Raw genomic sequence first — 56,630 nt, 5'->3', positions numbered from 1 at the left:
GATTGGCAGGCCGGTGGAGCCAAACTGCACCCCGCCGTGCTTGCTGGTCCACTGCACGCCAAGATCCAGGCCGTTACCGTCCTGCACTTCGGCAATGATCGCTTCCACCAGCACCTGCGGACGGCGAATATCCAGCTTGTCGATCACTTTCTCGAGGGAGTTCATCACGTTAGGCTGTGCGGTGATCACCAGGGAGTTGGTTGACTCGTCGGCGGTAATATTCAGATCGGTTGAGGCGCTCGCGGATTTCGCTTTGGCCGCACCCGGCTTGTCTTTCAGCTGCTCACCAATCCCGGTGAGAACCGGCACCACTTTGGTGGCGCTGGCATACTTGAGGTAGAAGACGCGGGTATTGCCCTCGTTATTCTGCTCACGATCCAGCTGATGAATAAGGGAACGGGTGCGCGCCCGCGCATCTTCCGCGCCGCTGATCACCAGGCTGTTGGTTTCGTCATCCGCGACGACTTTAGTCGCCAGCTGCGGCGCGTTCTGCCCTTTCTGTTCTTCATTGTTGAGGTTATTCAACATCTCCGAGAGTTCTTTGGCGGACGCAAAGCGCAGCGGGATGATTTCGCGACGCTGGATGCCGTCTTTATCGACGCGCTGCACCAGATCCACCAGCCGGTTCACCACCGAGGCTTTACCGGTTAACAGCAGGACGTTGGACGGCTCAAAGTGGACCACATTCCCGATACCGGTGGCATCGTTGAGCTGACGCAGCAGCGGGGCCAGCTCACGAACAGGCACGTTTTCCATGCGCACCACGCGGGTGATGATCTCGTCACCTTTGCCCGGATTTTTGCTGTCTGCCAGCGGCGCACCGGCGGTACGCGCCACGCTTGAGCGCACCACTTTGACCATGCCGTTGTCCATCGGGATCACCGACAGGCCGTAGAGATCCAGCACGCTCAGAAAGAATTGATAGTACTCATCTTCCGTCAGCACGTTGTAGGTTCGGACCGAGACGGTTCCCTGGACGGACGGATCGACCAGAATGGTTTTATTGAGATTACGGCCTACCGTATCGATAAACTCGCGAATATCAGTATTTTTAAAACTCGCGCTAAAGTTAGCTGCAAGCAGCGAACTGGAATATAACGACAATGCGGTCAGCGCCACGCACGCCCAGGGAATTTTTTTCATGTCTGCACACTTTTTAATTGTTTAGAACATTAATCCGAATATTTTCAAGGTGAGCGTGACGTCGTACGATGACCTCCGCTTCTTTCATTTTTGACCAGTTGGCAATAATGCTTTTCGCTTTTGCTTCATCGGTCATATCGACAGAGTTAACCTGAACCGCCACATCGCCTTTTACCAGACCTGACTGGCTGTAAAAGGCGGAGGCATTCCTTGGGTTTATCCTGTAGCCTTCCAGTCGGCCCTTTTCAATTATGGGTTTTAACACCAGATAATCATCAAGATGCACACTCTCTGCGCCAACATCTTTTGTCGATTTCGTTATCGGGCCGCTATCCACGCCACCCTTAAAATAGTCCGGTTTATTTAATGCCAGAACCTGCGTAGTACCTTCATAATTAACCACCACATTATCTTTGTTTATTTCCTGAATAAATGCGTCGTTAAATCCAGAGAGAGGTTCACCCTCACGGTAGCTTCTCTGACCGCCTGGCGTTTTGATGACAGCAAAGGAGAGCCAGGCGTCATCGCTGTTCACAATACCTTCGATTTCAGCTGCCAGCGGGGCTTTCACCGCACCCGGTAAGATTTCCTGACGCACGGCTGCCGTAAAAAGCGAAAAGGATTTCTCTTCGCGCGTTTTTTTCAGCGGCTGTTGATCGGCATTAGCCAACTTATTCATAACTTTTTTATAATCTTTAAAGGTGAGATACCCTTGCTGGCCGCAAAAGATCAGCAGCACAAACATAATACAAGGCGTTATCCACCGTGAAAGAAATGAGAACCTCATTTTTTATCCGGCCTATAGCAAAGCAAAAATAAGCAGCGTCATACTGCGCCAATATGGATGAAAATAGTAATAAGCTGGTGCAAATGCGACCACTGACTTCGCCGCTAACTTTCATAAAGAAAAATATTGACCGTATAAAATCCAAATGTTAGACGCTGCCAGCAGGATATTTTTACCCTGTTTGCAAATTGACCGTTCAGGGGCGTTACCTTACTTTCTGATGCTGTTGCTATTCCTAATCAGAGACGGTAAGTCGTTATGTATCAGAGCCACTTTAATTTTAAAAATCCGCCTTTCAGATCGATCGCCCGTTTATCCGGGGATTTTCTGGTGCCTTATCATCAGGATGTGTTCAACCTGTTGAAAGAGAAAACCCAGCAGGCGGGAATTATCGGGCTCTTTTGCGACGACGCCCCGCTTCTGGGTCACTTCAGCGATGCGCTAAAAACCCGCCACAGTAACGTCCTTGTTATCAATGCGTTTCCCAAACTGAGTGCCAGTAGCCTGCTGTACAAGCTCAATCCGGTAACGAAAGAGAGCAAGAATCGCCTGCAGGCGGTGGATGCCATCCTGCGCCAGTGGCACGAGGGTAAAGCGAAAACCAGAGTGCTGGTGATTTCACACGCCGAAGCCATGAAAGAGAGCTGCCGTGAAGTCCTGGGTACGCTGCTCACGCGAGCCCAGGAGCTGAACTTCCGGCTCTCCGTGGTGCTGACGGGCACTGCGGATCAGGAAATCCTGCTTAAGCAACCTGAACTGCGCGAATATACACACACTCGTCATGTCCTGCGCCCCCTGACCTGCCGCGAATTCCTGAGCTATGTGCAGGCGCAATGCGAAGAACACGGCTGTGAAAATTCGCCGTTAACGCCGGCCCGCGTGCGCAAAATGCACACGTTGACCAAAGGCAACATCAGCAAACTTAACGAACTGGCGCACCTGTCAATGCTCGCCGCCTGGACGGAACGCGCGTCGCAGGTCAGCCCGCGTCATTTACGCCTGGCGGCGGGAGAGATCCTGCCCGCGAAAAAACACGGTAAGCGTCTGGCAACCGTGGGGCTGTTCGCTTCGGTGCTGTTTGCCGCCTGCGGCTGGTATTTAACCTCGTCCATCAGCGGGCACCTTCCCATCCAGCTGCCGGTCCCCGTCAGCTGGAAACAGCCGACGCGAAAAACGGAGGCGCCCGTGGTGCCGGTTATCGACAATGAAATGGTTAATCAGCCGGATGCGATGCACCAGCTCTATCTGATGTGGGGATATGACGCCTCGGCCGAAGATGCGCTGTGCCAGAACGCCGCTAAAGTGAACCTGATGTGTAAACAGGGGAACGCGTCGCCGGAGACGCTGGCGCAGGAAGGGTATCCGTGGGTCAGTGAACTGAAAACCAGCGGTCACCTTAACTATGCGGTGGTCGCCAGGGTCGGAGATACATCAATTGACCTGTTAATGAATAACCGGACCTGGCAGGTGAGCCGCAGCTGGTTTAACCGGCATGCGACCGGCAACTTCACCCAGTTGCACCGCCTGACACCGGAAGGAAAAGACGCGATCGGCGCGGTCAGCGACAGCAAAGACATGGCCTGGCTCGATCAGCAGTTAAGCCTGGCGCTGAACCAGCCCGAAACGCATGCCCGGATCTGGACCGCTGAGATGATGAAACGCACCCGTGAGTTTCAGCAAAAAATGCATCTGCACGTGGATGGCATCCCCGGCGAAGAAACGCTGATGCAGCTGATGCGCGTAACCAACAGCACGCCGAGCGTACTGATTCAGGCTACCCGCACTACCCCGGACGCAAAAATGCAGGAGAAGAAAGCCTAATGTCGACCATCTGCCTTGCGGCCCAGCGCAGCTATACAACCGGGGAAGCGGTCTGGTTTTCGTATCGCCTCCCCAGCCTGAAAAACGTATTCGGCAAAACAGCATTATGGATGGTCGGCCTTTGCGCCATGCTGGTTGTCGGCCTGTATATGCATGTCTACTGGAACATGCGCCACCCGGCGCCTGAACCAGTCAACGCCAGCGTTGCCAAACCGGAAACCCAGCTTTCGGAGATGCACTACGTGTACGTGAGTAAACCGTTCCCGCATCCGCAGCCTAAAGCTGCGCCAGTGCCTGTTGATGTTCCACCGATGCAGGATCTGCCGATCATCAGTGATGATGCCGACTGGCAGCAGGCGCCCGACGGCGCGGTGCCGCAAGACCCCTCGCGGGATACCCTACCCGGAACTGAGGCGCATGAGCACGATACCGCCCCCGCCAGCACGAGCAGTGAAGAGTCATCATTAACGGAATTATTTAAACAGGCATTAAAAGAGCAGGAGCAGGATTATTCTCAAGGAAAAATTCCCGCACCGCCGGTTGACGAAACGTCAGGATAATTCACAAGCAAGTGTTAAAAACAGTGAAAACAGCCGTTCCCCTTTCAGTGATAAAGGAGACCGGCGGGAGTAGGCATTAATATTTTTCAGGCAGTGCGGTGAGGTTAAGCAGTCGACCTTTTTCCACTACAATATATTGACCTTTTTTCAGATCGGAGAGGATTTTAATAATGGTGCTACGTGCCAGGTTAGTGTATTCCTGAATGTAATCATAAACGTTAATATCACGCTGATGCTGTACAATCAGGTCGTTGATCTCATATAAAAATTCGCGAACAACAGAATATGCGCTGCGAGCGACCAGAATATCATCGCGCTTGCTCATCAGGCATATGTACCAGGAAAGCACTTTTGTCAGTTCAGGCCACAGGTTTTTCTCGGTCATCAGCTGGGCGAAGACCTCTTTCTTGATCGAGCGAACAACTGTATTCGACCGAACAAGGCCGTACATATGGGTGGCGTTGTAATACATCGACGACAGGCCGAAAATGCATTGCCCGGTAACGGTGAACAAGCACAGTTCGTCAGAGTCACGTCGAAATTCGACTTCGCCGCTGACGATAATATGAATTAAACCGGAATCAGCAGTGGAAATCTTCTGCCATTTTTTTAACGTTCTTTCTTCAACGCATGAGGTTGCAGAAATAATCTTTTCCATTTCATGTTGCGGACGTAATTTTTTTCCATAGATGCTTAACATTGTTATACCCGTTTTAAGATGTGATTTTAAAAAAACATGGCAACGGCATTCATACCGAACCATAAATATTTTCCTGATGAAAAACTCAAGAATAAAAAAAAGAGTAAAGTTTTTTATTCGCTAAATTGCTTAGCGTGCTATGTGTCCATCTTAAATCCGAATAATTTTAAGTCAATTAACTAAAAATGAAATGAGATTGTACTTAGGATTAATCTAATAGAAACTTGCGGAAATATACTCATTTGGGGGTAAGCCAAAGGTTTACCCCTGCCCGTATTTCTCTAAAAGTGCTTCGGCAATCGCCATGGTTTCCACATCCGCTACGCCATTCCATAACTGCTGACGGAAATGCATCTGGAACACCATGATGATGCGTTTTTGCTGTGCAGGCGTGCTGTTTTCTGGCACCTCGTAACCGTAGCGCGCCAGCAGATCGAGCAATGCTGCGGTATCAACCTGCTGATAATGCGGTCGCCCGTTGATATAAAAATTTACCCGCGCCGGTTCGGGCCAGGCTCCGATGCCCTGCTGCGCCAGCTCGCGCCACGGAAACAGCGGGCCAGGGTCGTCTTTACGCTGCGGGGCGATATCCGAATGGGCCACAACGTTCTGCGGTTTAATGTCGTAGCGGGCGATGATGTCTCTGGCAAGCGGGATCAGCGCCGCAATTTGCCCCGGTTCGAAGGGGGTAAAGGTTTTCACACCATCGGTTTTCCGCCAGCCGCGGTTTTCCAGCTCAATGCCGACGGAGGTATCATTTATGCGGTTGGTCCCACGCCAAAAGCTAATACCTGCATGCCAGGCCAGCTCGCTCTCCGGCACCAGCTGCCAGATACGCGGTTTGCCCTGCGGAGCTGGGGGCTTTGCGGGGATGAGATAGTGAGAGCTGACGTTTTTATCGGTCAAGGTCGCAAGCGAGGTGTCGAAATCATCGGCGGTGTAATGGATCACCAGCACCTTTATGCGCGGGTAGGCCGCCTGCGCCTGATGGCGCGTATCAAGTTCGTACGCGCCTTTATCAACAATGCCCTCTTCCGAGGCGCATCCTGCCAGCAATAATGCCAGCAGGAGGGTTGAGAGCGAACGCTTCATCGACGGGTTTTCACCGCCGTGCCGCTTACGCTCACCATCAGCATGCTGGCATCTTTCCCGACCGTTTCGTAGTCGATATCAATGCCCACCACCGCATCCGCGCCCAACGCTTTGGCCTGCTCGCCCAGCTCCTTAAACGCAATGTCACGCGCTTTACGCAGTTCTTTCTCGTAGGCACCGGAGCGCCCGCCGACGATATCCCGAATGCCGGCAAAGAAGTCCCGGAAGATGTTGGCGCCCAGAATCGCCTCACCGGTGACCACGCCGCAGTACTCGGTAATGGGTTGACCTTCCAGGGTTGGTGTTGTTGAAAATTGCATACTTCCTCTCCGTCTTTAGCGTTCAATGCGTTAGCAACTGCATTATCGGTTCGTTACGCTATGATTGAAAGGATAGTTAATAAATAAGGAAATCAACATGCGCTACTCTGCTTTAACGCTTTTAGTGCCCTGCGCGCTGGTGCTCAGCGCCTGCACTACGCCGGTCACGCCAGCCTTTAAGGATATCGGTTCCCGCAGCGGCCCCTGCATTGAGGGCGGCCCGGACGCCGTGGCGCAACAGTTCTATGATTACCGCATTCAGCATCGCGGTAATGACCTCACCGCCCTGCGCCCGTACCTGAGCGATAATCTGGCGAAACTGCTTAATGACGCCTCGCGCGATCCGCAGCAAAACGCGCTGCTTTCATCCGATCCGTTCTCCAGCCGCGCCACGCTGCCGGACAGCGCCGACGTCGCCAGCGCGTCCACCATTCCGAATACCGACGCACGGAATATTCCTCTGCGCGTGAAGCTAACCCAGGGGACGCAAACCTGGCAGGATGAGGTGCTGATGATCCGTGAAGGCCAGTGCTGGGCAATAGATGATGTGCGCTACATTGGCGGCAGCGTTCATGCTCCGGCGGGCACCCTTCGCCAGTCGATTGAGAACCGCTAACGCATACGTTAAATAAACGTTAACCCCGTAAAATGTCCGGCATTTCATGCGGAATGCCGACATTTATTCTCGCCCCCCTTTCCCGTCGCTATTTTGTGCTATGTTTAAGAGGAAACACGGGTTATATTTAACTTTTAACGCAGAAATATTGCATAACTATTCTGTCAACGGTACTATCTGCGGCCTCAATTGCTATAGATTGCCTGGATGAGTAAAGACTGCCCCGATGAGTATTAAACTAAACGGCATTAACTGCTTCTACGGCGCACACCAGGCGCTGTTCGACATTACGCTGAGCTGCCCGGAGGGCGAAACGCTGGTTTTGCTCGGCCCAAGCGGTGCGGGAAAAAGCTCCCTTCTGCGTGTTTTAAATCTGCTTGAAATGCCCCGTTCGGGAACGCTGGCCATCGCCGGTAACCATTTTGACTTCGCGAAAACCCCTTCTGATAAAGCGATTCGTGAACTGCGTCAAAACGTGGGCATGGTTTTCCAGCAATATAATCTCTGGCCGCATCTGACAGTGGTGCAAAACCTGATTGAAGCCCCGTGCCGCGTGCTTGGCTTAAGCAAAGACCAGGCGATGGCGCGAGCTGAAAAGCTGCTGGAACGTCTGCGTCTGAAACCGTACAGCGACCGTTATCCTCTGCATCTCTCTGGTGGTCAGCAACAGCGTGTGGCGATCGCCCGTGCGCTGATGATGGAGCCAGCGGTGCTGCTGTTCGACGAACCAACCGCAGCGCTGGACCCGGAAATTACTGCCCAGATCGTGAGTATCATTCGTGAACTGGCGGAAACCAACATTACCCAGGTCATCGTGACCCACGAGGTGGAAGTGGCGCGCAAAACCGCCAGCCGCGTGGTCTACATGGAAAACGGGTATATTGTTGAGCAAGGTGATGCGAGCTGCTTCACCAACCCGCAAACCGATGCCTTCAAAAACTACTTATCACACTGATGTGTTAGGGAAATTATAATGAAAAAAGTATTGATTGCCGCGCTGCTTGCTAGCGTCAGCCTTTCCGCTACCGCAGCCCAGACCATCCGTTTCGCCACTGAAGCGTCCTACCCTCCGTTTGAATCCATTGATGCGAACAACAAGATTGTTGGCTTCGACGTGGACCTGGCAAATGCCCTGTGTAAAGAGATCGACGCGACCTGTACCTTCAGCAACCAGGCGTTCGACAGCCTGATCCCCAGCCTGAAGTTCCGCCGTATCGACGCCGTGATGGCCGGTATGGACATCACTCCGGAGCGTGAAAAGCAGGTTCTGTTCACCACCCCTTACTACGACAACTCGGCGCTGTTCATTGGTCAGAAAGGTAAATACGCCTCCGTTGACCTGCTGAAAGGCAAGAAAGTCGGCGTGCAGAACGGCACCACGCACCAGAAATTCATCATGGATAAGCACCCGGAAATCACCGCCGTGCCGTATGACAGCTACCAGAATGCGAAGCTGGACCTGCAAAACGGCCGTATCGATGCGGTGTTCGGGGACACGGCTGTCGTGACTGAATGGCTGAAAGCGAACGACAAGCTGGCCGCCGTGGGTGACAAGGTGACAGATAAAGACTACTTCGGTACAGGTTTGGGTATTGCCGTACGTCAGGGCAACACCGAGCTGCAGCAGAAATTCAACGCTGCGCTGGAAAAAGTGAAGAAAGACGGCACCTACGAAACCATCTACAAAAAATGGTTCCAGAAGTAATTCCTGATGAATGAAATTTTTCCTTTAGCAAGCGCCGCCGGGATGACCGTCGGCCTTGCCGTTTGTGCACTGATTATCGGCCTCGTACTGGCGATGTTCTTTGCGGTGTGGGAGTCCGTTAAGTGGCGCCCTGTCGCATGGCTCGGTTCAGCGCTGGTGACTGTGCTGCGTGGACTGCCGGAAATTCTGGTGGTCCTGTTTATCTATTTCGGCTCCTCACAGCTGCTGTTAACGCTGTCGGACGGCTTTACGATTAATCTCGGCTTTGCGCAGATCCCGGTGCAAATGCAGATTGAGAACTTCGACGTCAGCCCGTTCCTGTGCGGCGTAATTGCGCTCTCCCTGCTCTATTCGGCCTATGCGTCACAAACGCTGCGCGGCGCGCTGAAAGCGGTACCGCAGGGACAGTGGGAATCCGGTCAGGCGCTGGGCCTGTCGAAAGCGGCGATCTTCTTCCGCCTGGTGATGCCGCAGATGTGGCGTCATGCCCTGCCAGGGCTGGGCAACCAGTGGCTGGTACTGCTGAAAGATACCGCGCTGGTGAGCCTGATCAGCGTGAACGATTTAATGCTGCAAACCAAAAGTATCGCCACCCGTACGCAGGAGCCATTTACCTGGTACATCGTCGCGGCGGCTATCTACCTGGTGATCACGTTGCTGAGCCAGTACGTTCTGAAGCGTATTGATCTGCGCGCAACGCGTTTTGAACGGAGACCAGGCTGATGCTGGATTATTTACCCGAACTGATGAAAGGGCTGCACACCAGCCTGACGCTGACCGTTGCGTCTATCATCGTAGCGCTGATCCTGGCGCTGTTCTTCACCATCGTCCTGACGCTGAAAACGCCGGTGCTGGTGTGGATTGTCCGTGGCTACATTACGCTCTTTACCGGTACGCCGCTGCTGGTGCAGATCTTCCTGATTTACTACGGTCCAGGGCAGTTCCCGTCGTTACAGGAATATCCGGTTATCTGGCATTTGCTCTCTGAGCCATGGCTCTGCGCCCTGATAGCTCTCTCACTGAACAGCGCGGCCTATACCACGCAGCTGTTTTACGGCGCGATCCGCGCGATCCCGGAAGGCCAATGGCAGTCCTGCGGTGCGCTGGGCATGAGCAAGAAGGACACGCTGGCGATCCTGCTGCCATACGCCTTTAAGCGTGCGCTCTCTTCCTATTCCAACGAAGTCGTTCTGGTGTTCAAAAGCACCTCTCTGGCCTACACCATCACCCTGATGGAAGTGATGGGCCACGGGCAGCTGCTGTACGGACGTACCTACGACGTGATGGTGTTCGGTGCGGCGGGTCTGGTCTATCTGGTGGTCAACGGTCTGCTGACGCTGATGATGCGTCTTATCGAGCGTAAGGCGCTGGCGTTTGAGCGCAGGAATTAATCACGCCAATGCATAAAACGGTATTCATTGAGCGGGTAACCTGATGGGTTATCCGCTTTTTTTTGCAACAAAGCTAATATTTAATCATTTTTATTGAATATAAATTCATTAGATGGCATTGTATATCCAGGCCGCAGACACGGCGCATAAATAAGACAGACGGGAGCATTACAATGAAAAAGTTAGTTCTGGCCGCATTACTCGCAACCTTCGCCGCAGGCGCATCCGCCGCAGATAAAATCAATTTTGGCGTTTCTGCCACCTATCCGCCGTTTGAATCGCTGGATGCCAGCAACCAGATCGTCGGCTTTGACATTGACCTGGCGAAAGCGCTGTGCAAGCAGATGCAGGCCGACTGCACCTTTACTAACCACGCGTTTGACAGCCTGATCCCGTCCCTGAAATTTAAAAAATACGATGCGGTGATCTCCGGCATGGATATCACCCCAGAGCGCAGCAAGCAGGTCGCGTTTACCGACCCGTACTACGCGAACTCTGCGGTAGTGATTGCGAAGAAAGGAGCTTATAAGTCTTTCGACGAACTGAAAGGCAAGCGCATCGGCATGGAAAACGGCACCACGCACCAGAAATATCTCCAGGACAAGCATCCTGAAGTGAAAACCGTGGCCTATGACAGCTACCAGAACGCAATTATCGACCTGAAAAATGGCCGTATCGATGGCGTATTTGGCGACACCGCGGTCGTGAATGAGTGGCTGAAAACCAATCCGCAGCTGGGTACAGCGACGGAGAAAGTGACCGATCCGCAATACTTTGGTACCGGCCTCGGCATCGCGGTACGTCCGGATAACAAAGCCCTGCTGGAAAAACTGAACGGCGCGCTGAAAGCGATCAAAGCTGACGGCACATACCAGAAAATCAGCGAGCAGTGGTTCCCGCAGTAATCTCTTTTTGCCGGGTGGTCTGGCCTACGGGGGTGGTCTGTAGGCCGGGAAAGCGCAGCGCCACCCGGCAATTTCTCATAGCGGCACAAAGAACCTGAACCGCGCCCCGCTCACGGACTCCATCAGCCTGATCCCGCCACCGTGCAGCTCCAGCATTCTCTTCACGATTAACAGCCCTAATCCCCCACGGTTCTCCCGCGACGCCTGAGGATTTAACGCTGACGGTCGCTGGAACAAATCGTCGCGCAGCGAGGCATCTACGCCCGTACCATTGTCTGCCACTTCGACCTGAAGTCGTTCATTCTCCTGCCAGACCGCCAGACGAATTTCTCCGCCGCTCGGCGTATGACGGATGGCGTTATCCAGAAGATTAGTGACCACGCGCTCGATCATCGACACGTCGGCGTTCACCAGCGGCAATCGCCCCGGCACATCAATACGCAGGTTCACCTCGCGCGTGCGGGCGGTAAGTTCAAACTTCTGCGCCACGTCGGAAATCAGTTCAGCCATGGCAAAACGCTCGCGCTGGGGCTTGATGCCGCCGTGCTCAAGACGCGCCAGCTCGAACAGCTGCTGCGACAGATGGCGTACCTTTTGCCCCTGACGCAGCGCGGTAGCGAGGTACTGCTGATGCTCCTGCGGCGACAGCGTGGCGGATTTCAGCGACAGCGTTTCCAGATAACCCAGCAGCGACGTCAACGGGGTGCGTAAGTCGTGCGAAATGTTGGCGATAAACTCCCGGCGCTGGCGGTCGCTGTCGGCCAGCCGATCCCACTGAGAGGTGATTTTGCGCGCCAGCTCGATAAAGGTATTGCGCAGGATCGCCACTTCATCCTGGCCGGCAGGCTCGAGCGGCTGGGCCGCCAGCTGCTTAATCGCGCTGATGCTGTCCTGCTCCAGCCCGGCCACGTCCAGCGTGAGCTGTTTAACCGGGCGCGTCACCCAGTACCAGAGCAGCAGCCCCGCCAGCAGACCAAACAGCGCCACCAGCAGCATCGACCACAGCGCCGTACTCCAGAGCGCTTTGTGCCAGGCCATCTCCGCCAGCGCGTTGGACTCCTCCCCCTGCAAAATAATGTACAGATACCCCTTCAGCTCGCCGTCCTGCCGCAGCGGGGTGGCGCTGAAGACTTTCTTATTCTGGCTTCGGGGATCGTCGCCAAACACCGGCATCACCGTCCCGCTCAGGAAATTCTGTATCGGCGCGAGGTCAATTTTTTGCCGCTGAATGTGCCCCGGCGGGGCGGCATCGGCCAGGATATCGCCATCAGGCGAGACAACATACAGCTCGACGCTCGGATTAAAGGTCATCAGCCGGTCGAACAGCGGCTTTAAGGCGCTGCGATCCACCCTGCCCTGCGTATCCAGAATCGCTTCCCGCTGCGCAATCTGCTGCGCCAGCCCGCCGGAGAGACGCTGCACCATCGCATTGCCGTACTGCATGCTAACGTAGAGCTGTACCGCACAGGCGACGGTGGCGCAGAGCAGCAGTAACACCGTAAACAGCAGCGTCAGGCGCTGGCTCAGGCTAAAGCGACGCATCATGATTCTGCTCCGCAAATTTGTAGCCTTTGCCCCAGACGGTGCGAACGATCTCCGGCTCGGCGGCATCTTTCTCTATTTTGATGCGCAGGCGGTTAATATGAGTGTTGACGGTGTGTTCGTAGCCTTCGTGCTGATACCCCCACACCTGCTCCAGCAATGCCAGCCGTGAAAAGACCTCTCCGGGATGGCGGGCAAAAAAATAGAGCAGTTCAAATTCACGCGGGGTGAGATCGACGTGTTGACCGTTAAGACGCACGGTGCGCGCCAGCGGATCGATAGTCAGACCGTGCGCCTGAATAATGCCGTCCGTCTGCGCCTGGCCCATCGCCTGCTGACGACGAAACAGCGCCTTAATGCGGGCAATCAGCTCCTGCACCGAGAAAGGTTTTGCCAGATAATCATCCGCCCCGGTTTCCAGGCCGGTAATACGGTCAGTTTCACTGCTGCGGGCGCTAATGATGATAATGGGCAGGTAGCGGGTCATCTGGCGGATACGGCGGCAAATCTCCAGACCATCAACATTCGGCAGCATCAGATCGAGGATCACCGCGTCCCACGGCTGTTTTTCCAGAAGCGGTAACGCCTTTCCCCCGTCCGGCTCGTGGGTAATGGCGTAGCCTTCATCTTCCAGGTTAAGACGCAGGAGTGCCGCGATATCGTGGTCGTCTTCTACCAGCAGGATCTGCTTCATGGGTAAGCCTTCAATCATTTGTTATGACGTAAGCTTACCTGATTTCGAGCGGGGGAAGAGTTCACATTTTGTTTAAGATTTCACGAGCAACGTCAGCACTTCGTAATGCGCAGTGTGCGGGAACATATCAAAGAGCTGAACGCGCGCAATGCGGTAGCCCGGCAGGCTGGCGATATCCTTCACCATGGTCTGCGCGTTACAGCTGGAGTAGACGATGTACTCCGGCGCCATCTGGCTCAGGTAGTCGCAGAGCGCCTGGCCGATACCCCGGCGCGGCGGGTTCACCAGCACCAGCTCCGGCACGTTGCCCTGGCCGGTGGCGAACCGGGTCGAGTCCAGCGCCTGGAAGTGCAGATTCGTCAGCCCCAGCTCCGCGGCGGACTGTTTCGCGCAGGCGATGGCCTCCGCAGAAATTTCAATCCCGGTGAGCTGCATGTCTGGCGTGGCACAGTGCAGGCCAAAGCCGCCGACGCCGCAGAACAGATCCCACATGTGATGAACCTGTAACGCACGCACCCAGTCGCGCGCGGTCGCGTACAGCGTGCTGGCGACGGTGGGGTTAGTCTGGAAGAAGCTTTGCGGACGGATCCACAGCGGCACGCCGTTGAAATTCTCCGCCAGCGCATGCTGTTCGGTGAAGAAAATCTCTTTCTCTCCTTCCATGATCGCCATATGCACCGGCTGAATATTAGCGGTAATGACCTTGAGCTGCGGAAGCTGTTCCTGCAGCCACGGCAACACCGCGCGAAGCTGCTCCAGTTTGGTTTCCGAACGCAGCACAAAGCGCAGCATCATCCCGCCGTCGATTTGGCTTTCGGTCAGCAGAAGGTATTTCAGCTCGCCGCGCCTGCGGGCAACGTTATAGGGCGTTAACCCCGCGCGGGCGATAAAGGGTTTCAGGGCGGTAAACACCGGCTCAAACGAGGCGGGATACAGCGGACAGCCGGTGAGATCGACGGGCGTGCCGTCACGGTGCAGCATGCCCAGCAGCGGCTTTTCGACGCTGCCGCTGACCACCATTTTGGCTTTATTACGAAAGCCCTGCTCCGGCCCGCTGACGGGTGCGCACCACTCGCCCACCGCGTGTGCTGCCAGCAGCTGTTGCAGGTCGGCCATTTTGGCGGTGAGTTGTTGAGGGACCGGCTGTTCTATCCACTGACAGGAGCGGCAGCGTCCGGCGTCATAGAGTGCGCACTGCATATGAAAACCTTAAGAATCACGAGGGCTGCGATTATACACATTATTGCAGGCGGAAGAACCGCCGACTGGAGGCGGGAACATAGAGCAGGCAGAGCACCAGCATGTCCGGCAATTTTTGCATCACTAAGGAATGGAAAATCTCGCGGCGGGAGCCGCCGGGAATGCTGAATAGCTCCGGATAGCCATAGCCCAGCGAGGCGGCCCACAGATAGCTGGCGGCGGTGATCTGCGTAAGAAAATATACCCAGCGCGCCCAGTTGCGCCCCTTTACCAGCGAGAACGCACAGTAGATCTCAATAAACACCAGCATCAGGCTGCTGAGAAACACCAGCGTCAGATTCCACGTCTGCGCGCTGCGGTGAATGAACTCCCCCATGCCTCGCGGGCCCAGCGTGTTCATAATCATCAGCACATCCAGGCAGCGGATCATAATAATGGCGAGCGCCGCCACCTGCACCAGCGCAGGGACGTTCGGACGGGCGTGCGAATGACGTGTTTTTTGCAAGAATCCCAATGTTTTTACTTCCCTGAAAAACAGTGCCGCGTCATACGCGGCACATCACTGGAAATAATAATTCCTTCAGCCGCGTCTTGCACGCTGGATATCGCGCACGCGCTGCTTTTCCGCGCGCGCCATCAAATACCAGGCGATAAATCCGACAATTCCGACCACGCCGAGGATGATGGAGGCCAGGGCATTAATCTCCGGATTCACCCCCATGCGCACGCTGGAGAAGACCAGCATCGGCAGCGTCGTCGCGCCCGGCCCCGACACAAAGCTGGCAATAACCAGATCGTCGAGCGAGAGCGTGAACGCCAGCAGCCAGCCGGAGATCACCGCCGGCATAATCATCGGCAGCGTAATGATGAAAAAGACCTTCAGCGGCGTGGCGCCGAGATCCATCGCCGCCTCTTCAATGGAGCGATCCAGCTCGCGCAGCCGCGAGGAGATGACCACCGCCACATACGCCGTACAGAAGGTGACGTGCGCCAGCCAGATGGTGAGCATCCCGCGATCCGCTGGCCAGCCGATGGCGTGCGCCAGCGCGACAAACAGCAGGAGCAGCGACAGACCGGTGATGACGTCCGGCATGACCAGCGGGGCGGTGATCATAAACGCAAAACCATTTGCTCCGCGAAAACGGCCGAAGCGCACCATCACCAGCGCGGCAATCGTGCCCAGCACGCAGGCCATCGTCGCCGCCAGCGCCGCAATGGTCAGGCTCAGCCCCACCGCACTCATCATCGCATCATCGTGGAACAGCTCGCTGTACCAGCGCGTCGACCAGCCCGCCCAGACGGTGACCAGCTTAGAGCTGTTGAACGAGTAGATCACCAGCATCAGCATAGGCGCGTACAGGAAGGTAAAGCCGATAATCAGGATCAGAATTCGCCACGGGGAGCGTACTACCGGTAAGTTGTTCATCCGTGGTCTCCCATCTGTTTCTGCTGATGTTTGTGGAACCACATGATCGGCACGATCAGCAGCAGTAACATGACAATCGCCACCGCCGAGGCCACCGGCCAGTCGCGGTTATTGAAGAACTCCTGCCACAGCACGCGGCCAATCATGATGCTGTCCGGGCCGCCGAGCAGTTCGGGGATCACAAACTCCCCGACCGCCGGGATAAACACCAGCATCGATCCGGCGATGATCCCGCCTTTTGTGAGCGGCACAATGACGCTGAAGAACGTCTTCAATGGGCGTGCGCCGAGATCCAGCGAAGCTTCCACCAGCGAGTAATCGATTCGCGTCAGCGCCGTATAGATTGGCAGCACCATAAACGGCAGATAGGCATAGACAATCCCGATATACACCGCAAGGTTGGTATGCAGGATCGTCAGCGGCTGGTCGATCACCCCAAGCCACAGCAGGAAGTTATTCAGTATGCCGTTATTCTTCAGGATCCCCATCCACGCGTACACGCGGATCAGGAAAGATGTCCACGACGGTAAAATGACCAACAGCAGTAAAATATTTCGCGTCGACGGCTTGCTGTGCGCCACTGCCCACGCCAGCGGGTAGCCCATCAACAAGCAGCAGATCGTTGAGATCGCCGCAACCTGTAACGACTGTAAATAGGCTTCGAAATAGAGCGGATCCTCAGTCAGTTGCAGGAAATTCCCAAGGTTTAAGGTCAGCGTCAGTTGCCCGTCGGCCCACTCCCACAAATCGGTATACGGCGGGATCGCCCGCGCCATCTCCGCCAGGCTGATCTTAAAGACGATCAGGAACGGCAGCAGAAACAGCAGGATCAGCCAGATATAGGGCATGGCGATGACCAGCTTGCGGCCATGCGCCATCTGCACGCGCGCCAGCCAGTGCGAGAAACCGCCCGGTTTTTTGACGCGGGCTGGAGGTTCAAGTGTGCTCATGACCGCTCCTTATACCGTCAGGACTACGCAACTGTCCGCATCCCAGCACAGGCTCACTTCGTCGCCCCAGGTTGGCTGTCCCTTGCGATACCGGTGTTCGTTCTGTAACTGGGCGCTGAGCATCTGGCCGCTTTTCAGGCGGACATGGTAAATCGACAGATCGCCGAGATAGGCAATGTGTACCACTTCGCCCACGGCAAAGTTATAGCCATCGGCGGGCGGCTCATCGCAAAGCATGATTTTTTCCGGGCGCAGGGCAACGTAAACCGGCACGTTGTCCACCACGGAATTATCAGAATCAACCTTAAGCGGGTGCACCAGCCCCGGCGATTCAATCACCAGACCGTCTTCCTGGCGTTCCTTTAGCAGCCCTTCGAAGACGTTTACCGAGCCGATGAACTCCGCGCTGTAGCGGGTTGTCGGGTGTTCGTAAATCTCCTCCGGCTCGCCTATCTGCACGAACTTACCGCGATTCATGATCGCAATGCGCCCGGCCATGGTCATCGCCTCTTCCTGGTCGTGCGTCACCATCACGCAGGTCACCCCTACGCGCTCAAGGATATCCACCACTTCCAGCTGCATCCGGTCGCGCAGCTTTTTATCCAGCGCGCCCATCGGCTCGTCGAGCAGGAGTAATTTCGGCCGTTTGGCCAGACTTCTTGCCAGCGCCACGCGCTGACGCTGGCCGCCGGAAAGCTGATGCGGCTTACGCTTCGCGAACTCCTGCATGTGCACCAGGCTCAGCATCTCCGCCACGCGCGCGGTGATTTCGGCTTTCGGCAGTTTGTCCTGCTTCAGGCCGAAGGCGATGTTCTGCTCGACGGTCATGTGCGGGAACAGGGCATAGGACTGGAACATCATGTTAATGGGCCGCTGGTACGGCGGCACGCTGGAGAGGTCTACCCCATCCAGCACGATCTGCCCGGCGGTAGGTTGTTCAAACCCGGCCAGCATGCGCAGCAGGGTCGATTTACCGCAGCCGGATGCGCCGAGCAAAGCAAATATTTCACCTTTGTAGATCGTCAGGCTGACATCGTCCACGGCATGCTGGCCGTCGAAGGATTTGGTGAGGTTACGAATTTCAAGAAGCGGGGTCAGCGCTTTACGGACTTTCGCCTGCGGGCGGGGGATCGCGTCATTCACGGGGTGCTCTCCGGCATAGATCAACACTGGTGCAAACGCACCGTCAGGGTGCGCATCGCCGGGCGGCGCTAACGCTTGCCCGGCCTACGGGATTTGTCGGCCCGGTAAGCGACAGCGCCACCGGGCAACGATATCAAACGCCGTTACTTACCGCTTTTCACCTTCGTCCACGCGCGGGTACGCACACGGTCAATTTTCGGTTCCTGCACTTTCAGGGTGAACAGCTTGGCAAACACATCGGCTGGCGGGTAGATCGCCGGATTATTGCGGATTTCTTCGCTCACCAGCGGCACGGAGGCCTTGTTACCGTTGGCGTAGTAGACGTGGTCGCTGATGTGGGCAATCACTTCCGGACGCATCAGGTAGTTGAGGAACTGATACGCTTCCTCTTTGTTTTTCGCATCAGCCGGCATCGCGAAGACGTCGAAGAACGCCAGCGCCCCCTCCTTCGGAATGAAGTAGGAAACATTCACGCCGTTTTTCGCCTCTTTCGCACGGTTCGCTGCCTGCCAGACGTCACCCGCCCAGCCGATTGCCACGCAGATATCTCCGTTAGCCAGGTCGTTGATGTACTGAGAGGAGTGGAAGTAGCGAATATTCGGACGCAGCTTCAATAGCAGGTCGGTCGCCGGACCGGTGTAGTCGTCGGCCTTGCTGCTGTTTGGATCTTTGCCGAGATAGTTAAGCACGGTGGCGAAAATCTCTTCCGGCGCATCGAGGAAAGAGACGCCGCAGCTTTTCAGCTTCTCGAGATTTTCCGGCTTCAGCACCACGTCCCAGCTGTCCAGTTTGACGTCCGGGCCCAGCGCCGCTTTGACTTTATCCACGTTAAAGCCAATACCCGTGGTCGCCCACAGGTAAGGCATGGCGTATTTGTTGTCCGGATCATGCTTCGCCACCAGCTTCAGCACTTCCGGATCGAGGTTTTTCCAGTTCGATAACTTGTTCTTGTCCAGCGGCTGGAAGACACCGGCGGTCAGCTGACGCTCCAGGAAGCTTGCAGAGGGCACCACCAGGTCGAAACCGGTACTGCCCGCCATCAGTTTGCCTTCCAGTACTTCGTTGGAATCGAATACGTCGTAGACAACCTTAATGCCGGTCTCTTTTTCAAAATTCGCGACGGTGTCCGGCGCAATATAGTCAGACCAGTTATAGACGTGCAGCGTTTTTTGTTCCGCAGCGAGCGTGCCGGCAGAGACGGCCATCAGAGCACCCGCAACCAGACCCGATAACCATTTTTTATTCAAGGCGATCATATTGTTATTCCTTCTGAAAGCTCGTTAACAAACGAACCAAAACTGTGCAGCCTGAAGATATGCAATATTCATGCATAGTTTGTCGCTCTGCCCGAAATAAAATATACCCCTCTTCCCGGCAGGTTCCGCTCGCTTTTTTAAGCACCGCAAGAATAACTGTAGCCCGTGTCTCCGGCTATAGCCCAGACGAAAAAACGCCTTTTATCAATTTTTTATGCAGATTATGTCTACGTGATAAGCCGAAACGGCCCGAGAGGAGGTGAAAAATTCTTTAAAGAAAGGTTAAAAGCAGCAGAAAAAGCGGTGTTATGCAGCCGCTCTGGTAGCGACTGCGCAAAAGTCAGACAGGCTTAGTGGAGAAAATTGGAAGATGCATCATTATTCTCGGCATCATCTTCCGCGCTATACAGCAGGTGATGTGCGTTGGCTTCCATCATTACCATGGAAATTTGCTCTTCGCTCAGGCGCATAAACCAGGCGAACTGTTTGAAGGAGAGCCCCGCGCCGGAGAATAAAGACTGGCAAACCACCAGCTTCGGCAGATTATCATCCTGTATGTCGAGAAACGCTTTCACGGTCAAAGAACTGGCGTTAATCGCTGACAGATCGGATGCCAGTGCAAGCAGCGCTGAAGGCTTCACTTCAGCTAGCGCCGAGAACAGGATCACATCGTTAATCAGATCGATTTTGGCATCAAAAATACCATCGAAATTTTGCATGTGAGGCAGATGCAGCGCCTGGCAGGAGTCGCATTCGAAAAAAGTAATACCGGCATCATCGAGCCATTGACGTAACGTATCCAGTGTAGGTACGACCTGTAAATCCATCGCTGTGCAGCCTCTTAAATAAAAACGTTGTCCAGCTTACGCAAAAAGTGCGCGCCGATCCATTTAACCGCCCGTTTTCAGGCAAAATCCCGGCGTCGCATGGCGTTCAATCCATGCGATCATTTTACCTGCAATATCGACGCCTGTGGTTTTTTCCACCCCTTCCAGCCCCGGCGAGGCGTTAACTTCCATCACCAGCGGCCCGCGGTCGGCACGCAGCAGATCGACCCCCGCCACGTCCAGGCCCAGCGTCTGCGCCGCTTTCACCGCAATCTCGCGCTCGCGCTCGCTGATAAGGGCCACCCGCGCGATACCGCCGCGGTGCAGGTTAGAGCGGAAGTCGCCCTCTTTCGCCTGCCGCTCTATGGCGGCCACCACTTCATCGCCCACCACAAAGCAGCGGATGTCGCACCCTTTGGCCTCTTTAATATACTCCTGAACCAGAATATGGGCATTCAGACCGCGAAAGGCGTCAATCACGCTTTCCGCCGCCTGACGCGTCTCCGCCAGTACCACCCCAATACCCTGCGTGCCTTCCACCAGCTTAATGACCAACGGCGCACCACCCACCATGTCGATTAAATCGCTGGTGTCGTCCGGGGAGTGAGCAATCCCGGTGACGGGCAGATCGATCCCCTGGCGCGCCAGCAGCTGCAGCGAGCGCAGCTTATCGCGGGCGCGTGAGATCGCCACGGACTCGTTGAGCGGATAGCTTCCCAGCATTTCAAACTGGCGCAGCGCGGCCGTGCCGTAATAGGTGATCTGGGAGCCAATGCGGGGAATTACCGCATCAAAATGCGGGAGTTTGCGGCCTTTGTAATGAATCGACGACGCCGCAGGGTCGATGTTCATATAGCAGGACATCGGATCGAGGATCTCAACCTGATGTCCGCGTTTCGCCGCCGCTTCTCGCAGGCGTTTACATGAATAGAGCGTTCCATCCCGGGACAATATGGCAATTTTCACCCTGCACCTCTCTAAAGACATGGGAAAAGCCTGCCTATCATACACGAGGCGCAGGAGGAAGGGACTATCGCGTTGCCCAGCCCTGTTTGTGCAGGTAATCAAGAATGAACGGGCGGTTTTCTTTAATGATGGTGCGACGAATATGGTCGCTCCAGGTATCGCGGCGGTTGTTGCTGTCGCGCGTCAGATAGTAGTTCGCCAGCTCTTCATCGTATTGATGCAGAACGTCCTGATCGACCGGCTGGTAGTGGTTTTCATGCACCAGCATCGCAGCAGGAATACGCGGCTTCAGATCCGGGTTATCCGCCGGCCAGCCGAGGCACAGACCAAACAGCGGCAACACGTGTTTCGGCAGCTTCAGCAGTTGCGTCACGCTTTCGATGTTATTACGCAGCCCGCCGATATAGACGCCGCCAAGCCCCAGCGATTCCGCCGCCGTGAACGCGTTTTGCGCCATCAATGCCGTATCCACCACGCCCAGCAGCAGCTGTTCCGCCAGCCCCAGCTCCGCCTCAGGACAGATTTGCAGGTGACGGTTAAAATCGGCGCAGAACACCCAGAACTCAGCCGCCTGGGCAACGTGCTTTTGTCCGCCCGTCAGCGTTACCAGCTGTTCACGCATCGCCGGATCGGTGATGCGGATAATGGAGCTGCACTGCAAAAAGCTGGAGCTGGAGGTGCCTCTTGCGCTGTCGATGATCGCGTCCCGCTGCGCCTGGGTGATCGGCTCATCGGTGAAATGGCGAATGGAACGGTGGGAACGAAGCAGGTCAATGGTTGGCGTCATTTTGTCTCTCTTTGTATTGCGTAAAACGTATGGCAGCCAGTATAGGCAATGATCCACCTGATGTAATTGGCGAAACATAGCCTGACTGTATCAAAGTGACAGGTGAAACCTTCTTTCCATGACGGCAGGTTATCGTGCACTATAGGGATTATTCGCCGTCAGGCTTGTTTTTTGAGGAGAGAGAAATGTTTGCAGTAATTTTTGGTCGTCCAGGATGCCCTTACTGTGTGCGCGCGAAAGAGCTGGCTGAGAAACTGACTGAAGAACGTGATGATTTCAACTTCCGTTACGTGGATATCCACGCGGAAGGCATCAGCAAAGCCGATCTGGAAAAAACCGTGGGTAAACCGGTTGAAACCGTGCCGCAAATCTTCCTCGATCAGAAACACATCGGCGGCTGCACCGATTTCGAAGCGTACGCCAAAGAGCACCTGGGCCTGTTTGCCGCTCAGTAATGCTAAGACGCCCTCACCCTGAGGGCGTTTTTATTTATGATGCTTCCGCTGTTGCAGCAGGCTGCGCATAAATAAGAAACAGAGCGCCCCCAGCGCACACCAGAAAACGCCACTTAGTAGCCACGCCACTTCCTGCCAGACGCTTCTCGACGAGAGAAACAGCACGCGCATCAGAAGCAGGCAGAGGGGCGCCGCAAGGATGGCCCCCAGCAGCGGCATTACCACCTCGCCTTTGCGCGAGAGAAAACTGGCCACTACCCCCGGCAGGATGAAGAACAACAGGCCCAGCTCGGGATGACCGGACGCTCTGAAGGCGCCCTTCACATTAAAAGCAAGCGACATGCAAACGACCGTAAACAGCAAAAAGCAGCTGATTACGCCAACCCAGTTTCGTTTAAAGTTCAAACTATCCTCCTGACTTATCTCTATCAAATACAAAAATCGTCCGGTGGACGCCCAGTCAGATAAAGCATTGCGGCAATCCTTGCCAAAGCACGCACACAAGTTGTGCGATAATAGGTGGCTGTCGGTAGCTATTACGATTAAACTAACCGCCTGCTAGTGTTTAGGGTATTTATCAGGAAGCAGGGAGGTGCAAAGTGATTCCCTGACTCTGAAAACAGTAGCCCAAATAGTCCTTTCATTCAACAACTTACTGGTAAACAAGAAGTTAGCCTCCGTGAATATAAACGTCGCAGACTTGTTAAATGGGAATTACATCCTGTTATTATTTGTGGTACTGGCACTGGGCCTTTGTCTGGGTAAATTGCGCCTGGGTTCAGTTCAACTTGGTAATTCCATTGGCGTTTTAGTCGTCTCCCTGTTATTAGGTCAGCAACATTTCAGTATTAACACGGACGCGCTTAACTTAGGTTTCATGCTGTTTATTTTCTGCGTTGGCGTGGAAGCCGGTCCGAACTTTTTTTCCATTTTCTTCCGAGACGGCAAAAATTATCTGATGCTGGCGCTGGTGATGGTCGGCAGCGCCCTGCTGATTGCGTTAGGGCTGGGCAAACTGTTTGGCTGGGACATCGGCTTAACGGCCGGTATGCTGGCAGGCTCGATGACCTCCACGCCGGTGCTTGTTGGCGCGGGGGATACGCTTCGTCATTCTGGCATGGCAGGCACGCAGCTTTCCGCCGCGCTGGATAACCTGAGCCTGGGCTATGCCCTGACCTATCTGATTGGTCTGGTGAGCCTGATTGTTGGCGCGCGCTATCTGCCAAAACTTCAGCATCAGGATCTCCAGACCAGCGCCCAAACCATTGCCCGAGAGCGTGGTCTGGATACGGACTCCAAACGTAAAGTATACCTGCCGGTGATCCGCGCATACCGCGTCGGTCCGGAACTGGTTGCCTGGACCGACGGGAAAAACCTGCGCGAGCTGGGGATTTACCGTCAGACCGGCTGCTACATCGAACGTATCCGTCGTAACGGCATTCTGGCAAACCCGGACGGTGACGCGGTACTCCAGATGGGCGATGACATCGCTCTTGTTGGCTACCCGGACGCCCACGCGCGTCTCGATCCGAGTTTCCGCAACGGGAAAGAGGTGTTTGACCGCGACCTGCTGGATATGCGTATCGTCACCGAAGAGATTGTGGTGAAGAACCACAACGCCGTGGGCCGCCGTCTGGCGCAGCTGAAGCTGACCGACCACGGCTGTTTCCTCAACCGCGTGATCCGCAGCCAGATTGAAATGCCTATCGACGATAACGTGGTGCTTAATAAAGGCGATGTGTTGCAGGTCAGCGGCGATGCCCGACGTGTTAAAACCGTTGCCGACCGTATCGGCTTTATCTCGATTCACAGTCAGGTGACGGACCTGTTAGCCTTCTGCGCCTTCTTCATTGTTGGCCTGATGATCGGAATGATCACCTTCCAGTTCAGTAACTTTAGCTTCGGCATCGGTAACGCTGCCGGTCTGCTGTTCGCCGGGATCATGCTGGGCTTCCTGCGAGCGAACCATCCCACCTTCGGCTACATCCCTCAGGGAGCGCTGAACATGGTGAAAGAGTTCGGTCTGATGGTCTTTATGGCGGGTGTCGGCTTAAGCGCCGGGAGCGGCATTGGCAATGGCCTGGGTGCGGTCGGCTGGCAAATGTTGGTTTCCGGACTTATCGTCAGCCTGGTACCGGTAGTCATCTGCTTCCTGTTCGGCGCCTACGTGCTCCGCATGAACCGCGCCCTGCTCTTCGGCGCGATGATGGGCGCGCGCACCTGCGCACCGGCAATGGAGATCATCAGCGACACCGCGCGCAGCAACATTCCGGCGCTGGGCTATGCAGGCACCTACGCCATCGCAAACGTGCTGCTGACGCTGGCAGGTACGCTGATCATCATTATCTGGCCAGGACTCGGATAAATCTCAAGATTGCGTGTGGCTGAAAAAATTTTCGTTACGCGCAGAACTTTTTACGCAGGGTGCAGTCATAACTAGTGCCACTGCTTTTCTTTGATGTCCCCAATTTGTGGAGCCCATCAACCCCGCCATTTTTGGTTCAAGGTTGATGGGTTTTTTGTTGCCTGCTATATTATCCCCTGAAAACCAACCACTTATAACCTTTCACTAAAGCCATTGGCGACAAAATGGCGGCAGCGCGTAATCACGTTGATGGAGTCTATATGGGACGACAAATTCCACAGCCAGTTATTTCGGTTTTATCTGACCATATGGGCTCAGTCGAAACTCACGCAACCATGAACAGTTTGTTCATGTACGCTGATGCACCTGGCGATGCTCCTGATTTAGCGAAAGCGGCGAAAGCACAGGACTGGCTGAGAAGAATCAACAAAGAATGTGACGACCCATTAGCAATCCTTGGCAGATTGATAGAAGGCTACATGGAAGCTGATCAGCCTAAAGGCAGCATATTCGGTTGGGAGCAACCCAAGGTTGATTTTGCCGAAAAAATGACTGATTTGCTTGGTCGATATGGATTGCGATATCTAACTGGCGGACATATTTCTGATGGAGCATCGATAACTTCTGTCACCCTAAAAGAGGCAATTGGTAAACGCAACATTCCCGCAGTAGAGATGGAGTTTTCCAGGGCACTTGAGAATATCCACACTGATCCGAGAGAAGCAGTATCCGCAGCCTGTAACATTATGGAATCTACCTTCAAAGTGTTTATTGCCGATGAAAAACTTCAGGTTCCAGCTAAGCAAGATCTCCAGGGACTATGGAAAGTTGTTCGCGAGTCTTTAGGGCTTGATACTAAAGCAGTTGAAGATGAAGACCTCAAACGCATTCTTAGTGGCCTTTATTCGTTGACTGATGGGATTGGTGCCCTACGAACTCACGCAAGTTCAGCTCACGGAGCCGGGAGAAAAATCTATAACTTAAAGCCTCGCCACGCTAGGTTAGCTATAAATGCCGCACATACCTTGACTATGTTCATTCTCGAATCTTGGGATGAACAGAAACAAAAAAGCCCGTGATACTTTGAATAAACCTAAGCATTCAAGTAAGTATTTGTTGGCCGAGAAATGAGTGACACAAAAGTGTCGCACTAGATTTATCTGTTTGTGATGTATGACACTCTATGCGCCTTAGTCCTGATGCTTAATAATTCATATATGATAACTGGTTACAAACTGAGGAGGACTCAATGGCTGACCCTTTAGCAACGGTTCTATCGCACTTAACAAATCTTGTTTCATTTAGATCGTCACTCAGGCTGCTGATAATCGCTGGTTCGATCATTTTCTGCTGGGTTTTTATTGCACCAATGCTGACCCCATTTAAGCTACCCAGCGAATTATCATTAGGATTAATTACAGTAATTGGTTTTTCATTTGGAGCTTTGACATCTTCCATTCTATTCAACTCAGTAGACTTCCTATACAGTTTCACCAAAAACAGAATACAACTCAGAAAGAATAAATTGGACCTTCAAAAACAAGCAGCAGAAAAAGAGATAAGCGAGCGCAAGAAATTAGACTTATTTAAAAGTAGCTTCAATGACTATTCATTCCAAGCCAAAAATATAATGTTAAAGCTCAATAAAAGTGATTGCACAATTGCTCTGGAATCATATAGTGAATCTGAGCACAATAAGGCATTCATGGGACTCCTTGAAAGTAAGATTATATTGCCACTACACCGACTAGATAAAAAAACCACTTTCTGCACTATTAATCCGCTATATAAAAATGTAATCAACCAATTATTTGAATTCAAACATCGAAAAGAAGTTGATGAATTATTTGATTTCAACCCTGATGGACTTAAAATGTTGATGAAAATTTTTCAAGATAACACCTTTGATGAAGAACATATATTCAACATTCCCTTTGTTAGTTATCAAAACAGGTACAACTATCAACCTGTTATTAAAAATGAAATATACGAACTAGGTGAATTCATTGATAACTGCAATATACAGTTTTATATCGACGAGCATCATTACCCCTACGTTCATGAGAAATTGGGCGCAGAGATTAGAAGTTACATACTCTGTAATTTTAATGAAGAGAGGGCTTTGAAACGACTTGGCCAGTTACATTCCTAACGTGCCCCCATAAAATCATGTGTATCCTAACACTGATAATCTTTTCAGTTTTTCATAGGTTCTTGCCTAATGGAAAACCCGCACCAGTTCTCACCCTGCGGGTTTTCCCTGAGCTTCTCGCCTCATAAAATTTGATCTTCTTTTTTCACTTAAAATTCAAAATGTCATTTTTTTCAGATGGTTACATGTTTCATTAGATTCTCCACAGATCCATAAAAGTGAAAAAAACTGAAATTCTTTTCAATCTTTTCAGTTGCGGTTTTCCGCAAGGCCGCCAGCACTGGCGCGGTCTGGCGGTCTGGTTTGTAGAAAAATAAAACTGAAAAATTTTTATGTTCCAAAAACCGCAGGCGGGTGCGGTGTAGTGCGGTTTTGGTCTGGGAAAGATTTTTTTGGCCGTGCTGTGACGCGCCAGCGCCCTGCTGGGGGCTCGATCTGCTTTAAGGGTGGCGCTAACTGCCTGAAAGGCTGGAACACGCCAGAGCGCTACTAGTTGCGCGTGGCAAAGTCTGTATGTGATGATATTTCTGTTGGATTTTGGAACGAGTCACTCAATGTTGAACTTATCTATTCGCACTAAAAGCTCGCCGATAAATCGCATATTGGTAAAAAAACATCAAGTCATTATCCTAAAAATACCCCGCTTTTCATAAACATGATCTGCTTTGAACTTCCATATTAGTTACAGATATACGCTGGAGCGGATAGAAACACTATGGAGGGGACAGGAATGCAGTTTTCAAGTTCAGTAATAGCAATGCCGGTCTTAGGGGATGCAGCAAAAAATCGCTCAATTGAGCTGAAGTGCGAGGTCAGTAAGCATGTACCATTCTGAAGAGATCATCCGCCAGCTTCAGAGCCAAAAGATACTGGCAATGAAGCTGGACCGGGCGGTACGTGATGTAGGTGAAGAGGTAAAGAGCCACCTGAATAATATAGGTGCCGGTGCCCAACGCCTGCTGTACTACACCTCCTGCTTTACTGATGAATATTACGATGTATGCACCCGACAAAACCTGGAGGACGCTCGATTCCGAAAGGGCATATTCCATCTCGTTTCTCGCTGGAACATCGTCTTTGACCTAATCAACACGTACGTAGAGGAGCTGGTTAAGGATTATTCCCCGGCAGAATTATCAGCGATACAGCATGCTCTAATGCGCGCTAACGTTTATATATCCACCAGCACGCTAACCTCGTATTCATTCTCTGCAGGCGTCGCATCGACTGTTTGCCTCTATGTGACCCTTCCACCTTCAGGGTTAAAGGTCGTTTCAGGATTAACGGGCGCGGCTATTGGAGGGCTGGGGATATACGGGGTTGTGCAAAAAGCTGCTGACAGCGCTCATCGCCTGCAAGTGATGCATCCCGCCTACTATCAAGCGTTATACCTGCGAGAACTGGAGATGATGTATTTCCTGGTGGAGCCTGCTTTTATGCGCGCGGGCGTGCTAACCCAGCAATGGACTGACAGTCAAAGCCCTTATGATGCTGCTGACACGATCCTGAAGCTAATGGGTAGACACTGATGGGCTTTTTAAGACGCTGGTTCAAATCTCAGGCTCAGTTTTTCTTCTGGACCTATGTCCCGATCATCCTCACGTTCATTTTTGGCTATGTCCTTGACGTTTACTTCCCTGAGGTTAGCCAGGGATTCATCCTCCTGTTTTACCTGGTAACACTGGGACTGGCTTACTGGATATGGCATTGAGGAACATCAATGCGTTACGCTTACTAATAAGGAAATTACATGTCTACACCCGCACACCTATGGCTAGAAGACGAGAACGGTTCGCCGATTATCGGTAGCTGCATGATGCCCACGCGTCTTGGTTCCATAGAGCTAAAATCGTTCTCCCACGGTGTAACCATTCCGGTTGATCCAAGCTGGGGTAAACTCACCGGCACGCGCGTCCATCGCCCTATTACGATAGTTAAAGAATTTGATCAGACTACCCCGCTTCTTTACCGCGCCGTGTGCGAAGGGAGAGTTATGAAGAAGGGGATCATTAAGATGTACCGCATTCTGGAGTCCGGGATCGAGGCCGAATATTTCAATATCGTGATGGAAAACGTTAAGTTCACGACAGTGGCACCCTTCATGACCCCTAACGGGATGAGCAGCACCCATCTTGAAACGCTCGAATTGCGTTACGAAGCAATCTCATGGAAGTACACGGAGGGGAATATCATTTACCGTGACACCTGGAACGATCGCTGCTGCGCCTGAGCACAGAAGAGCGTTGAAAGTGAGCAGATATAAAGAAACCGTCCCCCTGGGGCGGTTTCTTTCCCATGACTATCAGGAGTAGTCCGGACAAGCCATAAAGACTATTTTGACCTTAGCGAGTCCTCCAGTCGCTTTTTTATCCTTCCTGCTATCTCCTTCTTCTCTCCTTTACTACAATCACATATGATTTAATGCATATGACACAAAACATTCAGGATGACAGAATGCTCCACCCGCTCCAGCTCTTCAAAACCCTCTCCGATGAAACGCGGCTCTCCATCGTCATGCTTCTGCGTGAAGCGGGCGAGTTGTGCGTCTGCGATCTCTGCTCCGCTACCAACGAGCCGCAGCCGAAAGTCTCCCGCCACATGGCCTTACTGCGCGAGGCCGGGCTGGCCATCGACCGTCGCGAGGGTAAGTGGATCTACTACCGTCTCTCTCCCAACATGCCTGCATGGGCGGCAACCGTTATCGACACCAGCTGGAACTGCCTGCGAGAAGAGACACGTATGAAGCTGAAAAACCGCCTCCCGGGCTCGTGCTGATCACAACACATTCACAAAAACAGATATAACGGAGTAAAAGATGTTTCTGGCAGGGGCTATTTTTCTGTTTACGCTGGTACTGGTTATCTGGCAGCCCAAAGGGCTCAGTATCGGCTGGAGTGCCACCATTGGCGCCGCGCTGGCGCTGGCGAGCGGTGTGATCCACGTTAACGACATTCCGGTGGTCTGGAACATCGTCTGGAATGCGACGGCCACGTTTATCGCGGTAATCGTTATCAGTTTGCTGCTGGATGAGTCCGGTTTTTTCGAGTGGGCGGCGCTGCACGTTGCTCGCTGGGGAAACGGTCGCGGGCGGTTGCTGTTTACCTGGATCGTGCTGCTGGGTGCGGCCGTGGCGGCGCTGTTCGCCAATGACGGTGCGGCATTGATCCTGACGCCTATCGTTATCGCCATGCTGCTGGCGCTGGGATTCAGCAAGCAGGCCACGCTGGCGTTCGTGATGGCGGCGGGATTTATCGCCGATACCGCCAGCCTGCCGCTGATTGTCTCCAACCTGGTCAACATCGTCTCAGCGGACTTCTTTAAGCTGGGCTTTAGCGAATACGCCTCGGTGATGATCCCGGTTGATATCGCCGCAATTGCCGCGACGCTGGTAATGCTGCATCTGTTCTTCCGCAAGGAAATACCGCCGGAATATGACCTGGCAAAACTCCGCGAGCCCGCACGGGCCATTCATGACCTGCCGACGTTCAGAACGGGCTGGATCGTGCTGCTGCTACTGCTCGTCGGTTTCTTTGTGCTTGAACCTCTGGGTATCCCGGTCAGCGCTATCGCAACAACTGGCGCGCTGATTTTATTTGCCGTTGCGAAACGCGGGCACGCCATCAACACCGGGAAAGTGCTGCGCGGCGCACCCTGGCAGATCGTTATCTTTTCGCTGGGGATGTATCTGGTGGTGTATGGCCTGCGTAATGCCGGGCTGACGGAGTCTCTTTCAGGCGTTCTTGATCGCTTAGCCGGACATGGACTCTGGGCCACTACGCTGGGAACCGGATTTATCACCGCCTTTCTGTCATCCATAATGAACAATATGCCAACGGTATTGATCGGCGCGCTCTCCATTGAGGGTAGTGCGGCAACAGGCTTGATTAAGGAGGCGATGATTTACGCTAACGTGATTGGCTGCGATCTGGGGCCGAAAATCACCCCCATCGGTAGCCTGGCTACCCTGCTATGGCTTCATGTGCTGGCACAGAAAAACATGACCATTACCTGGGGCTACTATTTCAGGACGGGCATCATAATGACGCTGCCGGTTCTGTTTGTGACGCTCGCCGCGCTGGCGCTACGTCTCTCCTTCACACTGTAATGAGTAACGGATATGAGCAACATCACTATCTACCACAACCCGGCCTGCGGCACGTCGCGCAATACGCTGGAGATGATCCGCAACAGCGGTACGGAACCCGAAATTATTCTCTATCTTGAGAACCCACCGTCGCGTGATGAACTGACCAGGCTGATTGCAGACATGGGGATTCCCGTGTGCGATCTGCTGCGCAAAAACGTCGAGCCTTACGAGCAACTGGGCCTTGCCGGGGGAAATTTCACTGATGACCAGCTTATTGATTTCATGCTGCTATACCCCATTCTGATTAACCGTCCGATTGTGGTGACGCCGCTGGGTACCCGCCTGTGCCGCCCTTCTGAAGTCGTTCTCGACATCCTTCCGGACGAGCAAAAAGGGGCATTTACGAAGGAAGATGGCGAAGTCGTCGTTGACGCCAGCGGGAAAAAAATCTCCTGACATCAGGCGTAGCCGGGGCGAGCGCTATCAGACGGTATCCTCGCCTGCAATCCGCCCCACCATCGCCCGGATCTCCTCCCGGGTTAACGGCGACCGGTCGGTTACAAAATGCAGCGTCATCCCCTCGATAAACGCATCCAGCGCACGGGCGGTGGCCGGATCAAACCACTGCTCAAGCGTAGTCTGGCTCATCTTCATCCAGTCCTGCATCACCGTTTTCAGCGCGGCGCTGCGGTGCATAAAAGCGTACAGCTGATACATCAGCGCCATATTGTGTGGCGTGGTCACGGCTGAACTGTGGATCAGCGTGGTAATGGCCTCGCACGCCCTCTCCCGCCCGGTCACCCCCGCGAAGAAATCCCGGTACTGCTGAGACATCTGCTGCGTAAACCACGTGAACGCCTCCTCCAGAAGCGACTCCATCCCGTCGAAATAGTAGGTCATCGACCCCAGCGGTACGCCTGCGCAGCTGGCAATTTTGCGGTGCGTGACGGCATGAATACCGTGCTCAGCAATGGTGTCCAGCGTCGCCTGGAGTATCTTCTCGCGGCGGTTAGGGTCGTTTGGTGGTCTGCTCATAAAATCCTCATCCGGTTTATGTACAAATGTACACAAAGTTGCTAGTGTTGTCGCTATTGTTGTACTTCTGGTGCTGATCCCAATGACGCTAACTTCTCCTCGCAAAGCCCTGCATCTGCGCATGTGGGCGCTGTTTATGTTCTTCTTCATCCCCGGGCTGCTGATGGCTTCCTGGGCAACGCGCACCCCGGCAATCCGCGATACGCTATCCGTCTCGACGGCGGAGATGGGGATCGTGCTGTTTGGCCTGTCGATTGGCTCGATGAGCGGCATCCTCTGCTCGGCCTGGCTGGTGAAGCGCTTTGGCACGCGCGCGGTGATCCGTACCACCATGTGCTGCGCCGTGGTGGGAATGTTCGCTTTGAGCGTGGCGCTGTGGTTCGCCTCGCCGCTGATGTTTGCCCTTGGGCTGATGGTATTTGGCGGCAGCTTTGGTGCGGCTGAAGTGGCCATTAACGTCGAGGGGGCCGCCGTCGAACAGGCGATGAACAAAACGGTGCTGCCCATGATGCATGGCTTTTACAGTCTCGGCACGCTGGCGGGCGCGGGCGTGGGGATGGCGCTGACGGCGCTGGGCATTGCGGCCAATGTGCACATTTTGCTGGCGGCGCTGGTCTGTATTATCCCGATCCTCACCGGCATCAGGGCTATTCCCGCAGGCACAGGACAACACGCCTCGGACGAACAGAAGTCTGCGGCAAAAGGGTTGCCCTTCTATCGTGATTTCCAGCTAATGCTGATTGGCGTGGTGGTGCTGGCGATGGCATTTGCTGAAGGCTCCGCCAACGACTGGCTACCGTTGCTGATGGTGGACGGGCACGGATTTAGCCCCACCTCCGGCTCGCTGATCTACGCTGGATTTACGCTCGGCATGACCGTCGGACGCTTTACCGGCGGCTGGTTTATCGACCGTTACAGCCGCGTGGCGGTCGTCCGTGCCAGCGCCCTGCTGGGTGGGCTGGGCATCGCGATGATCATCTTTGTGGATGTGGACTGGATTGCCGGTGTGTCGGTGATCCTGTGGGGGCTGGGCGCCTCCCTTGGCTTCCCACTGACCATTTCCGCTGCCAGCGATACCGGTCCCGATGCGCCGACGCGCGTGAGCGTTGTGGCGACCACGGGCTACCTTGCCTTCCTGGTGGGGCCACCGTTGCTTGGATTCCTCGGTGAGCACTACGGGTTGCGCAGCGCCATGCTGGTGGTGTTAGGGTTAGTGATTATTGCCGCCCTGGTGGCGCGTGCGGTGGCAAAACCGGAAGCAGAACAAACGACAATGGAGAAGGGATATGAGCGTTAAACTGATTGCAGTCGACATGGATGGCTCCTTCCTGAGCGATGCGAAAACCTATAATCGCGCGCGTTTTCTGGCGCAGTACGCGCGCATGAAAGCGCAAGGCATCCGTTTTGTGGTCGCCAGCGGAAACCAGTACTACCAGCTGATCTCATTTTTCCCCGAGATCGCCCATGAAATCGCCTTCGTCGCCGAAAACGGCGGCTGGGTGGTGGATGCGGGCGAAGACGTGTTTAACGGCGAACTGTCGAAAGAGCATTTTCTGACCGTCGCCACCCTGTTAAACGACGTGCCCGGCATTGAGATAATTGCCTGCGGAAAAAACAGCGCCTACACGCTGAAAACGTATAACGACCTCTTCAAAGAGATTGCGGCGAAATACTATCACCGCCTTGAAAGCGTCAGCAGCTTTGACAACCTCAACGATATTTTCTTCAAGTTCGGGCTTAACGTCTCTGACGACGAAATACCGCGCATTCAGGCGCTGCTGCATGAGAAGCTTGGTGACATCATGGTGCCGGTGACCACGGGTCACGGCAGTATCGACCTGATAATCCCTGGCGTGCACAAAGCTAACGGCCTGCGGATCCTGCAAGCGCGCTGGGGCATTGAGGACAGTGAAGTGGTGGCCTTTGGCGACAGCGGTAACGACGTGGAGATGCTGCGCCAGGCTGGGTTTGGCTTCGCGATGGCCAACGCCAGACCGCATATAAAGGCTGTGGCCCGCTATGAAGCGCCGAACAATAATGACGAAGGGGTGCTGGACGTGATTGATATGGTGCTGGAGGGGAAGGCGCCGTTTAATTGATTCCGTGCGGTCTGGTGCCCTCACCCTAACCCTCTCCCCGGAGGGGCGAGGGGATTGCTCAGTGCTCGCATTAATTTGTGGGGAACCCTCAGCCCACAGGGAGAGGGAATAAGGATTACGGTTGCAGTGCGCTTCCGACGCGTTTGTCCTTCAGGAACACCACCATCAGCCCTACCCACAGCACACCGTTTGCGAGGTTGAACAGGCTGAACAGCCCGTTACCGCCGAAAGCATAGGCATGTTTGCTCACCTCAATACCGACGGTGAAAATCAGCATTTGCAGCATCCCCATCGCGGCAGACACCGTGCCTTTACTCATTTCACTGGCGAACAGCGTCAGGCGCACCAGGCCAGCATTCGCCACGCCGATACCAAACGCGTAAACACTCAGCCCCGCCGTCATCCACAGGTACGCATGAGACGAGGCTACGGTCGCCACCGCCGCGATAATCAGCCCTGCCGCTATGGGCCAGCCGCCCAAAATAATCAGCGAACGCACGGTACGGCGTGACGTCAGACGCGCCAGCACCAGGTTACCGATAATCAGCGCGCCAAAAATCGGCACCTGTAACAGGCCATACTCATAGCTGCTAAGCTGTTCGCCGCTGATGATAATGACCGGCGACTGGGCAATCCACGCCAGCAGTGGCAGGCTGACAAACCCCGTCGCCAGCGCGCCCGCGACAAAACGACCGTTTTTCAGCACTGCCTTATAATCCCGCCCCAGCTCTTTAAGCGAGAGCTTTTCGCCCAGGCGGGTGGCGGTTTCCGGCATCGCACGGTACAGGCCAAAGAAAGAGATAGCCGCAAGCGCGGCAAAGAGGACGAACATCCCCTCCCACGGCGCGACGTGAATCCATGCGGCTCCCACCAGCGGCCCAAGAAGCGGTGCAATCAGTGCCACGTTTGCCATCAGCGCGGTAATTTTGATACACACCGCCTCCTCAAACGACTCCTGAATAGCGGCATAGCCCACGGCGCCAATAAAGCACAGGCTCACGCCCTGAAGGAAACGCAGCAGCGTGAACTGCTCAATACTCTGCGCCAGCAGCGTGGCGAGACAGGTGACGATAAACCACACTACGCCCGTCAGCATCACCGGACGGCGGCCAATACGATCCGACAGCGGCCCTAACAGCCACTGTAAAAACATGCCGCCCGCCAGATAGGCGGTCATGGATGTCGGTACCCACTCAATACCTGCGTTGTACTGCTCAACCACAGCCAGCATGCCGGGCTGGATCATGTCGTTGCCGATGTAGGTAGAGAATTCGTAAAGCACCAGACACAGAGGAAAAAGTAACGCCTGACGACCCAGACGATTACCGGAAGAAGAACGGTTTATCATGCAATCTCTTTAGTATGAAAAAATCGCGATGAGTGTAATGAATTGCCGCTGTCTGAGATAGCAAATTAACGTGAAAAAACAGAAATAACGCACTTATCGTTGTTGTTTAAGGTTTCCTTAAGTTGCCCTCCCTATGATAGTGCTATTTCACGTTATTGACCGAAACTATGACACACGCCGTCAGCCCTTCAGAATTATCTAAGTTACCGACAAATAAGACAAAACGTCTTTACCGTTTGCCTCCCCGCTTTTATGGTTATCAACTTTTCGTGCTTATTGCCCTTGCGGTGCTTTTTACCTGGCTTTCGCGCGATGAATCGCTTGACCGATGGATAACCGGTTTCTGGTATGACGCAGCGACGCATCATTTTCCGCTACAGCAAAACCCGCTGCTGGATCTGCTGAACCATCGGCTGGCGAAATATGTGACCATTGTTATCGCTGCCGCATCGCTGATTTACGGCGCTTACAAACGCAATGCCCGACTGGTAACGGCCGCGCTTCTGATGGGGCTGGGTGCGCTGGTAGTAGGGGTGCTGAAAAGCATAAGCCACCACAGCTGTCCGTGGGATCTGGTGGAATATGGCGGCAGGTCCGTTTCGTATCCCCTGTTCAGCGCCGTTCCGGCAGACAGCGGACCGGGACGCTGCTTTCCCGGCGGCCACGCCTCCAGCGGGTTTATGGTGATGGGGCTGTTTTTTGCCTTCTGGCGTGAACGTCCGCGCCTGGCATGGTCCTTTGTCGCGTCAGGCGTTGTTATGGGGCTGGTGATGGGCTTCGGGCAGGTCATGCGCGGCGCGCATTTTTTCTCTCACAACCTGTGGGCCGGGTGGTGGGTCTGGTTTTCCCAGGTGCTGGTTTACGGGCTGGTTTCCGCCCGGTTTGCTAAAGAGTAACGAGATTATGTTAGAAAATCTGAACTACGAACTGTTTTACCTGCTCAACGCCACGCCGTCGTCACCGGAATGGATGATCGATCTCGCCACCTTCATTGCGAAAGATCTGATTAGCATTGTACCGGCGCTGGCGGTGATCCTCTGGTTATGGGGACCTCGTACACAGGTCACCGCCCAGCGCCATCTGGTGATCAAAATGGCGATGGCAATTGGCGTGAGCGTGCTGGCAAGCTACGTGCTGGGTCACGCCTTCCCGCACGATCGTCCGTTTGTCGATCGCGTCGGCTACAACTTCCTGCACCATGCGCCGGATGACTCGTTCCCGAGCGATCACGGCACGGTGATCTTCACCTTTGCGCTGGCCTTCCTGTTCTGGCATCGCCTGTGGTCCGGCGTAGTGCTGATGGGCGTGGCAGTCGCCATCGCCTGGTCCCGCGTCTACCTGGGGGTGCACTGGCCGCTGGATATGGTCGGCGGTTTCCTGGTGGGGCTGATGGGCTGCGTCAGCGCAGCCATCCTGTGGAGCCTCTTTGGCCCGGCGCTTTATCGTGCATTATCACAGGCCTATCGCGTTCTGTTTGCTCTTCCGATCCGCAAAGGCTGGATACGTGACTAACCCCGGTCCGTCAGGTTACACTTGAGCCCCCGCCCTGCGGGGGCTCACTTTTTTAGCCCGAGGATCTATGGAAACACGTCGCGATGACCGCATTGCTCAGCTGCTTCAGGCGCTGAAGCGCAGCGATAAGCTGCATCTTAAGGAAGCCGCTTCCCTGCTTGGCGTGTCTGAAATGACCATTCGTCGCGATCTGAACAGCGACAGCGCCCCCGTTGTGCTGCTTGGCGGGTATATTGTTCTGGAGCCGCGTAGCGCCAGCCATTATCTGTTAAGCGATCAAAAAACACGCCTGGTGGAAGAGAAGCGCAAAGCCGCGCGGCTCGCCGCCTCGCTGGTGCAGCCGCATCAAACGCTGTTTTTTGACTGCGGTACGACAACCCCGTGGATCATCGAGGCCATCGACAGCACCGTTCCCTTTACCGCCGTCTGTTATTCGCTAAATACCTTCCTGGCTTTGCAGGAGAAACCAGCATGCCGGGTGATTTTGTGTGGCGGCGAGTTTCATGTCAGCAACGCCATCTTCAAGCCGCTGAATATTCAGGACACGCTGAGCAATGTATGCCCTGATATCGCCTTTTACTCTGCGGCGGGCGTGAATGTGAAACAGGGGGCAACCTGTTTTAATCTTGAAGAGTTACCGGTGAAACAGTGGGCGCTCAACGCCGCGCAGCAGCATGTGCTGGTGGTTGATCACAGTAAATTTGGCAAGGTCCGTCCGGCAAGGATGGGAGAACTGTCGCGCTTTGACGCCATCGTCAGTGATTGCCGCCCGGATGACGAGCTGGTGGCATACGCGAAAGCGCAGCAGGTGAAGTTGATGTATTGAGGTTATGCCGGGTGGCGCTGCGCTTACCCGGCCTACATTCGAGCCGTTGTAGGCCGGGTAAGGCGAAGCCGCCACCCGGCAAAAACTTAGCTGAACCAGCTGCCAAACCAGCCGTGGAATTTCATTAACACAAAGTCCCACATCCGGCTGAAGAAGCCGCCCTCTTCCACCGCTTCCATTACCACCAGCGGACGCTGCTCAATAGATTTGCCGTTAAGCTGGAAATCTATCGTCCCGACCACCTGACCTTTTTTCAGCGGTGCGGTGAGCTGTGGCTCGGTCAGGGTATAGCTGGCTTTCAGGTTTTTCAGCTGACCGCGTGGAATGGTGACGGAACCCGCTTCACCCGCTCCCAGGTTCACTTCACTTTTATCACCAAACCAGACACGCTGGCTGACGAAGGTGGCGTCCGGCTTAATCGGCGTGACGGTTTCAAAGAAGCGGAAACCCCAGGTCAGCAGTTTTTCGGATTCGTTAAAACGAATACGGTCGGTTTTCGTTCCCAGCACCACTGAGATCAGGCGCATATCGCCCTGCGTCGCAGAAGCCACCAGGTTGTATCCGGCCCCGGCAGTTGTACCGGTTTTCATGCCGTCCACGTTAACGTTACTGCTCCACAGTAGACGGTTACGGTTAGGCTGGCGGATATTGTTGAAGGTGAACTCTTTCTCTTTATGGATAGCGTACTCATCCGGCACGTCATGGATCAGCGCTTTGCCCAGCAGCGCCATATCGCGCGCGGTACTGAACTGACCCGGCGCATCCAGGCCGTGAACAGTTTTAAAAGTGGTATTGGTCAGACCCAGTTTTTTCGCGTAGCCATTCATCAGCCCAATAAATGAGTCCTGACTGCCCGCGACGTAATCGGCCAGCGCAATACAGGCATCATTTCCCGACTGAATAATGACCCCTTTATTCAGATCGGACACGGAGACCTGGTCGCCAGGCTTCAGGAACATCACGGACGAGCCGCGCAGCGCCGGATTACCGGTCGCCCAGGCATCTTTCCCGACGGTGACCATGTCATTCAGCTTGATCTTGCCCGCTTTCAACGCCTGGCCGACCACATAGCTGGTCATAATTTTCGTCAGGCTCGCCGGGTCGAGTTTTTCGTCGGCGTTACCTTCCGCCAGCACTTTCCCGCTGGCGTAATCCATCAGGATCCAGGCGCGCGCATCAACAGGCGGCGCTTCGGGCGCTGTCTGTTCCGCCGCATGGAGCGTTGGGGCAAAAAGGAAAAGCAGCGCCGAGCCTGCCGCCAGGCTGCGCAGAGAGGAAGTTTTTTGCGTCATAAATGCCACCCGAGTGTCCATTCTAAAAATCACGTCACAATCACCGTGTCGCAAGAAGCGATGAGTAATAGCGCACTACAGCCTTCAAAGAAACCTGTTCCAGGTAAAGTTTTTAAAGTTTATGCAATAACATTCAGATACGCTTTGATTGCGGTGTTTTTTTTAGCATCTGTTGCGTAATTGTTAGGTTTATCTCACCATGGCGAAAAGCTGACTCGGATTCACATCTCATCGGGAGTAAATATGATTACGCTGTGGGGCAGGAACAATTCGACCAACGTGAAAAAAGTGCTCTGGACGCTGGAAGAGCTGGATTTACCGTTTAAGCAGGTTATGGCGGGCCTGGAGTTTGGCGTGAATAAAGACGCGGACTACCTGGCGATGAACCCAAACGGACTGGTGCCGCTACTGCGCGATGACGAGACAGACGCCACGCTGTGGGAGTCTAACACCATCGTGCGATACCTCGCCGCGCAGTACGGCCAGGGTCGGCTGTGGGTAGAAAATCCAGCCCAGCGCGCGCAGGGCGAAAAATGGATGGACTGGGCAAACCAGACGCTTTCCCCAACGCACCGCGTGATCCTGATGGGGCTTATCCGTAAGCCGGAAGCCGATCGTGATTATCCCGCCATTCATGCCGCCCAGGACGCGTGCGAGTCGCTGTTTGCGATGATGAACGACGAACTGGCGAAGCATACCTGGTTCTCCGGCGACACGTTCGGCGTGGGCGATATCGCCGTCGCCCCTTTCGTCTGGAACCTCACTAACATGGGTCTCAGCTGGACCCCGCGCCCTCACCTTCAGCGCTGGATCCAGCAGCTCAGCGAGCGCCCGGCGTATCGCAACGTGGTGATGATCCCGGTGACCTGATTACGACCCGGACGGGCTGACTTTCCAAAGCTGCCCGTCCGTCTCGTCGGTCAGCACGTACAGGTAACCATCCGGCCCGACGCGCACATCGCGAATTCGATGATCTTTATCCCCAAGAATGCGCCCGTCCTCCGTCACGGTATTGCCCTTCACGCTCAGCACGATGACGTCTTTCTCCTTCAGCGCGCCGATAAACAGCTTGTTTTTCCACTGCGGGAAGACGTCGCTGTTGTAGAACGCCATGCCGCTGACGGCGGGCGACACTTTCCAGACAAACAGCGGTTTTTCAGTGCCCTCAACGTGCTCGCCTTTCGCTTCCGGGATTTTCAGGCCGCTGTAGTTGATCCCGTGCGTGGCCATCGGCCAGCCGTAGTTTTTGCCTTTTTCAGGAATGTTGATCTCATCCCCGCCGCGAGGGCCGTGTTCATTAAGCCACAGCGCGTCGCTCCACGGGTTCATCGCCATCCCCTGCGGGTTGCGAATGCCGTAAGACCAGATTTCAGGCCGTGCACCGGCGGTGTTCACAAACGGGTTATCCGGCGGCACTTTCCCGTCCTCCGTCAGGCGCACCACCTTGCCCTGAAGCTTATCCAGATCCTGCGCCGTCGGGCGCTGGTTGTTTTCACCTAAGCCAATAAAGAGATGGCCTTTGCCGTCGAACACCAGCCGTCCACCAAAGTGGTTGCCAGTAGAGAGCTTCGGCATCTGTCGGAACACCACCTGGAAGCCCTCAATGCGCGAGAGGTCATCGCTCAACCGCCCGTAGCCCACCGCGGTGCCCGCTTTTCCATCATCACCCGCCTCGGCGAAACTGAGCCAGATCCGCCGTGATTGTTCAAAATCCGGGGCCAGCACCACGTCCAGCAATCCGCCCTGGCCGCTCGCCCAGACCTTCGGCACGCCGACAATCGGATCGGAGAGCCCTTTCCCTGCCTGCCAGTGCTTAAGCTGCCCGTCTTTTAGCGTGATCAGCAGCCCCTTATTATCAGGCAGAAACGCCAGCGACCAGGGGTGATCCAGTTTTGTCTGTAGCACGTCGACCTTAACCGTCTCGGGCGCCGCAAGCAGCGAAAGCGGGAATAACAGTACAGGGAGGAAAAGCAGCGAGGATCGAGGCATAACGCACTCCTTTATCGGCATATGGCTTAAAGATTAGCCACTGTTCCCGGGTGCGTTAACACTTTTACAAAAGCTTAATCAAAAGGGGGAGTTGCCTCCCCCAGGTTCAGTGTCGGGCAAGCGTTTCCGGCTTGTTCAGACACATGATGCAAAGCGCGAGCGTGGTCAGGCAGTTTTCAAGCTTCTCCGCGTTAACGGCAATAAAATTCGGGCAGTCGTGACGTCCGTTCATCAAACAGACCCCGGCGATGGAAAGCACCTCGGCGGCGCGGCGCAGCGCCACTAATTCGTTTTCAGCGCAGTGCGCTTTCAGGATGGGTGCTTTATCACGCATGAAATTGCAAAGTTCAAAGAAATTATCACGCAGATTTTCGCTTTCGCTGACTGACATATACCCTTTCGCCTTGCGGAGTTGCAGATATGCAGCCAGGTCGATTCGGGCGTTGATCAGCTTGTTAAGCAGATCGCGTTTCAGTCTGTCAACGGACATGCTATTTCCTCCTCTGTCAGCCATGTTACCCTATTAATAATAAGGTCATTTTTTGTACAATGTGATGCCTGAGATCAATAAACGATAACTGATTAACATTCTTTACAATGTTACAACGATTGCCCGCCTCAACTGCGCCATCAAGAGTGTATAAATCCCCCGCGATACGCTGTAAAATCCCGCCCTGATAACTCCATAATTGATGAATTTTTAACCTATGAGCAATGTTACGCACCCGCCGAAAATCGGCTTTGTCTCCCTGGGCTGCCCGAAGAACCTGGTGGATTCCGAACGCATCCTGACTGAACTTCGCACTGAAGGCTATGACGTGGTGCCAAGCTACGACAACGCCGACATGGTGATCGTCAACACCTGTGGGTTCATCGACAGCGCGGTCCAGGAGTCACTGGAAGCCATTGGTGAAGCCCTGACGGAAAATGGCAAAGTGATTGTCACCGGCTGCCTGGGCGCGAAGGTGGATCAGATCCGCGAAGTGCACCCGAAGGTACTGGAGATCACCGGCCCGCACAGCTACGAGCAGGTGCTGGAACATGTTCATCACTACGTACCAAAGCCAAAGCACAACCCGTTCCTGAGCCTGGTGCCGGAACAGGGCGTGAAGCTGACGCCGCGCCACTATGCTTACCTGAAAATTTCCGAAGGCTGCAACCATCGCTGCACCTTCTGCATCATCCCGTCGATGCGTGGCGATTTGGTGAGCCGTCCGATTGGCGAGGTGCTGGCAGAAGCCAAACGCCTGGCCGACGCGGGCGTGAAGGAGTTACTGGTCATCTCCCAGGACACCTCCGCCTACGGCGTGGACGTCAAACACCGCTCCGGCTTCCATAACGGCGAGCCGGTAAAAACCAGCATGGTTGGCCTGTGCGAGCAGCTTGCTAAGCTCGGGATCTGGACGCGTCTGCACTACGTCTACCCTTACCCGCACGTTGACGACGTGATTCCGCTGATGGCGGAAGGCAAAATACTGCCGTATCTGGATATCCCGTTACAGCACGCCAGCCCGCGCATTCTGAAGCTGATGAAGCGTCCTGGATCCGTTGACCGCCAGCTGGCGCGCATCAAGCAGTGGCGCGAGATCTGCCCGGATCTGACCCTGCGCTCCACCTTCATCGTTGGCTTCCCGGGTGAAACCGAAGAAGATTTCCAGATGCTGCTCGACTTCCTGAAAGAAGCGCGTCTGGATCGCGTGGGCTGCTTCAAGTACAGCCCGGTTGAAGGCGCAACGGCCAACGAGCTGGCGGACCAGGTACCGGAAGAGGTCAAAGAGGAACGCTGGAACCGCTTTATGCAGCTGCAACAGCAGATCTCTGCTGAACGCTTGCAGGAGAAAGTGGGCCGCGAAATTCTGGTCATTATCGACGAAGTGGACGAAGAAGGCGCGATTGGCCGCAGCATGGCGGATGCGCCTGAAATCGACGGCGCGGTGTACCTGAACGGGGAAACCAACGTCAAGCCGGGCGATATTATTCGCGTGAAGGTTGAAAACGCCGACGAGTATGATTTGTGGGGCAACCGGGTTTAATCTTTAACCCCTCACCCCGGCCCTCTCCCCAAAGGGGCGAGGGGGAACAGACCGCACCGAGCAGTCCCCTCTCCCCTCAGGGGAGAGGGTTAGGGTGAGGGGTAAGTTCCTGCAAAAACCTACCCCTTAATCCTCGGATCCAGCGCGTCGCGCAGCCCATCCCCCAGCAGGTTAAACGCCAGCACGGTCAGGAAAATCGCCAGGCTCGGGAAGATCGCCACGTGCGGGGCGATCACCATATCCGCCCGCGCCTCGTTCAGCATCGCGCCCCACTCCGGCGTCGGCGGCTGTGCGCCTAACCCCAGAAACGACAGGCTGGCCGCCGAGATAATCGACACGCCTATGCGCATGGTGAAATAGACCACGATAGACGAGACCGTTCCCGGCAGAATATGGCTGAACAGGATTGTGGCATCGCTGGCTCCCATGCTGCGGGCCGACTCGATAAAGGTCTGCTGCTTCAGCACCAGCGTGTTGCCACGTACCAGGCGCGCGAAAGCGGGAATCGTGAATACCGCCACGGCGATGATGACGTTCGCCATGCCGCTGCCCATCACCGCCACCACGGCAATCGCCAGCAGAATACCGGGAAAGGCAAACAGCACGTCGCAGATACGCATGATGATGCGGTCCCACCAGCCTTCATAGTACCCGGCCACCAGCCCAAGCACGGTGCCAATCGCTGCGCCCATCAGCACCGCAAAGACCCCGGCCGCCAGCGAGATCTGCGCCCCTACCAGCACGCGGCTGAAAATATCGCGCCCGAGCGAGTCCACGCCAAACCAGTGCATCATCGACGGTCCATCGTTCAGCCGGTCGTAATCGAAGTAATTTTCCGCATCAAATGGGGCTATCCAGGGGGCGATAATCGCCACCAGGATCAGCAGTAACACAAACAACCCGGCGACCATAGCGACGGGCTGACGACGGAATCGACGCCAGAACTCAACCCACGGGGTGCGAATATGGTCCGGCCTGATCCCCGGCATAGCGTTTAAAATGGCCTGGCGACGCCAGTTCAGTAATCGCATCTTACTTATACCTGATGGCCGGGTTAATGGCGGCGTACAGCACATCCACCACTAAGTTGATAAGAATAAACTCCAGCGAGAAAAGCAGAACTTCAGCCTGAATAACCGGATAGTCACGCATATCGACCGAGTCGACCAGCAGGCGCCCCAGCCCCGGCCAGTTAAAGACCTTCTCAACCACGATAGAGCCGCCCAGCAGGAAGCCGAACTGTAGCCCCATCATCGTGACCACCGGGATCATCGCATTACGAAAACCATGCTTCAGAATGACCCATTTCTCACTCACCCCTTTTGCCCGCGCGGTGCGAATGTAATCTTCGCTCAGCACGTCGACAAAGGAGGCGCGGGTGAAACGGGCCATCACTGCCGCAACGGCTGCGCCAAGCGTCATAGAGGGCAGAATGTAGTGCTTCCAGGTGTCGGCCCCGACGGTGGGCAACCAGCCCAGCTCGACGGAGAAAATCTGCATCAGCATCATACCCAGCGCAAACGCCGGGAAAGAGATACCGGTGACCGCCAGCGCCATACCGAGCTTATCCGGCCAGCGGTTGCGCCAGACGGCGGCAACGATTCCCGCGCCCAGGCCAAACACAACCGCCCAGCTCATACTGGCAATCGTTAACCAGAAGGTGGGCATAAAGCGGCTGGCAATCTCCTCCGACACCGGACGACGCGACACCATCGAGATGCCGAAATCGCCCTGAAGGACATTGCCAATGTAGCGCAGAAATTGCCGATACAGCGGCTGGTCAAGACCGAGCTGTTTACGCACCAGTTCTATAACCGTGGCATCCGCTTCCGGTCCGGCAATCAAACGCGCCGGATCGCCGGGCAGCATGTGGACAAACAAAAACACCAGCACGGCCACAATCAGCAGCGTCGGGATAAGCCCCAGCAGGCGTTTACACACATAATTCAGCATGAGTTTTATTTTAGATCCGCGTCATCAAAGCTAAAGCCCGTATCCGGCATGATGTAAAAACCGGTCAGCGCTTTATTGTGGGCTGAGACCAGTTTTTCCACCACCAGCGGCACCCACGGCGACTCTTTCCAGATAATGTCCTGCGCCTCATTGTACAGGCGCGCTTTCTCTTCCGGTTTGGTGGTTTTCAGGGCATCGGCCAGATCCTTATCCACCTGCGGATTACTGTAGAACGCGGTATTGAACAGCGTTGGCGGCCAGTTCTGGGAAGCAAACAGCGGCGACAGGGACCAGTCCGCTTCACCGGTTGAAGCCGTCCAGCCGGTGTAGAACATCCGCACGCCGCTCTCTTTCTGTCCTTTGCCTTCCACTTCCGCCGCGCGCTGTCCGGCATCCATCGCCGTGACCCTGGCTTTAATGCCCACCTGCGCCAGCTGCTGCTGGGTAAATTGCAGCACCTTCTGCGCGGTACTGTGGTTATGCGACGACCACAGCGTGGTACTAAAGCCGTTCGGATAGCCCGCCTCTTTCAGCAGTTCCCGCGCTTTCGCCGGATCGTACGGCCACGGCTGATAGCTCTGCGCGTACTCAATGGTTGGCGGCATCACGCCCGTCGCCGGGGTGGCGTAGCCTGCAAAGGCCACCTTCACCAGTGCCTGGCGGTTAATGGCGTAGTTGATGGCTTCGCGCACCTTCGGGTTATCAAACGGTTTTTGCGTGACGTTCATGCTGATGTAGCGCTGCATAATCGACGGGCTGGCCACCAGCTCCAGCTTGCTGTTTTTCGCCAGCAGCGCTGCCTGTTCGTAGGGGATCGGGAAGGCAAACTGCGCTTCGCCGGTTTGCAGCATCGCGGCACGGGTATTGTTGTCCACGACCGGCCGCCAGGTGAGGGTATCCAGCTTCGGCAGCCCCGGCTGCCAGTATCCGGCGAATTTCTTCACCTTCACATAATCGGTCTGGTTCCAGGTAAGCAGTTCGTACGGTCCGGTCCCCACCGGGTGGAAGCCAATCTCTTTGCCGTATTTCTTCAACGCCGCAGGGGAAATCATCACCGTCGCGGGATGCGCCAGGATATTGATAAACGCCGAGAACGGCTCTTTGAGGGTGATCTTCACCGTCGCTGGATCAATCACCTCGGTTTGGGCGATATTTTTATACAGGTTGTAGCGCTTAAGACCGTTTTCCGGATTGCTGGCTCGGTCCAGGTTGACCTTAACCGCCTCGGCGTTGAAGTCGGTGCCGTCCTGGAACTTCACGCCGGTACGGAGCTTAACGGTATAGACCAGCCCGTCGTCCGACACGGTATAGCCTTCCGCCAGCACGTTTTTCAGCTTCATCTCGCGGTCCAGGCCGAACAGCCCCTGGTAGAAGGATTTTGCCACCGCCTGAGAAAGGGTGTCGTTAGCATCATACGGATCCAGCGTCGTGAAGTTAGACCCCACAGCCACCACCACGTCTTTCGCCGCGATCGCGGGGGCGGCGGCCAGCGCAGCCGTCACGCTCGCGGCAAGCAGCCATTGACGAGCAACAAAAGGAACCATTGTGTTCTCCTGCCTGTTGTAAGTTATAACCGCGAGAATGCATTGCCCTGACGCGGGGGTGCGACAAAATGACCGGGACCGACTTCACGCAGCGCCACGCGCTCCAGAGTTTCGCCCCGTTTACGAATATTGCTCGGCATTTCGTCCTGCAACAGCACGCGCTGGGCGTGACGATGCTCAGGATCGGCAACCGGTACGGCGGCCATCAGCTTGCGGGTGTACGGATGCTGCGGGTTTTCAAATACCGCCCGACGGGGGCCAATTTCAACAATTTGCCCCATGTACATCACCGCCACGCGATGGCTGATCCGCTCAACCACCGCCATATCGTGAGAGATAAACAGAAACGCAATGCCCAAATCCCGCTGTAAATCGAGCAGGAGATTGATGATTTGCGCGCGGATGGAGACATCCAGCGCTGACACGGACTCATCCGCAATCACCACTTTCGGATTCAGGGCCAATGCCCGGGCTATGCAGATACGCTGTCGCTGACCGCCAGAAAATTCGTGCGGATAACGCCAGGCATGCTCCGGTTTCAGGCCCACGCGCTCCAGCAGCCACGCGACGCGGCGCTGCGCGGCTTCACCGTCGAGCAGTTTGTGCACCCGCAGCGGCTCCATAATCGAGTACCCCACCGTATGGCGCGGATCGAGCGACGCATAAGGATCCTGAAAAATAAACTGAATATCCCGGCGTACCGCCTGCAATTTACCATTGGGGAGTGTATCGATGCGCTCACCGTTGAAGGTGATGCTCCCCTCCTGCGACTCAACCAGCCTGAGCAGCGCCCGCCCGGTGGTGGATTTACCGCAGCCGGACTCCCCCACCAGCGCCAGCGTTTCGCCCGGCCAGAGATCAAAACTGACGTATTCAACCGCATGCACTTCGCGCTTCACGCGGTTAAGGATCCCGCTGCGCAGCGGGAAACGGGTCACCAGGTCACGCACTTCAAGGATCGGCCTGCCGGAAACCACCGTGTTCTGCTCGGTTTCGTCTTCCTGCTGGCCCTGTTCGGTCTGAGAGAACAGCGGAAAACGGCGCGGAAAATCACTGCCATTCATGGCGCCCAGACGCGGGACCGCCGCCAGCAGCGCTTTAGTATAAGGATGCACCGGCGCATGAAAGACCTGCTCCACCGTGCCGGTTTCCACGGCATTGCCCTGATGCATAACCAGCACCCGATCGGCAATATCCGCCACCACCCCCATATCGTGGGTGATGAATATCACCCCCATCTCCATCTCCTGCTGCAACACCTTAATCAGTTGCAGGATCTGGGCCTGAATGGTGACATCCAGCGCCGTGGTGGGTTCGTCCGCAATGAGCACCGCCGGACGGCACGACAGCGCCATCGCAATCATCACCCGCTGGCGCATGCCACCGGAAAGCTGATGCGGATAGCGGGACAAAATCGCGTGCGCCTCAGGGATACGTACCAGCTCCAGCATCCGTTTAGCTTCGTTGAGCGCCTCATCACCGCTCAATCCCTGATGCAGGCGGATAGATTCGGCAATCTGCTCGCCCACCGGGAAGACCGGGTTCAGGGAGGTCATCGGCTCCTGAAAAATCATCGCAATATCCGCCCCGCGCACCCCCTGCATCCGGGACGCGCTCAGCTCGTTGAGATCGATAACCTGACGGTTGCGACGGCGCAACAGCATCCGCTCGCTGGTGACCTGCCCGCCCGTCTGCTCAAGCAGACGCATCAGCGCCAGCGCGGTAACCGATTTACCGGATCCGGACTCGCCGACAATCGCCAGCGTCTCGCCGCGCCTGAGCGAAAACGATAAATTCTGTACTGCAGGGATGAACTGCCGCTCTTCCTGAAAGGCAATATTCAGTTGGTGGACAGCCAGCACTTCGCAGTTGTCCAGCTCTTCACTGTGCGGCACGCAATGCCCCCTTATTCACGATAAATGCCTGTGCTGGGCGCATCGCCGGCATACCCCCACGCCCGGTACATCCCTTCACTGTTGAACGGCAGCGCCACGTTGCCCTCCCGATCCACCGCGATTAAGCCACCTTCTCCGCCCAGGGCTGGCAGTTTCTCCATTACCACCCGCTCGCAGGCCTCACTCAGGCTTAATCCGCCGTAATCCATTAGCGCGGTAATGTCGTAGGCCGCCAGCGCGCGGATAAACACTTCGCCGGTGCCGGTGCATGACACCGCCGCCGTGGCGTTATTAGCGTAACACCCGGCCCCCGGCAGCGGACTGTCGCCGACGCGTCCGGGAAGCTTGTTGGTCATACCGCCTGTCGACGTCGCGGCGGCGAGGTTACCGGCTTTATCCAGCGCCACCGCGCCTACCGTGCCCATTTTGCTGCGTTCATCGAGCGGCGCGGCATGGTCCAGCTGCGTCATCCCCGCTGTACGGGCCTCCAGCAACTGCCGGTAACGCTCCTCGGTGGAAAAAAGATCGGGCGAGACCGTATCCATCCCGTGCTCGACGGCAAATTTCTCCGCCCCCGCCCCGGTCAGCAGCACATGCGGGCTTTGATCCATCACCAGACGCGCGGCCAGCACGGGATTGCGCAGTCGGCTGACGCCCGCCACCGCCCCCGCTTTCAGGGTGATACCGTCCATCACGCAGGCATCCAGTTCATGCGTTTCATCGCGCGTAAAGACCGAGCCAATACCGGCATTAAACAGCGGACACTCCTCCAGCAGGCGCACCGCTTCGGTCACCACGTCCAGCGCGCTTTCGCCCGCTTCCAGCATGCGCTGGCCTGTTTCCACAATGGCGTTCAGCGCATCAATATAACGCTTCTCCTGCTCGGGACTGAGCTGTGCACGGGTGATTGCCCCGGCACCGCCATGAATTGCGATAACCGCTTTACTCATTTCGCATCACCCATCAGCCTGGCTGGCTGCTTTTTCTATAAATATCATTATCGTCGACGAATCTTCAGATGATTTTTGAATATAGAAAGACGCAACTGTGATGTAAAGCGTACACCCATCGGGTCATACAGTTAGCCACACTTTTCTGCCATAATGAGCGCTTTCGTTGTTACTCCGCAGGAGCCCACCATGGATTTTACCGCCGGACTGATGCCGCTTGAGACGGCACTCTCGCAGATGCTTGATCGTATTACTCCCCTGCACGACGTTGAGACGCTGTCGCTTGTGCGCTGTTTTGGCCGTATTGCCGCGCGCGATATCGTCTCGCCGCTGAACGTGCCGGGGTTCGATAACGCGGCGATGGACGGCTATGCCGTACGTCTGGCGGATTTGCAAACGGGTCAGCCGCTGCCGGTGGCAGGTAAAGCCTTTGCCGGGCAGCCGTTCAACGGTGAGTGGCCAGCGGGCACCTGCGTGCGCATTATGACCGGCGCGCCGGTGCCAAAGGGCTGTGAAGCCGTGGTGATGCAGGAAGAGACCGAACTAACGGACGACGGCGTGCGTTTTACCGCCAGCGTCAAAGCGGGACAGAATATCCGCCACATCGGGGAAGACATTACCCTCGGCGCAACGGTCTTTGCCGCCGGGCAAAAACTGACGGTCGCCGAACTGCCGGTGCTGGCATCGCTTGGCATCGCGGAGATTGACGTTGTCCGCAAGGTACGCGTGGCGGTGTTCTCAACGGGAGACGAGCTACAGCTTCCGGGTCAGCCGCTGAACGAGGGGCAGATTTACGACACCAACCGTCTGGCGGTGCACCTGATGCTTGAGCAACTGGGCTGCGAGGTGATTAACCTCGGCATCATTCCTGACGATCCGGAGAAACTGCGCACGGCGTTTATCGACGCGGACGCCTCTGCCGACGTGGTGATCAGCTCTGGCGGCGTATCGGTTGGCGAAGCGGATTACACCAAAACCCTGCTTGAAGAGCTGGGTGAAATCGCCTTCTGGAAGCTGGCGATTAAACCGGGCAAACCGTTCGCGTTTGGCAAACTTCCGCACAGCTGGTTCTGTGGCCTGCCGGGTAACCCGGTCTCTGCCGCGCTGACCTTCTACCAGCTGGTGATCCCGCTGCTGGCGAAGCTTTCAGGCAACAATGCCGACCCGCTGCCGGAACGTGTGCGCGTGCGGGCGGCAACGCGCCTCAAAAAATCTCCGGGCCGTCTCGATTTCCAGCGCGGCATTCTGGCGCGCAACGCCGATGGCGAGCTGGAGGTGAGCACCACCGGGCATCAGGGTTCGCACATCTTTAGCTCCTTCAGCCAGGGTAACTGCTTTATCGTGCTGGAGCGCGATCGCGGCCACGTTGAGGCGGGCGAATGGGTTGAAGTGGAACGCTTTAACCACCTTTTCGGAGGCTGACATGACGGTGGAACTGAGCGACCCGGAGATGATGCGCTACAACCGCCAGATCGTGCTGCGCGGGTTTGATTTCGAGGGTCAGGAAGCGCTCAAGGCGGCCAGCGTGCTGGTTGTCGGCCTTGGCGGGCTGGGCTGCGCGGCGGCGCAATATCTGGCTGCGGCGGGCGTCGGCCGCATGACGCTACTGGATTTCGATACCGTGTCGGTGTCGAACCTGCAACGCCAGACGCTACACAGCGACGCGACGGTTGGTCAGCCGAAAGTGGAATCTGCGCGCACGGCGCTGGCGCGAATTAACCCCAACGTTCAGTTCACCCTGATTGACGCGATGCTGGATGACGACGCGCTGTTTGCGCAGATTGCTCGGCATGACCTGGTGCTGGACTGCACCGATAACGTCGCCATTCGCAACCAGCTCAATGCGGGCTGCTTTGCCCATAAAACGCCGCTAATTTCCGGCGCGGCCATCCGCATGGAGGGTCAAATCAGCGTTTTCACCTACGCTGAGGGAGAGCCCTGCTACCGCTGCCTGAGCCGTCTGTTTGGCGAGAATGCGCTGACCTGCGTCGAGGCGGGCGTGATGGCGCCGCTGGTTGGGGTTATCGGTTCCTTGCAGGCCATGGAGGCGATCAAGGTGCTGGCGAATTACGGCACGCCCGCAGCGGGCAAAATCGTGATGTATGACGCGATGACCTGTCAGTTCCGCGAGATGAAGCTGATGCGTAATCCGGGGTGTGAGGTGTGCGGAGGTTAAACCCTGCTGCGGCCTGATGCCCTCACCCCGGCCCTCTCCCACAGGGAGAGGGAGAAAATCGTAGGCCGGGTAAGCGTCAGCGCCACCCGGCAACAGCATCAAATAGACGTCCGCCCAAACGCCCCCTGCCAGTCCTGCTCAAACTTCACAATTGCCGCATCTACTGCCGGAGAGGTAATAAACTGCTGCGCCACGTCCAGCGGCAGCGTGATGGACTCGCACCCTGCCAGCAGGCAGTCCAGCGCCTGGCGCGGGGTTTTAAAGCTCGCGGCGAGCACCTTTGACTGCGGTGCGTGCAGCGTCAGCAATTGTTGCAGTTCAATCACCGTCTGGATCCCGTCCCCGCCCTGCGCGTCCACGCGGTTCACGTAAGGGGCCACATACTCAGCACCCGCCAGCGCGGAGAGCATCCCCTGCGCTGCGCCGTATACCGCGGTACCCAGGGTCGGGATCCCTTCTGCTTTCAGCATTTTGATCGCCGCCAGCCCTTCAGCGGTCACGGGCACTTTCACCACCAGGTCATCGATTATCGCGCGCAGCTTACGTGCGTCTTCCACCATCCCCTCGGCGGTCTTCGCCATCACCTGAGCGAACAGCCGGCCCTTGCCGCCCAGCGCGTCGTGCAGCGCGGGCAGCAACTCTTCCAGGGGGGTTTTACCCGCCGCCACAATGCTTGGGTTAGTGGTCACGCCCGCCAGCGGGAAGATACGCGCCAGCTTTTTGACTGCCGCAACGTCAGATGTGTCGAGATAAAGTTCCATGATGTCACCCTCAAAATTAGCCTGCATTTACCCTATCACGAGAAAACCTGCTCATGAATTGACCCATATCAAGATAACTTTCATTCGAAAGTAATTTAATCTTCATATGTAATCAGAGGGCAAAAAAATGATCTTCAACATACAGCGTTACTCCACCCACGACGGCCCCGGTATTCGAACCGTGGTGTTCCTGAAAGGCTGCTCGCTGGGCTGTCGCTGGTGCCAGAACCCGGAAAGCCGCTCCCGCACGCGGGACGTCCTGTTTGACGCCCGTCTGTGTCTGGACGGCTGTGACCTGTGTCAGCAGGCCGCGCCAGGGTGTGTTGAACGCGCGCTGAACGAGTTGATCATCCATCGTGAAAAATTAAGCGAAGAGACGCTCACTGCCCTCACCGACTGCTGCCCGACGCAGGCGCTTACCGTCTGCGGTGAAGAGAAGCAGGTGGAGGAGATTATGGCCACCGTGCTGCGCGACAAGCCCTTCTACGACCGCAGCGGCGGCGGGATCACCCTTTCCGGCGGCGAGCCGTTTATGAATCCTGACCTGGCGCACGCCCTGTTTAAAGCCAGCCATGAACAAGGCATTCATACTGCGGTTGAAACCTGCCTTCACGTGCCCTGGCATTATATCGAGCCTTCACTGCCGTATGTCGATCTGTTCCTGGCGGATCTGAAACATGTCGACGGCGAGGTGTTCAAGCAGTGGACCGATGGTTCTGCTAAGCGGATCCTGGACAACCTGAAGCGCCTGGCTACCGTCGGGAAGAAGATCACCATCCGCGTGCCGCTGATCCAGGGCTTTAACGCCGATGAAGCGTCGGTTACCGCCATTACCAACTTCGCCGCCGATGAACTCGGCGTCGATGATATTCATTATCTGCCGTATCACACGCTGGGCATGAACAAATACACCCTGCTCGGCCAACCCTACTCTGCCCCTGACAAACCGCTGGATAACCCTGCCCTGCTGGACTTCGCGCAGCAGTATGCCTGCCAGAAAGGGTTAACCGCGACCTTACGAGGATAAACTTATGACCACCCTGAATCTCAACACCCTCAGCGAGCGCATCAAGGCGCACAAAACGGCTCTGGTGCATATCGTTAAGCCGCCGGTCTGTACTGAACGCGCGCAGCACTATACCGAAATGTATCAGCAGCATCTGGACAAGCCGATCCCGGTACGTCGCGCGCTGGCCCTTGCCCACCACCTGGCAAAACGTACCATCTGGATCAAGCACGACGAGCTGATTATCGGTAACCAGGCCAGCGAAGTGCGTGCCGCGCCGATCTTCCCGGAATATACCGTCTCCTGGATTGAGAAAGAGATTGACGATCTGGCGGACCGTCCAGGTGCAGGCTTTGCGGTGAGCGAAGAGAATAAACGCGTTCTGCATGAAATCTGCCCGTGGTGGCGCGGCCAGACGGTACAGGATCGCTGCTACGGTATGTTTACCGACGAGCAGAAGGGCCTGCTGGAAACCGGCATCATCAAAGCGGAAGGTAACATGACCTCCGGTGACGCACACCTGGCGGTGAATTTCCCGCTGGTGCTGGAGAAAGGGCTCGACGGCCTGCGCGCGAAAGTAGCCGAGCGCCGCTCGCGCATCAACCTGACGGTACTGGACGATCTGCACGGCGATCAGTTCCTGAAAGCCATTGATATCGTGCTGGAAGCCGTAAGCCTGCACATCAGGCGCTTCGCCGATCTGGCTCGTGAGATGGCCGCCAGCGAAACCCGCGACAGCCGCCGCGACGAGCTGCTGGCGATGGCGGAAAACTGCGACATCATCGCCCACCAGCCGCCAAAAACCTTCTGGCAGGCGCTACAGCTGTGCTACTTCATTCAGTTGATCCTGCAAATTGAGTCCAACGGTCACTCCGTCTCCTTTGCCCGTATGGACCAGTACCTTTACCCGTACTATCGCCGCGACGTGGAGCTGGACCTGAGCCTGGATCGCGAGCACGCCATCGAGCTGCTGCACAGCTGCTGGCTGAAGCTGCTGGAGGTGAACAAAATCCGCTCCGGCTCGCACTCCAAAGCCTCTGCGGGCAGCCCGCTGTATCAGAACGTCACCATCGGCGGCCAGAAGCTGGTCAACGGCGAGCCAATGGACGCGGTCAACCCGCTCTCCTACGCAATTCTGGAATCCTGCGGCCGTCTGCGCTCCACCCAGCCAAACCTGAGCGTGCGCTACCACGCTGGCATGAGCAACGACTTCCTCGACGCCTGCGTGCAGGTGATCCGCTGCGGCTTCGGGATGCCGGCGTTTAACAACGATGAAATCGTCATCCCGGAATTTATTAAGCTCGGGGTGGAACGAGAGGACGCGTATGACTATGCGGCGATTGGCTGCATCGAAACCGCCGTCGGCGGAAAGTGGGGCTATCGCTGCACCGGCATGAGCTTTATCAACTTCGCTCGCGTGATGCTGGCAGCGCTGGAAGGCGGTCGCGATGCCACCAGCGGCCAGGTATTCCTGCCGCAGGAAAAAGCGCTTTCGGCCGGTAATTTCGGCAATTTCGACGAAGTGATGGCGGCGTGGGATAACCAGATCCGCTACTACACCCGCAAATCCATTGAGATCGAGTACGTGGTGGACACCATGCTGGAAGAGAACGTCCACGATATTCTCTGCTCGGCGCTGGTGGACGACTGCATCGAACGCGCGAAAAGCATTAAGCAGGGCGGCGCGAAGTATGACTGGGTTTCCGGCCTTCAGGTGGGGATCGCCAACCTCGGTAACAGCCTGGCCGCGGTGAAGAAGCTGGTGTTTGACCAGGGCGTTATCGGTCAGCAACAGCTGGCGGCGGCGCTGGCGGATGACTTCGAGGGGCTGACCCACGAGCAGCTGCGCCAGCGCCTGATCAACGGCGCGCCGAAGTACGGCAACGACGACGACAGCGTGGACCTGCTGCTGACCCGTGCCTACGAAACCTACATTGAAGAGCTGAAGCAGTATCACAACCCACGCTACGGCCGTGGCCCGATTGGGGGTAACTACTACGCGGGCACGTCGTCTATCTCCGCAAACGTGCCGTTTGGCGCAGCAACCATGGCGACGCCGGACGGACGTAAAGCGCACACCCCGCTGGCGGAAGGGGCAAGCCCGGCCTCCGGTACCGACCACCTCGGCCCGACGGCGGTGATTGGCTCCGTGGGTAAACTGCCGACGGAAGCGATCCTCGGCGGCGTGCTGCTTAACCAGAAGCTGAACCCGTCGACGCTGGAAAACGACAGCGATCGCCAGAAGCTGATGGTGCTGCTGCGCACCTTCTTCGAGGTGCATAAAGGCTGGCATATTCAGTACAACATTGTCTCGCGCGAAACGCTGCTGGAAGCGAAGAAACACCCTGATCAGTATCGTGACCTGGTGGTGCGCGTCGCGGGTTACTCGGCGTTCTTCACCGCCCTGTCACCGGATGCGCAGGACGATATTATTGCCCGTACCGAGCATACACTGTAAAAAAACGCCCGGTGGCGCTTCGCTTACCGGGCCTACATTGTCTCCCCTTAGGCCGTGTAAGGCGAAGCCGCCACCCGGCTTTCTGACTTTCATTCGAAATTAAATTTGTGCTCCCCGTCACCTTGTTATTAGAATGTTTCAAAACGCAGTGACCCAGGAGCACAGTATGACCGTAAAAGTTATCGTCACCGATATGGACGGAACTTTCCTTGATGATGCCAAGCAGTACGATCGTGACCGCTTCCAGGCACAGTTTGAGCAGCTTAAAGCCCGTAACATCGAATTTGTTGTCGCCAGCGGCAACCAGTATTACCAGCTCATCTCCTTTTTCCCGGAGCTGAAAGATCAGATCTCCTTCGTCGCGGAAAACGGCGCGCTGGTGTTCGACCACGGCGAACAGATTTTCCACGGTGAGCTAACGCGTCATGAGTCGCAGATCGTCATTGGTGAACTACTGAAAGACAAAGGGCTGAACTTTGTGGCCTGCGGGCTGGAGAGCGCGTACGTCAGCGATAAGGCTCCAGAAGCGTTCGTGAAGCTGATGTCGAAACACTACCATCGCTTAAAACCCATCAGCGATTACCGCGACATTGACGACGTGCTGTTTAAATTCTCCCTGAACCTGCCGGACAGCGATATCCCGAATTTGGTAGATAAACTGCATGTCTCCCTGGACGGCATCATGAAGCCGGTTACCAGCGGCTTCGGTTTTGTCGATTTGATTATCCCGGGCCTGCACAAAGCCAACGGCATCAGTCGTCTGCTGAAACGCTGGAAAGTCTCCCCGCAGGCGTGCGTCGGCATTGGCGACAGCGGCAACGATGCGGAAATGCTGAAGCTGGTGAAATATTCATTTGCGATGG

At 55.6% G+C, this 56,630-nt stretch carries 56 protein-coding genes and 1 pseudogene (2 of these 57 only partly in view); 29 read left to right on the top strand and 28 right to left on the bottom strand.

Translation table 11 applies throughout. From position 1 onward, the window contains the following. Positions 1-1,143, bottom strand: the 5' portion of a protein-coding gene (gene gspD / locus ACOT1A_RS11135; protein WP_105322593.1) for a type II secretion system secretin GspD. The gene continues 780 nt to the left of window position 1, outside the view; only the first 1,143 of its 1,923 coding nucleotides appear in the window; its start codon is at positions 1,141-1,143; its stop codon lies beyond the left edge, outside the window. A 13-nt stretch (positions 1,144-1,156) separates the two neighbouring features. After that, on the bottom strand, positions 1,157-1,888 hold the full coding sequence (gene gspC, locus ACOT1A_RS11130; RefSeq protein ID WP_058646191.1) for a type II secretion system protein GspC: 732 nt from the start codon (positions 1,886-1,888) through the stop codon (positions 1,157-1,159). Positions 1,889-2,188: 300 nt separating this feature from the next. On the opposite strand from gspC, the gene ACOT1A_RS11125 reads away from it, so the two are divergent. Then, entirely contained in the window at positions 2,189-3,751 is a 1,563-nt protein-coding gene (locus ACOT1A_RS11125) for an ExeA family protein (RefSeq protein WP_105322592.1), read from the top strand. Next, positions 3,751-4,384 (top strand): annotated as a pseudogene (locus ACOT1A_RS11120) (hypothetical protein). Before ACOT1A_RS11125 ends, ACOT1A_RS11120 begins: the two are co-directional and overlap by 1 nt. Before the next feature lie 3 nt (positions 4,385-4,387). Here the strand turns inward: ACOT1A_RS11120 and ACOT1A_RS11115 are convergent. From ACOT1A_RS11115 to ACOT1A_RS11105, 3 genes are all read right to left on the bottom strand, one after another. Then, a complete protein-coding gene (locus tag ACOT1A_RS11115; RefSeq protein ID WP_022647582.1) occupies positions 4,388-5,011 on the bottom strand; it encodes a helix-turn-helix domain-containing protein in 624 nt (207 codons plus the stop codon). Positions 5,012-5,272: 261 nt separating this feature from the next. Further along, positions 5,273-6,103 carry an N-acetylmuramoyl-L-alanine amidase gene (locus ACOT1A_RS11110; protein WP_105322591.1) on the bottom strand — a complete coding sequence of 277 codons (831 nt, stop codon included), beginning with the start codon at positions 6,101-6,103 and terminating at the stop codon, positions 5,273-5,275. Next, on the bottom strand, positions 6,100-6,423 hold the full coding sequence (locus ACOT1A_RS11105) for a heavy metal-binding domain-containing protein (protein ID WP_003858361.1): 324 nt from the start codon (positions 6,421-6,423) through the stop codon (positions 6,100-6,102). Before ACOT1A_RS11105 ends, ACOT1A_RS11110 begins: the two co-directional genes overlap by 4 nt. A gap of 97 nt (positions 6,424-6,520) precedes the next feature. Between ACOT1A_RS11105 and ACOT1A_RS11100 the strand changes: the two genes are divergently transcribed. The 6 genes from ACOT1A_RS11100 to artJ all read left to right on the top strand — a co-directional run bounded on the left by ACOT1A_RS11100 (position 6,521) and on the right by artJ (position 11,040). Further along, positions 6,521-7,039: a lipoprotein gene (locus ACOT1A_RS11100; RefSeq protein WP_022647580.1), complete on the top strand. Its 519-nt coding sequence runs from the start codon at positions 6,521-6,523 to the stop codon at positions 7,037-7,039. 226 nt (positions 7,040-7,265) lie between these two features. Beyond that, positions 7,266-7,994 (top strand): arginine ABC transporter ATP-binding protein ArtP, encoded by a 729-nt coding sequence (artP, locus tag ACOT1A_RS11095; RefSeq protein WP_006809439.1) that lies wholly within the window; start codon positions 7,266-7,268, stop codon positions 7,992-7,994. A gap of 18 nt (positions 7,995-8,012) precedes the next feature. Further along, the gene (gene artI, locus ACOT1A_RS11090; protein ID WP_063150542.1) at positions 8,013-8,744 is read left to right on the top strand and encodes an arginine ABC transporter substrate-binding protein ArtI; all 732 of its coding nucleotides are present in this window, start codon (positions 8,013-8,015) and stop codon (positions 8,742-8,744) included. A 6-nt stretch (positions 8,745-8,750) separates the two neighbouring features. Continuing rightward, a complete protein-coding gene (gene artQ / locus ACOT1A_RS11085; protein ID WP_003858367.1) occupies positions 8,751-9,467 on the top strand; it encodes an arginine ABC transporter permease ArtQ in 717 nt (238 codons plus the stop codon). After that, the gene (artM, locus tag ACOT1A_RS11080; protein WP_022647579.1) at positions 9,467-10,135 is read left to right on the top strand and encodes an arginine ABC transporter permease ArtM; all 669 of its coding nucleotides are present in this window, start codon (positions 9,467-9,469) and stop codon (positions 10,133-10,135) included. Before artQ ends, artM begins: the two co-directional genes overlap by 1 nt. Positions 10,136-10,308: 173 nt before the next feature. Continuing rightward, positions 10,309-11,040 carry an arginine ABC transporter substrate-binding protein ArtJ gene (artJ, locus tag ACOT1A_RS11075; protein ID WP_015571008.1) on the top strand — a complete coding sequence of 244 codons (732 nt, stop codon included), beginning with the start codon at positions 10,309-10,311 and terminating at the stop codon, positions 11,038-11,040. Between the two features lie 75 nt (positions 11,041-11,115). On the opposite strand, the gene ACOT1A_RS11070 is transcribed toward artJ, so the two are convergent. From ACOT1A_RS11070 to nfsA, 11 genes are all read right to left on the bottom strand, one after another. Then, the gene (locus ACOT1A_RS11070) at positions 11,116-12,585 is read right to left on the bottom strand and encodes a sensor histidine kinase (protein WP_023299687.1); all 1,470 of its coding nucleotides are present in this window, start codon (positions 12,583-12,585) and stop codon (positions 11,116-11,118) included. Beyond that, complete coding sequence (locus ACOT1A_RS11065; protein WP_023299686.1) at positions 12,569-13,276, bottom strand: response regulator transcription factor; 708 nt, start codon at positions 13,274-13,276, stop codon at positions 12,569-12,571. The genes ACOT1A_RS11070 and ACOT1A_RS11065 overlap by 17 nt, the downstream gene beginning before the upstream one ends. A gap of 72 nt (positions 13,277-13,348) precedes the next feature. Then, positions 13,349-14,476, bottom strand: a complete 1,128-nt coding sequence (gene rlmC / locus ACOT1A_RS11060; RefSeq protein ID WP_038415744.1) for a 23S rRNA (uracil(747)-C(5))-methyltransferase RlmC — start codon at positions 14,474-14,476, stop codon at positions 13,349-13,351. Positions 14,477-14,516: 40 nt separating this feature from the next. Beyond that, positions 14,517-15,014 (bottom strand): YbjO family protein, encoded by a 498-nt coding sequence (locus tag ACOT1A_RS11055; RefSeq protein WP_087878582.1) that lies wholly within the window; start codon positions 15,012-15,014, stop codon positions 14,517-14,519. A gap of 42 nt (positions 15,015-15,056) precedes the next feature. Further along, positions 15,057-15,902: a putrescine ABC transporter permease PotI gene (gene potI, locus ACOT1A_RS11050; RefSeq protein WP_022647574.1), complete on the bottom strand. Its 846-nt coding sequence runs from the start codon at positions 15,900-15,902 to the stop codon at positions 15,057-15,059. Beyond that, on the bottom strand, positions 15,899-16,852 hold the full coding sequence (gene potH, locus ACOT1A_RS11045) for a putrescine ABC transporter permease PotH (protein WP_022647573.1): 954 nt from the start codon (positions 16,850-16,852) through the stop codon (positions 15,899-15,901). The genes potI and potH overlap by 4 nt, the downstream gene beginning before the upstream one ends. A 9-nt stretch (positions 16,853-16,861) precedes the next feature. Beyond that, entirely contained in the window at positions 16,862-17,995 is a 1,134-nt protein-coding gene (gene potG, locus ACOT1A_RS11040; protein ID WP_006809449.1) for a putrescine ABC transporter ATP-binding subunit PotG, read from the bottom strand. 143 nt (positions 17,996-18,138) lie between these two features. After that, on the bottom strand, positions 18,139-19,251 hold the full coding sequence (potF, locus tag ACOT1A_RS11035) for a spermidine/putrescine ABC transporter substrate-binding protein PotF (protein WP_022647572.1): 1,113 nt from the start codon (positions 19,249-19,251) through the stop codon (positions 18,139-18,141). A 350-nt stretch (positions 19,252-19,601) separates the two neighbouring features. Next, complete coding sequence (locus tag ACOT1A_RS11030) at positions 19,602-20,078, bottom strand: YbjN domain-containing protein (protein WP_022647571.1); 477 nt, start codon at positions 20,076-20,078, stop codon at positions 19,602-19,604. A gap of 63 nt (positions 20,079-20,141) precedes the next feature. Further along, positions 20,142-21,044, bottom strand: coding sequence for a 30S ribosomal protein S6--L-glutamate ligase (gene rimK / locus ACOT1A_RS11025; RefSeq protein ID WP_032621711.1), 903 nt, complete (start codon positions 21,042-21,044; stop codon positions 20,142-20,144). A gap of 64 nt (positions 21,045-21,108) precedes the next feature. Continuing rightward, positions 21,109-21,831 carry a nitroreductase NfsA gene (gene nfsA, locus ACOT1A_RS11020; RefSeq protein ID WP_023299683.1) on the bottom strand — a complete coding sequence of 241 codons (723 nt, stop codon included), beginning with the start codon at positions 21,829-21,831 and terminating at the stop codon, positions 21,109-21,111. 185 nt (positions 21,832-22,016) lie between these two features. On the opposite strand from nfsA, the gene ACOT1A_RS11015 reads away from it, so the two are divergent. Beyond that, positions 22,017-22,286 (top strand): GrxA family glutaredoxin, encoded by a 270-nt coding sequence (locus ACOT1A_RS11015; RefSeq protein WP_014169305.1) that lies wholly within the window; start codon positions 22,017-22,019, stop codon positions 22,284-22,286. Positions 22,287-22,316: 30 nt separating this feature from the next. Here ACOT1A_RS11015 and ACOT1A_RS11010 read toward each other — a convergent pair whose 3' ends face one another. Continuing rightward, a complete protein-coding gene (locus ACOT1A_RS11010; RefSeq protein WP_023299682.1) occupies positions 22,317-22,691 on the bottom strand; it encodes an inner membrane protein YbjM in 375 nt (124 codons plus the stop codon). A 274-nt stretch (positions 22,692-22,965) separates the two neighbouring features. Between ACOT1A_RS11010 and ACOT1A_RS11005 the strand changes: the two genes are divergently transcribed. The 8 genes from ACOT1A_RS11005 to arsC all read left to right on the top strand — a co-directional run bounded on the left by ACOT1A_RS11005 (position 22,966) and on the right by arsC (position 31,346). After that, positions 22,966-24,651, top strand: a complete 1,686-nt coding sequence (locus tag ACOT1A_RS11005) for an aspartate:alanine antiporter (protein ID WP_001024855.1) — start codon at positions 22,966-22,968, stop codon at positions 24,649-24,651. Between the two features lie 260 nt (positions 24,652-24,911). Next, on the top strand, positions 24,912-25,730 hold the full coding sequence (locus ACOT1A_RS11000; RefSeq protein ID WP_045308519.1) for an abortive infection family protein: 819 nt from the start codon (positions 24,912-24,914) through the stop codon (positions 25,728-25,730). Positions 25,731-25,900: 170 nt separating this feature from the next. After that, on the top strand, positions 25,901-26,803 hold the full coding sequence (locus tag ACOT1A_RS10995; protein WP_063849213.1) for a hypothetical protein: 903 nt from the start codon (positions 25,901-25,903) through the stop codon (positions 26,801-26,803). Between the two features lie 821 nt (positions 26,804-27,624). Further along, on the top strand, positions 27,625-28,332 hold the full coding sequence (locus ACOT1A_RS10990; protein WP_023305769.1) for a hypothetical protein: 708 nt from the start codon (positions 27,625-27,627) through the stop codon (positions 28,330-28,332). A 221-nt stretch (positions 28,333-28,553) separates the two neighbouring features. Next, positions 28,554-29,033: an Hcp family type VI secretion system effector gene (locus ACOT1A_RS10985; protein WP_023305768.1), complete on the top strand. Its 480-nt coding sequence runs from the start codon at positions 28,554-28,556 to the stop codon at positions 29,031-29,033. A gap of 224 nt (positions 29,034-29,257) precedes the next feature. Continuing rightward, positions 29,258-29,578, top strand: coding sequence for a metalloregulator ArsR/SmtB family transcription factor (locus tag ACOT1A_RS10980; protein ID WP_023305767.1), 321 nt, complete (start codon positions 29,258-29,260; stop codon positions 29,576-29,578). Positions 29,579-29,618: 40 nt separating this feature from the next. Then, on the top strand, positions 29,619-30,908 hold the full coding sequence (locus ACOT1A_RS10975) for an arsenic transporter (protein WP_023299679.1): 1,290 nt from the start codon (positions 29,619-29,621) through the stop codon (positions 30,906-30,908). A gap of 12 nt (positions 30,909-30,920) precedes the next feature. Continuing rightward, entirely contained in the window at positions 30,921-31,346 is a 426-nt protein-coding gene (gene arsC / locus ACOT1A_RS10970) for a glutaredoxin-dependent arsenate reductase (RefSeq protein WP_105322590.1), read from the top strand. 27 nt (positions 31,347-31,373) lie between these two features. Here the strand turns inward: arsC and ACOT1A_RS10965 are convergent, their stop codons facing one another. After that, positions 31,374-31,925: a TetR/AcrR family transcriptional regulator gene (locus tag ACOT1A_RS10965; RefSeq protein ID WP_105322589.1), complete on the bottom strand. Its 552-nt coding sequence runs from the start codon at positions 31,923-31,925 to the stop codon at positions 31,374-31,376. Between the two features lie 82 nt (positions 31,926-32,007). Between ACOT1A_RS10965 and ACOT1A_RS10960 the strand changes: the two genes are divergently transcribed. After that, positions 32,008-33,222, top strand: coding sequence for an MFS transporter (locus tag ACOT1A_RS10960; protein WP_023299676.1), 1,215 nt, complete (start codon positions 32,008-32,010; stop codon positions 33,220-33,222). Next, entirely contained in the window at positions 33,212-34,024 is an 813-nt protein-coding gene (locus tag ACOT1A_RS10955) for a Cof-type HAD-IIB family hydrolase (protein WP_022647558.1), read from the top strand. Before ACOT1A_RS10960 ends, ACOT1A_RS10955 begins: the two co-directional genes overlap by 11 nt. A gap of 115 nt (positions 34,025-34,139) precedes the next feature. Here ACOT1A_RS10955 and ACOT1A_RS10950 read toward each other — a convergent pair whose 3' ends face one another. Continuing rightward, entirely contained in the window at positions 34,140-35,372 is a 1,233-nt protein-coding gene (locus tag ACOT1A_RS10950; RefSeq protein WP_105322588.1) for an MFS transporter, read from the bottom strand. Positions 35,373-35,539: 167 nt separating this feature from the next. On the opposite strand from ACOT1A_RS10950, the gene ACOT1A_RS10945 reads away from it, so the two are divergent. The 3 genes from ACOT1A_RS10945 (at position 35,540) to deoR (ending at position 37,710) form a co-directional block, all read left to right on the top strand. Beyond that, complete coding sequence (locus ACOT1A_RS10945; protein ID WP_038415736.1) at positions 35,540-36,268, top strand: phosphatase PAP2 family protein; 729 nt, start codon at positions 35,540-35,542, stop codon at positions 36,266-36,268. A gap of 7 nt (positions 36,269-36,275) precedes the next feature. Beyond that, positions 36,276-36,884 carry an undecaprenyl-diphosphate phosphatase gene (gene ybjG, locus ACOT1A_RS10940; RefSeq protein ID WP_045308522.1) on the top strand — a complete coding sequence of 203 codons (609 nt, stop codon included), beginning with the start codon at positions 36,276-36,278 and terminating at the stop codon, positions 36,882-36,884. Positions 36,885-36,951: 67 nt separating this feature from the next. Further along, positions 36,952-37,710, top strand: a complete 759-nt coding sequence (gene deoR / locus ACOT1A_RS10935) for a DNA-binding transcriptional repressor DeoR (protein ID WP_105322587.1) — start codon at positions 36,952-36,954, stop codon at positions 37,708-37,710. 86 nt (positions 37,711-37,796) lie between these two features. Here deoR and dacC read toward each other — a convergent pair whose 3' ends face one another. Next, a complete protein-coding gene (dacC, locus tag ACOT1A_RS10930) occupies positions 37,797-39,002 on the bottom strand; it encodes a serine-type D-Ala-D-Ala carboxypeptidase (protein ID WP_023299674.1) in 1,206 nt (401 codons plus the stop codon). 243 nt (positions 39,003-39,245) lie between these two features. Here dacC and ACOT1A_RS10925 point away from each other — a divergent pair, with 243 nt between their 5' ends. After that, the gene (locus ACOT1A_RS10925; RefSeq protein WP_105322586.1) at positions 39,246-39,872 is read left to right on the top strand and encodes a glutathione S-transferase family protein; all 627 of its coding nucleotides are present in this window, start codon (positions 39,246-39,248) and stop codon (positions 39,870-39,872) included. On the opposite strand, the gene ACOT1A_RS10920 is transcribed toward ACOT1A_RS10925, so the two are convergent. After that, positions 39,873-40,991 (bottom strand): PQQ-dependent sugar dehydrogenase, encoded by a 1,119-nt coding sequence (locus ACOT1A_RS10920; RefSeq protein ID WP_063148416.1) that lies wholly within the window; start codon positions 40,989-40,991, stop codon positions 39,873-39,875. 106 nt (positions 40,992-41,097) lie between these two features. Beyond that, positions 41,098-41,481: a biofilm formation regulator BssR gene (bssR, locus tag ACOT1A_RS10915; RefSeq protein ID WP_022647550.1), complete on the bottom strand. Its 384-nt coding sequence runs from the start codon at positions 41,479-41,481 to the stop codon at positions 41,098-41,100. Between the two features lie 217 nt (positions 41,482-41,698). Between bssR and rimO the strand changes: the two genes are divergently transcribed. Then, positions 41,699-43,024 (top strand): 30S ribosomal protein S12 methylthiotransferase RimO, encoded by a 1,326-nt coding sequence (gene rimO, locus ACOT1A_RS10910; protein WP_105322585.1) that lies wholly within the window; start codon positions 41,699-41,701, stop codon positions 43,022-43,024. 119 nt (positions 43,025-43,143) lie between these two features. On the opposite strand, the gene gsiD is transcribed toward rimO, so the two are convergent. The 5 genes from gsiD to iaaA are packed head-to-tail and all read right to left on the bottom strand — an operon-like array spanning position 43,144 to position 49,366. Beyond that, a complete protein-coding gene (gene gsiD, locus ACOT1A_RS10905) occupies positions 43,144-44,055 on the bottom strand; it encodes a glutathione ABC transporter permease GsiD (RefSeq protein ID WP_023299670.1) in 912 nt (303 codons plus the stop codon). 1 nt (position 44,056) lies between these two features. Further along, the gene (gene gsiC, locus ACOT1A_RS10900; RefSeq protein ID WP_276170194.1) at positions 44,057-44,977 is read right to left on the bottom strand and encodes a glutathione ABC transporter permease GsiC; all 921 of its coding nucleotides are present in this window, start codon (positions 44,975-44,977) and stop codon (positions 44,057-44,059) included. Between the two features lie 5 nt (positions 44,978-44,982). Further along, positions 44,983-46,521: a glutathione ABC transporter substrate-binding protein GsiB gene (gene gsiB / locus ACOT1A_RS10895; protein ID WP_126314735.1), complete on the bottom strand. Its 1,539-nt coding sequence runs from the start codon at positions 46,519-46,521 to the stop codon at positions 44,983-44,985. 23 nt (positions 46,522-46,544) lie between these two features. Further along, the gene (gsiA, locus tag ACOT1A_RS10890) at positions 46,545-48,416 is read right to left on the bottom strand and encodes a glutathione ABC transporter ATP-binding protein GsiA (protein ID WP_276170195.1); all 1,872 of its coding nucleotides are present in this window, start codon (positions 48,414-48,416) and stop codon (positions 46,545-46,547) included. Between the two features lie 11 nt (positions 48,417-48,427). Further along, positions 48,428-49,366: a beta-aspartyl-peptidase gene (gene iaaA, locus ACOT1A_RS10885; RefSeq protein ID WP_023299667.1), complete on the bottom strand. Its 939-nt coding sequence runs from the start codon at positions 49,364-49,366 to the stop codon at positions 48,428-48,430. 189 nt (positions 49,367-49,555) lie between these two features. On the opposite strand from iaaA, the gene moeA reads away from it, so the two are divergent. Then, the gene (gene moeA / locus ACOT1A_RS10880) at positions 49,556-50,788 is read left to right on the top strand and encodes a molybdopterin molybdotransferase MoeA (protein WP_193132125.1); all 1,233 of its coding nucleotides are present in this window, start codon (positions 49,556-49,558) and stop codon (positions 50,786-50,788) included. A 1-nt stretch (position 50,789) separates the two neighbouring features. Next, entirely contained in the window at positions 50,790-51,542 is a 753-nt protein-coding gene (gene moeB / locus ACOT1A_RS10875) for a molybdopterin-synthase adenylyltransferase MoeB (protein WP_271074940.1), read from the top strand. 98 nt (positions 51,543-51,640) lie between these two features. Here the strand turns inward: moeB and fsa are convergent, their stop codons facing one another. Further along, positions 51,641-52,303: a fructose-6-phosphate aldolase gene (fsa, locus tag ACOT1A_RS10870; protein ID WP_022647542.1), complete on the bottom strand. Its 663-nt coding sequence runs from the start codon at positions 52,301-52,303 to the stop codon at positions 51,641-51,643. Between the two features lie 127 nt (positions 52,304-52,430). Here fsa and ACOT1A_RS10865 point away from each other — a divergent pair, with 127 nt between their 5' ends. The 3 genes from ACOT1A_RS10865 to ACOT1A_RS10855 all read left to right on the top strand — a co-directional run. Further along, on the top strand, positions 52,431-53,330 hold the full coding sequence (locus tag ACOT1A_RS10865; protein ID WP_063216391.1) for a glycyl-radical enzyme activating protein: 900 nt from the start codon (positions 52,431-52,433) through the stop codon (positions 53,328-53,330). A 4-nt stretch (positions 53,331-53,334) separates the two neighbouring features. Then, entirely contained in the window at positions 53,335-55,767 is a 2,433-nt protein-coding gene (locus ACOT1A_RS10860; protein WP_276170196.1) for a formate C-acetyltransferase/glycerol dehydratase family glycyl radical enzyme, read from the top strand. A gap of 166 nt (positions 55,768-55,933) precedes the next feature. Continuing rightward, positions 55,934-56,630, top strand: the 5' portion of a protein-coding gene (locus ACOT1A_RS10855) for a Cof-type HAD-IIB family hydrolase (protein WP_023299662.1). 119 nt of this gene lie beyond the right edge of the window; the window shows 697 of its 816 coding nt (coding positions 1-697); the start codon lies at positions 55,934-55,936; its stop codon lies beyond the right edge, outside the window.

Origin of the sequence: Enterobacter cloacae complex sp. SYL003 (assembly GCF_049236925.1) — a bacterium.
In the GTDB taxonomy this organism is placed as follows: domain Bacteria; phylum Pseudomonadota; class Gammaproteobacteria; order Enterobacterales; family Enterobacteriaceae; genus Enterobacter; species Enterobacter intestinihominis.
This window is presented reverse-complemented; position numbering and strand designations above follow the sequence as displayed.

Excerpts from the sequence above, each read along its gene's own strand:
- ACOT1A_RS11065 (WP_023299686.1), bottom strand. The coding sequence starts at position 13,276 with ATGAAGCAGATCCTGCTGGTAGAAGACGACCACGATATCGCGGCACTC.
- gsiD (WP_023299670.1), bottom strand. The coding sequence starts at position 44,055 with ATGCGATTACTGAACTGGCGTCGCCAGGCCATTTTAAACGCTATGCCG.
- ACOT1A_RS11030 (WP_022647571.1), bottom strand. The coding sequence starts at position 20,078 with ATGGATTTACAGGTCGTACCTACACTGGATACGTTACGTCAATGGCTC.
- moeA (WP_193132125.1), top strand. The coding sequence starts at position 49,556 with ATGGATTTTACCGCCGGACTGATGCCGCTTGAGACGGCACTCTCGCAG.
- iaaA (WP_023299667.1), bottom strand. The coding sequence starts at position 49,366 with ATGAGTAAAGCGGTTATCGCAATTCATGGCGGTGCCGGGGCAATCACC.
- artQ (WP_003858367.1), top strand. The coding sequence starts at position 8,751 with ATGAATGAAATTTTTCCTTTAGCAAGCGCCGCCGGGATGACCGTCGGC.
- ACOT1A_RS10990 (WP_023305769.1), top strand. The coding sequence starts at position 27,625 with ATGTACCATTCTGAAGAGATCATCCGCCAGCTTCAGAGCCAAAAGATA.
- ACOT1A_RS10965 (WP_105322589.1), bottom strand. The coding sequence starts at position 31,925 with ATGAGCAGACCACCAAACGACCCTAACCGCCGCGAGAAGATACTCCAG.
- ACOT1A_RS10960 (WP_023299676.1), top strand. The coding sequence starts at position 32,008 with ATGACGCTAACTTCTCCTCGCAAAGCCCTGCATCTGCGCATGTGGGCG.
- gsiC (WP_276170194.1), bottom strand. The coding sequence starts at position 44,977 with ATGCTGAATTATGTGTGTAAACGCCTGCTGGGGCTTATCCCGACGCTG.
- ACOT1A_RS10955 (WP_022647558.1), top strand. The coding sequence starts at position 33,212 with ATGAGCGTTAAACTGATTGCAGTCGACATGGATGGCTCCTTCCTGAGC.
- ACOT1A_RS10945 (WP_038415736.1), top strand. The coding sequence starts at position 35,540 with ATGACACACGCCGTCAGCCCTTCAGAATTATCTAAGTTACCGACAAAT.
- gspC (WP_058646191.1), bottom strand. The coding sequence starts at position 1,888 with ATGTTTGTGCTGCTGATCTTTTGCGGCCAGCAAGGGTATCTCACCTTT.
- deoR (WP_105322587.1), top strand. The coding sequence starts at position 36,952 with ATGGAAACACGTCGCGATGACCGCATTGCTCAGCTGCTTCAGGCGCTG.
- ACOT1A_RS10920 (WP_063148416.1), bottom strand. The coding sequence starts at position 40,991 with ATGCCTCGATCCTCGCTGCTTTTCCTCCCTGTACTGTTATTCCCGCTT.
- ACOT1A_RS10865 (WP_063216391.1), top strand. The coding sequence starts at position 52,431 with ATGATCTTCAACATACAGCGTTACTCCACCCACGACGGCCCCGGTATT.
- nfsA (WP_023299683.1), bottom strand. The coding sequence starts at position 21,831 with ATGACGCCAACCATTGACCTGCTTCGTTCCCACCGTTCCATTCGCCAT.
- ACOT1A_RS10980 (WP_023305767.1), top strand. The coding sequence starts at position 29,258 with ATGCTCCACCCGCTCCAGCTCTTCAAAACCCTCTCCGATGAAACGCGG.
- rimO (WP_105322585.1), top strand. The coding sequence starts at position 41,699 with ATGAGCAATGTTACGCACCCGCCGAAAATCGGCTTTGTCTCCCTGGGC.
- ACOT1A_RS11100 (WP_022647580.1), top strand. The coding sequence starts at position 6,521 with ATGCGCTACTCTGCTTTAACGCTTTTAGTGCCCTGCGCGCTGGTGCTC.
- ACOT1A_RS10995 (WP_063849213.1), top strand. The coding sequence starts at position 25,901 with ATGGCTGACCCTTTAGCAACGGTTCTATCGCACTTAACAAATCTTGTT.
- dacC (WP_023299674.1), bottom strand. The coding sequence starts at position 39,002 with ATGACGCAAAAAACTTCCTCTCTGCGCAGCCTGGCGGCAGGCTCGGCG.
- ACOT1A_RS11105 (WP_003858361.1), bottom strand. The coding sequence starts at position 6,423 with ATGCAATTTTCAACAACACCAACCCTGGAAGGTCAACCCATTACCGAG.
- ACOT1A_RS11070 (WP_023299687.1), bottom strand. The coding sequence starts at position 12,585 with ATGATGCGTCGCTTTAGCCTGAGCCAGCGCCTGACGCTGCTGTTTACG.
- potI (WP_022647574.1), bottom strand. The coding sequence starts at position 15,902 with ATGAACAACTTACCGGTAGTACGCTCCCCGTGGCGAATTCTGATCCTG.
- artM (WP_022647579.1), top strand. The coding sequence starts at position 9,467 with ATGCTGGATTATTTACCCGAACTGATGAAAGGGCTGCACACCAGCCTG.
- ACOT1A_RS10925 (WP_105322586.1), top strand. The coding sequence starts at position 39,246 with ATGATTACGCTGTGGGGCAGGAACAATTCGACCAACGTGAAAAAAGTG.
- ACOT1A_RS10985 (WP_023305768.1), top strand. The coding sequence starts at position 28,554 with ATGTCTACACCCGCACACCTATGGCTAGAAGACGAGAACGGTTCGCCG.
- ACOT1A_RS11000 (WP_045308519.1), top strand. The coding sequence starts at position 24,912 with ATGGGACGACAAATTCCACAGCCAGTTATTTCGGTTTTATCTGACCAT.
- ACOT1A_RS11015 (WP_014169305.1), top strand. The coding sequence starts at position 22,017 with ATGTTTGCAGTAATTTTTGGTCGTCCAGGATGCCCTTACTGTGTGCGC.
- ACOT1A_RS10860 (WP_276170196.1), top strand. The coding sequence starts at position 53,335 with ATGACCACCCTGAATCTCAACACCCTCAGCGAGCGCATCAAGGCGCAC.
- potH (WP_022647573.1), bottom strand. The coding sequence starts at position 16,852 with ATGAGCACACTTGAACCTCCAGCCCGCGTCAAAAAACCGGGCGGTTTC.
- ACOT1A_RS10975 (WP_023299679.1), top strand. The coding sequence starts at position 29,619 with ATGTTTCTGGCAGGGGCTATTTTTCTGTTTACGCTGGTACTGGTTATC.
- gsiB (WP_126314735.1), bottom strand. The coding sequence starts at position 46,521 with ATGGTTCCTTTTGTTGCTCGTCAATGGCTGCTTGCCGCGAGCGTGACG.
- fsa (WP_022647542.1), bottom strand. The coding sequence starts at position 52,303 with ATGGAACTTTATCTCGACACATCTGACGTTGCGGCAGTCAAAAAGCTG.
- ACOT1A_RS11125 (WP_105322592.1), top strand. The coding sequence starts at position 2,189 with ATGTATCAGAGCCACTTTAATTTTAAAAATCCGCCTTTCAGATCGATC.
- artI (WP_063150542.1), top strand. The coding sequence starts at position 8,013 with ATGAAAAAAGTATTGATTGCCGCGCTGCTTGCTAGCGTCAGCCTTTCC.
- moeB (WP_271074940.1), top strand. The coding sequence starts at position 50,790 with ATGACGGTGGAACTGAGCGACCCGGAGATGATGCGCTACAACCGCCAG.
- ACOT1A_RS11115 (WP_022647582.1), bottom strand. The coding sequence starts at position 5,011 with ATGTTAAGCATCTATGGAAAAAAATTACGTCCGCAACATGAAATGGAA.
- ybjG (WP_045308522.1), top strand. The coding sequence starts at position 36,276 with ATGTTAGAAAATCTGAACTACGAACTGTTTTACCTGCTCAACGCCACG.
- potF (WP_022647572.1), bottom strand. The coding sequence starts at position 19,251 with ATGATCGCCTTGAATAAAAAATGGTTATCGGGTCTGGTTGCGGGTGCT.
- arsC (WP_105322590.1), top strand. The coding sequence starts at position 30,921 with ATGAGCAACATCACTATCTACCACAACCCGGCCTGCGGCACGTCGCGC.
- artJ (WP_015571008.1), top strand. The coding sequence starts at position 10,309 with ATGAAAAAGTTAGTTCTGGCCGCATTACTCGCAACCTTCGCCGCAGGC.
- bssR (WP_022647550.1), bottom strand. The coding sequence starts at position 41,481 with ATGTCCGTTGACAGACTGAAACGCGATCTGCTTAACAAGCTGATCAAC.
- rlmC (WP_038415744.1), bottom strand. The coding sequence starts at position 14,476 with ATGCAGTGCGCACTCTATGACGCCGGACGCTGCCGCTCCTGTCAGTGG.
- artP (WP_006809439.1), top strand. The coding sequence starts at position 7,266 with ATGAGTATTAAACTAAACGGCATTAACTGCTTCTACGGCGCACACCAG.
- ACOT1A_RS10950 (WP_105322588.1), bottom strand. The coding sequence starts at position 35,372 with ATGATAAACCGTTCTTCTTCCGGTAATCGTCTGGGTCGTCAGGCGTTA.
- ACOT1A_RS11110 (WP_105322591.1), bottom strand. The coding sequence starts at position 6,103 with ATGAAGCGTTCGCTCTCAACCCTCCTGCTGGCATTATTGCTGGCAGGA.